The 56099-nt window shown below is 63.7% G+C and carries 57 protein-coding genes, 1 tRNA gene, 1 pseudogene and 1 riboswitch (1 of these 60 only partly in view); of the genes and pseudogenes, 30 read left to right on the top strand and 29 right to left on the bottom strand.

Features of this window, described 5'->3' with window-relative positions:
* Positions 1 to 868 carry the 3' portion of a cryptochrome/photolyase family protein gene (locus tag E3T51_RS12545; protein WP_134530128.1) on the top strand. The gene continues 569 nt to the left of window position 1, outside the view, so only the last 868 of its 1437 coding nucleotides appear in the window; the start codon falls outside the window, past its left edge; its stop codon occupies positions 866 to 868.
* Here E3T51_RS12545 and E3T51_RS12540 read toward each other — a convergent pair.
* The 3 genes from E3T51_RS12540 to aceB form a co-directional block, all read right to left on the bottom strand.
* Positions 865 to 1377 carry a signal peptidase I gene (locus tag E3T51_RS12540; protein WP_166806465.1) on the bottom strand — a complete coding sequence of 171 codons (513 nt, stop codon included), beginning with the start codon at positions 1375 to 1377 and terminating at the stop codon, positions 865 to 867. The two genes, E3T51_RS12545 and E3T51_RS12540, sit on opposite strands and share 4 nt — an antisense overlap.
* 86 nt (positions 1378 to 1463) lie before the next feature.
* A complete protein-coding gene (locus E3T51_RS12535) occupies positions 1464 to 2114 on the bottom strand; it encodes a hypothetical protein (RefSeq protein ID WP_134530126.1) in 651 nt (216 codons plus the stop codon).
* A gap of 301 nt (positions 2115 to 2415) precedes the next feature.
* Positions 2416 to 4089: a malate synthase A gene (gene aceB / locus E3T51_RS12530; protein WP_134530125.1), complete on the bottom strand. Its 1674-nt coding sequence runs from the start codon at positions 4087 to 4089 to the stop codon at positions 2416 to 2418.
* A gap of 147 nt (positions 4090 to 4236) precedes the next feature.
* Here aceB and E3T51_RS12525 point away from each other — a divergent pair, with 147 nt between their 5' ends.
* From E3T51_RS12525 to E3T51_RS12515, 3 genes are all read left to right on the top strand, one after another.
* On the top strand, positions 4237 to 5718 hold the full coding sequence (locus E3T51_RS12525; RefSeq protein WP_134530124.1) for a helix-turn-helix transcriptional regulator: 1482 nt from the start codon (positions 4237 to 4239) through the stop codon (positions 5716 to 5718).
* Positions 5719 to 5998: 280 nt separating this feature from the next.
* Positions 5999 to 6883: an ATP-binding cassette domain-containing protein gene (locus tag E3T51_RS12520; protein ID WP_166806464.1), complete on the top strand. Its 885-nt coding sequence runs from the start codon at positions 5999 to 6001 to the stop codon at positions 6881 to 6883.
* Positions 6884 to 7050: 167 nt separating this feature from the next.
* Positions 7051 to 8415, top strand: a complete 1365-nt coding sequence (locus E3T51_RS12515; protein ID WP_134530122.1) for an NAD-dependent succinate-semialdehyde dehydrogenase — start codon at positions 7051 to 7053, stop codon at positions 8413 to 8415.
* Positions 8416 to 8505: 90 nt separating this feature from the next.
* On the opposite strand, the gene rplA is transcribed toward E3T51_RS12515, so the two are convergent.
* The 7 genes from rplA to E3T51_RS12480 form a co-directional block, all read right to left on the bottom strand.
* Positions 8506 to 9195: a 50S ribosomal protein L1 gene (rplA, locus tag E3T51_RS12510; protein WP_104192468.1), complete on the bottom strand. Its 690-nt coding sequence runs from the start codon at positions 9193 to 9195 to the stop codon at positions 8506 to 8508.
* 105 nt (positions 9196 to 9300) lie between these two features.
* Positions 9301 to 9732, bottom strand: a complete 432-nt coding sequence (rplK, locus tag E3T51_RS12505; RefSeq protein ID WP_092106326.1) for a 50S ribosomal protein L11 — start codon at positions 9730 to 9732, stop codon at positions 9301 to 9303.
* A 119-nt stretch (positions 9733 to 9851) separates the two neighbouring features.
* Positions 9852 to 10820 carry a transcription termination/antitermination protein NusG gene (gene nusG, locus E3T51_RS12500; protein WP_134530121.1) on the bottom strand — a complete coding sequence of 323 codons (969 nt, stop codon included), beginning with the start codon at positions 10818 to 10820 and terminating at the stop codon, positions 9852 to 9854.
* Positions 10821 to 10972: 152 nt separating this feature from the next.
* A complete protein-coding gene (secE, locus tag E3T51_RS12495; protein ID WP_134530120.1) occupies positions 10973 to 11245 on the bottom strand; it encodes a preprotein translocase subunit SecE in 273 nt (90 codons plus the stop codon).
* A 40-nt stretch (positions 11246 to 11285) separates the two neighbouring features.
* Positions 11286 to 11358: transfer RNA gene (locus E3T51_RS12490), tRNA-Trp, on the bottom strand.
* A 293-nt stretch (positions 11359 to 11651) separates the two neighbouring features.
* Positions 11652 to 13106 carry a phytoene desaturase family protein gene (locus E3T51_RS12485; RefSeq protein ID WP_134530119.1) on the bottom strand — a complete coding sequence of 485 codons (1455 nt, stop codon included), beginning with the start codon at positions 13104 to 13106 and terminating at the stop codon, positions 11652 to 11654.
* Positions 13103 to 13945: a UbiA family prenyltransferase gene (locus E3T51_RS12480; RefSeq protein WP_134530118.1), complete on the bottom strand. Its 843-nt coding sequence runs from the start codon at positions 13943 to 13945 to the stop codon at positions 13103 to 13105. The genes E3T51_RS12485 and E3T51_RS12480 overlap by 4 nt, the downstream gene beginning before the upstream one ends.
* A 158-nt stretch (positions 13946 to 14103) precedes the next feature.
* Between E3T51_RS12480 and E3T51_RS12475 the strand changes: the two genes are divergently transcribed.
* From E3T51_RS12475 to E3T51_RS12465, 3 genes are all read left to right on the top strand, one after another.
* Positions 14104 to 15306, top strand: coding sequence for a pyridoxal phosphate-dependent aminotransferase (locus tag E3T51_RS12475; RefSeq protein WP_134530117.1), 1203 nt, complete (start codon positions 14104 to 14106; stop codon positions 15304 to 15306).
* Positions 15307 to 15380: 74 nt separating this feature from the next.
* Complete coding sequence (locus E3T51_RS12470) at positions 15381 to 16325, top strand: ABC transporter ATP-binding protein (protein ID WP_134530116.1); 945 nt, start codon at positions 15381 to 15383, stop codon at positions 16323 to 16325.
* Positions 16322 to 17176 (top strand): ABC transporter permease, encoded by an 855-nt coding sequence (locus tag E3T51_RS12465; protein ID WP_104192460.1) that lies wholly within the window; start codon positions 16322 to 16324, stop codon positions 17174 to 17176. The genes E3T51_RS12470 and E3T51_RS12465 overlap by 4 nt, the downstream gene beginning before the upstream one ends.
* Positions 17177 to 17197: 21 nt before the next feature.
* Here E3T51_RS12465 and E3T51_RS12460 read toward each other — a convergent pair whose 3' ends face one another.
* Together E3T51_RS12460 and E3T51_RS12455 are read right to left on the bottom strand one after the other, a co-directional pair.
* The gene (locus E3T51_RS12460) at positions 17198 to 17902 is read right to left on the bottom strand and encodes a LuxR C-terminal-related transcriptional regulator (protein ID WP_134530115.1); all 705 of its coding nucleotides are present in this window, start codon (positions 17900 to 17902) and stop codon (positions 17198 to 17200) included.
* Positions 17899 to 19281 carry an ATP-binding protein gene (locus E3T51_RS12455; RefSeq protein WP_134530114.1) on the bottom strand — a complete coding sequence of 461 codons (1383 nt, stop codon included), beginning with the start codon at positions 19279 to 19281 and terminating at the stop codon, positions 17899 to 17901. The genes E3T51_RS12460 and E3T51_RS12455 overlap by 4 nt, the downstream gene beginning before the upstream one ends.
* Before the next feature lie 112 nt (positions 19282 to 19393).
* Here E3T51_RS12455 and E3T51_RS12450 point away from each other — a divergent pair, with 112 nt between their 5' ends.
* Together E3T51_RS12450 and E3T51_RS12445 are read left to right on the top strand one after the other, a co-directional pair.
* Positions 19394 to 20809, top strand: coding sequence for a PspC domain-containing protein (locus E3T51_RS12450; protein WP_166806463.1), 1416 nt, complete (start codon positions 19394 to 19396; stop codon positions 20807 to 20809).
* Positions 20810 to 20818: 9 nt separating this feature from the next.
* The gene (locus tag E3T51_RS12445) at positions 20819 to 21232 is read left to right on the top strand and encodes a hypothetical protein (RefSeq protein ID WP_134530112.1); all 414 of its coding nucleotides are present in this window, start codon (positions 20819 to 20821) and stop codon (positions 21230 to 21232) included.
* Positions 21233 to 21260: 28 nt separating this feature from the next.
* Here the strand turns inward: E3T51_RS12445 and E3T51_RS12440 are convergent, their stop codons facing one another.
* From E3T51_RS12440 to E3T51_RS12430, 3 genes are read right to left on the bottom strand one after another with little or no spacing between them, the layout of a single operon-like run.
* Positions 21261 to 22427 (bottom strand): UDP-N-acetylmuramate dehydrogenase, encoded by a 1167-nt coding sequence (locus tag E3T51_RS12440; protein WP_134530111.1) that lies wholly within the window; start codon positions 22425 to 22427, stop codon positions 21261 to 21263.
* A 3-nt stretch (positions 22428 to 22430) separates the two neighbouring features.
* Complete coding sequence (locus E3T51_RS12435; RefSeq protein WP_104192454.1) at positions 22431 to 22853, bottom strand: MaoC/PaaZ C-terminal domain-containing protein; 423 nt, start codon at positions 22851 to 22853, stop codon at positions 22431 to 22433.
* Positions 22850 to 23296, bottom strand: a complete 447-nt coding sequence (locus tag E3T51_RS12430) for an FAS1-like dehydratase domain-containing protein (RefSeq protein WP_134530110.1) — start codon at positions 23294 to 23296, stop codon at positions 22850 to 22852. The genes E3T51_RS12435 and E3T51_RS12430 overlap by 4 nt, the downstream gene beginning before the upstream one ends.
* A gap of 71 nt (positions 23297 to 23367) precedes the next feature.
* Here E3T51_RS12430 and E3T51_RS12425 point away from each other — a divergent pair, with 71 nt between their 5' ends.
* The gene (locus tag E3T51_RS12425; protein ID WP_166806462.1) at positions 23368 to 23814 is read left to right on the top strand and encodes a GNAT family N-acetyltransferase; all 447 of its coding nucleotides are present in this window, start codon (positions 23368 to 23370) and stop codon (positions 23812 to 23814) included.
* A 41-nt stretch (positions 23815 to 23855) separates the two neighbouring features.
* Entirely contained in the window at positions 23856 to 24422 is a 567-nt protein-coding gene (locus E3T51_RS12420) for a HEAT repeat domain-containing protein (RefSeq protein ID WP_134530108.1), read from the top strand.
* Between the two features lie 27 nt (positions 24423 to 24449).
* On the opposite strand, the gene E3T51_RS12415 is transcribed toward E3T51_RS12420, so the two are convergent.
* The 6 genes from E3T51_RS12415 to thiO form a co-directional block, all read right to left on the bottom strand.
* Positions 24450 to 25346, bottom strand: a complete 897-nt coding sequence (locus tag E3T51_RS12415) for a PfkB family carbohydrate kinase (RefSeq protein ID WP_134530107.1) — start codon at positions 25344 to 25346, stop codon at positions 24450 to 24452.
* Between the two features lie 300 nt (positions 25347 to 25646).
* Positions 25647 to 25811: a hypothetical protein gene (locus E3T51_RS16800; RefSeq protein ID WP_166806461.1), complete on the bottom strand. Its 165-nt coding sequence runs from the start codon at positions 25809 to 25811 to the stop codon at positions 25647 to 25649.
* A 118-nt stretch (positions 25812 to 25929) separates the two neighbouring features.
* Positions 25930 to 27069, bottom strand: coding sequence for a molybdopterin-synthase adenylyltransferase MoeB (gene moeB, locus E3T51_RS12410; protein ID WP_134530435.1), 1140 nt, complete (start codon positions 27067 to 27069; stop codon positions 25930 to 25932).
* Between the two features lie 5 nt (positions 27070 to 27074).
* Positions 27075 to 27860: a thiazole synthase gene (locus E3T51_RS12405; protein ID WP_134530106.1), complete on the bottom strand. Its 786-nt coding sequence runs from the start codon at positions 27858 to 27860 to the stop codon at positions 27075 to 27077.
* Positions 27857 to 28096, bottom strand: coding sequence for a sulfur carrier protein ThiS (gene thiS / locus E3T51_RS12400; RefSeq protein WP_420898436.1), 240 nt, complete (start codon positions 28094 to 28096; stop codon positions 27857 to 27859). The genes E3T51_RS12405 and thiS overlap by 4 nt, the downstream gene beginning before the upstream one ends.
* Positions 28093 to 29319 carry a glycine oxidase ThiO gene (thiO, locus tag E3T51_RS12395; RefSeq protein ID WP_134530105.1) on the bottom strand — a complete coding sequence of 409 codons (1227 nt, stop codon included), beginning with the start codon at positions 29317 to 29319 and terminating at the stop codon, positions 28093 to 28095. Before thiO ends, thiS begins: the two co-directional genes overlap by 4 nt.
* A gap of 43 nt (positions 29320 to 29362) precedes the next feature.
* Here thiO and thiE point away from each other — a divergent pair, with 43 nt between their 5' ends.
* On the top strand, positions 29363 to 30007 hold the full coding sequence (gene thiE, locus E3T51_RS12390) for a thiamine phosphate synthase (protein ID WP_241989312.1): 645 nt from the start codon (positions 29363 to 29365) through the stop codon (positions 30005 to 30007).
* 68 nt (positions 30008 to 30075) lie between these two features.
* Here the strand turns inward: thiE and thiD are convergent.
* From thiD to E3T51_RS12375, 3 genes and pseudogenes are all read right to left on the bottom strand, one after another.
* Positions 30076 to 30921 (bottom strand): annotated as a pseudogene (thiD, locus tag E3T51_RS12385) (bifunctional hydroxymethylpyrimidine kinase/phosphomethylpyrimidine kinase); the annotation flags it as partial.
* A riboswitch (TPP riboswitch) is annotated at positions 30904 to 31003 on the bottom strand. Its footprint overlaps the pseudogene before it by 18 nt.
* 176 nt (positions 31004 to 31179) lie before the next feature.
* The gene (locus tag E3T51_RS12380) at positions 31180 to 31500 is read right to left on the bottom strand and encodes a transcriptional regulator (RefSeq protein WP_255453237.1); all 321 of its coding nucleotides are present in this window, start codon (positions 31498 to 31500) and stop codon (positions 31180 to 31182) included.
* Positions 31472 to 31945, bottom strand: coding sequence for a hypothetical protein (locus E3T51_RS12375; RefSeq protein ID WP_134530101.1), 474 nt, complete (start codon positions 31943 to 31945; stop codon positions 31472 to 31474). Before E3T51_RS12375 ends, E3T51_RS12380 begins: the two co-directional genes overlap by 29 nt.
* A 167-nt stretch (positions 31946 to 32112) precedes the next feature.
* Between E3T51_RS12375 and E3T51_RS12370 the strand changes: the two genes are divergently transcribed.
* Entirely contained in the window at positions 32113 to 33549 is a 1437-nt protein-coding gene (locus E3T51_RS12370; protein ID WP_134530100.1) for an HNH endonuclease signature motif containing protein, read from the top strand.
* 10 nt (positions 33550 to 33559) lie between these two features.
* Here E3T51_RS12370 and E3T51_RS12365 read toward each other — a convergent pair whose 3' ends face one another.
* Positions 33560 to 35113 carry a hypothetical protein gene (locus tag E3T51_RS12365; RefSeq protein WP_134530099.1) on the bottom strand — a complete coding sequence of 518 codons (1554 nt, stop codon included), beginning with the start codon at positions 35111 to 35113 and terminating at the stop codon, positions 33560 to 33562.
* Positions 35114 to 35147: 34 nt separating this feature from the next.
* Between E3T51_RS12365 and E3T51_RS12360 the strand changes: the two genes are divergently transcribed.
* Genes E3T51_RS12360 through E3T51_RS12350 form a run of 3 tightly spaced genes read left to right on the top strand, consistent with a single transcriptional unit; the run spans position 35148 to position 36589 of the window.
* Positions 35148 to 35576: a hypothetical protein gene (locus E3T51_RS12360; protein ID WP_134530098.1), complete on the top strand. Its 429-nt coding sequence runs from the start codon at positions 35148 to 35150 to the stop codon at positions 35574 to 35576.
* 48 nt (positions 35577 to 35624) lie between these two features.
* Positions 35625 to 36401: a rolling circle replication-associated protein gene (locus E3T51_RS12355; protein WP_134530097.1), complete on the top strand. Its 777-nt coding sequence runs from the start codon at positions 35625 to 35627 to the stop codon at positions 36399 to 36401.
* Complete coding sequence (locus E3T51_RS12350) at positions 36398 to 36589, top strand: hypothetical protein (RefSeq protein WP_134361660.1); 192 nt, start codon at positions 36398 to 36400, stop codon at positions 36587 to 36589. The genes E3T51_RS12355 and E3T51_RS12350 overlap by 4 nt, the downstream gene beginning before the upstream one ends.
* On the opposite strand, the gene E3T51_RS12345 is transcribed toward E3T51_RS12350, so the two are convergent.
* Positions 36567 to 37970 carry a recombinase family protein gene (locus E3T51_RS12345; RefSeq protein ID WP_134530096.1) on the bottom strand — a complete coding sequence of 468 codons (1404 nt, stop codon included), beginning with the start codon at positions 37968 to 37970 and terminating at the stop codon, positions 36567 to 36569. The two genes, E3T51_RS12350 and E3T51_RS12345, sit on opposite strands and share 23 nt — an antisense overlap.
* Positions 37971 to 38945: 975 nt before the next feature.
* Here E3T51_RS12345 and E3T51_RS12340 point away from each other — a divergent pair.
* Positions 38946 to 40097 (top strand): alpha/beta fold hydrolase, encoded by a 1152-nt coding sequence (locus E3T51_RS12340; RefSeq protein ID WP_134530095.1) that lies wholly within the window; start codon positions 38946 to 38948, stop codon positions 40095 to 40097.
* Between the two features lie 303 nt (positions 40098 to 40400).
* Here E3T51_RS12340 and E3T51_RS12335 read toward each other — a convergent pair whose 3' ends face one another.
* Positions 40401 to 42044, bottom strand: a complete 1644-nt coding sequence (locus tag E3T51_RS12335; protein WP_198417868.1) for a GMC family oxidoreductase N-terminal domain-containing protein — start codon at positions 42042 to 42044, stop codon at positions 40401 to 40403.
* Positions 42045 to 42058: 14 nt separating this feature from the next.
* Positions 42059 to 42697 (bottom strand): mycofactocin system transcriptional regulator, encoded by a 639-nt coding sequence (mftR, locus tag E3T51_RS12330; RefSeq protein WP_134530094.1) that lies wholly within the window; start codon positions 42695 to 42697, stop codon positions 42059 to 42061.
* Positions 42698 to 42796: 99 nt separating this feature from the next.
* Between mftR and mftA the strand changes: the two genes are divergently transcribed.
* The 12 genes from mftA (at position 42797) to E3T51_RS12270 (ending at position 53970) form a co-directional block, all read left to right on the top strand.
* On the top strand, positions 42797 to 42928 hold the full coding sequence (gene mftA / locus E3T51_RS12325; RefSeq protein WP_134530093.1) for a mycofactocin precursor MftA: 132 nt from the start codon (positions 42797 to 42799) through the stop codon (positions 42926 to 42928).
* A gap of 5 nt (positions 42929 to 42933) precedes the next feature.
* Positions 42934 to 43209 (top strand): mycofactocin biosynthesis chaperone MftB, encoded by a 276-nt coding sequence (gene mftB, locus E3T51_RS12320; RefSeq protein WP_134530092.1) that lies wholly within the window; start codon positions 42934 to 42936, stop codon positions 43207 to 43209.
* Positions 43206 to 44600: a mycofactocin radical SAM maturase gene (mftC, locus tag E3T51_RS12315; protein ID WP_134530091.1), complete on the top strand. Its 1395-nt coding sequence runs from the start codon at positions 43206 to 43208 to the stop codon at positions 44598 to 44600. The genes mftB and mftC overlap by 4 nt, the downstream gene beginning before the upstream one ends.
* Before the next feature lie 46 nt (positions 44601 to 44646).
* A complete protein-coding gene (locus tag E3T51_RS12310) occupies positions 44647 to 45813 on the top strand; it encodes an NDMA-dependent alcohol dehydrogenase (RefSeq protein ID WP_241989310.1) in 1167 nt (388 codons plus the stop codon).
* Positions 45814 to 46011: 198 nt separating this feature from the next.
* Positions 46012 to 46845 (top strand): mycofactocin-coupled SDR family oxidoreductase, encoded by an 834-nt coding sequence (locus E3T51_RS12305; protein WP_104192429.1) that lies wholly within the window; start codon positions 46012 to 46014, stop codon positions 46843 to 46845.
* 63 nt (positions 46846 to 46908) lie between these two features.
* Entirely contained in the window at positions 46909 to 47748 is an 840-nt protein-coding gene (locus E3T51_RS12300) for a mycofactocin-coupled SDR family oxidoreductase (protein ID WP_104192428.1), read from the top strand.
* Positions 47749 to 47776: 28 nt separating this feature from the next.
* Positions 47777 to 48688 (top strand): AAA family ATPase, encoded by a 912-nt coding sequence (locus tag E3T51_RS12295; protein WP_104192612.1) that lies wholly within the window; start codon positions 47777 to 47779, stop codon positions 48686 to 48688.
* A 99-nt stretch (positions 48689 to 48787) separates the two neighbouring features.
* Positions 48788 to 49669 (top strand): vWA domain-containing protein, encoded by an 882-nt coding sequence (locus E3T51_RS12290; protein WP_198417867.1) that lies wholly within the window; start codon positions 48788 to 48790, stop codon positions 49667 to 49669.
* A gap of 26 nt (positions 49670 to 49695) precedes the next feature.
* Positions 49696 to 50904, top strand: coding sequence for a pre-mycofactocin synthase MftD (gene mftD, locus E3T51_RS12285; protein ID WP_134530088.1), 1209 nt, complete (start codon positions 49696 to 49698; stop codon positions 50902 to 50904).
* An 87-nt stretch (positions 50905 to 50991) separates the two neighbouring features.
* Positions 50992 to 51750 carry a mycofactocin biosynthesis peptidyl-dipeptidase MftE gene (gene mftE, locus E3T51_RS12280; RefSeq protein WP_134530087.1) on the top strand — a complete coding sequence of 253 codons (759 nt, stop codon included), beginning with the start codon at positions 50992 to 50994 and terminating at the stop codon, positions 51748 to 51750.
* On the top strand, positions 51747 to 53156 hold the full coding sequence (mftF, locus tag E3T51_RS12275; RefSeq protein ID WP_134530086.1) for a mycofactocin biosynthesis glycosyltransferase MftF: 1410 nt from the start codon (positions 51747 to 51749) through the stop codon (positions 53154 to 53156). The genes mftE and mftF overlap by 4 nt, the downstream gene beginning before the upstream one ends.
* Before the next feature lie 73 nt (positions 53157 to 53229).
* On the top strand, positions 53230 to 53970 hold the full coding sequence (locus tag E3T51_RS12270; RefSeq protein WP_134530085.1) for a DUF429 domain-containing protein: 741 nt from the start codon (positions 53230 to 53232) through the stop codon (positions 53968 to 53970).
* Positions 53971 to 54105: 135 nt separating this feature from the next.
* On the opposite strand, the gene E3T51_RS12265 is transcribed toward E3T51_RS12270, so the two are convergent.
* Entirely contained in the window at positions 54106 to 54642 is a 537-nt protein-coding gene (locus E3T51_RS12265) for a GNAT family N-acetyltransferase (RefSeq protein WP_134530084.1), read from the bottom strand.
* Positions 54643 to 55295: 653 nt separating this feature from the next.
* On the opposite strand from E3T51_RS12265, the gene E3T51_RS12260 reads away from it, so the two are divergent.
* Positions 55296 to 56045, top strand: coding sequence for an SDR family NAD(P)-dependent oxidoreductase (locus E3T51_RS12260; protein ID WP_134530083.1), 750 nt, complete (start codon positions 55296 to 55298; stop codon positions 56043 to 56045).
* Positions 56046 to 56099: the final 54 nt, after the last annotated feature.

Genomic DNA, 56099 nt, shown 5'->3' with positions numbered 1-56099 from the left:
TCAAAACGCGACAGATGGCGTCGCCTCCGACAACTTAGACGACTGGGGCCTCGAGCCGAGCGCGCCAGACTGGGCCGCTGGGCTGCGCGCGGCGTGGACGCCGGGCGAGGCGTCCGCTCAGCACATGCTCCAGCACTTTCTCACCGAGGCGCTTCCCCGCTACGCCGCCGAACGTGACGAACCGGCCCAGAACGCCACATCGCGCCTGTCGCCCTACCTGCGCTGGGGCGAAATCAGTCCGCATCAGGTTTGGGCCGCCACGCAGCAGGCCCAGCGCGGGCTCTCCGGCCCGGCGCTGACGAGCGCGACCCGGTTTCTCACAGAGCTCGGCTGGCGCGAATTCGCCTACCACGTACTCTTTCACGCCCCCGAGCTCGCTACGACAAACCTGCGCCCCGCTTTCGATGCTTTCCCGTGGCCGCCGGTCGACCAACGTGCCTTCGCCGCTTGGAAACAGGGGCGCACCGGCTTCGCGCTCGTCGATGCGGGCATGCGTGAACTGTGGCGCACTGGGAGTATGCATAATCGGGTACGCATGGTCGCCGCATCATTCCTGATCAAGAATATGTTGGTCGACTGGCGCGAGGGAGAGCGCTGGTTCTGGGACACCCTGGTCGATGCCGACGCTGCGAGCAACCCCTTCGGTTGGCAGTGGGTCGCCGGCTCCGGAGCAGATGCCGCGCCGTACTTTCGCATTTTCAATCCCGAACTGCAAGCGGCCAAGTTCGACCCGCACCAGCAATACATCCGGGAATACGTGCCCGAGTACGGCACGGATGCCTATCCAGAACCTCTCGTGGACCTCGGCGAAACGCGCCGGGCCGCCCTCGCGGCCTACGACAGGGTCAAGGCCCAGTCAGCAAACTAGGCGACCTGCACGGCAGCGACTGATGGCTTCCCCGTGGAACCTTTGGCTTGCTGCGCCTCGGGTTTCTCTTCGGATGAGCCGATATACCACAGGCTCAGCACGCACATGATGAGGGAGCCGAGGGCGAGCGGGTTCTGTAGGTAGACCACGAGATAACCGAGATTGGGCACGCTGGCGGTCACACCGCCGATGACATCGGCTGCCGGAACGGTAAAGGGATCGATCGTGTCGTTCGCGTCGCCCTTGGTGGTGAGCGTGCCATCGTCGTTGACGGCCACGAGTCGGTGGGTGGTTCGATCGCCGGCGCGCCTGAAGGTGACGACCTGGCCAACCTCATAGTGGTCGGCTTCAACGATCACCACGCTCGCCGACGAAATGGTGGGCGCCATTGACCCGGTGCGCACGACGTAAGCACTATAGGGCAGTGCTCCCGTCGCCACGAGGGCGACCGGAGTGAGCACTGCTGCCAGCACGAGCAGCAAAATAACGGTGCCTTTAAGTTTCCTCACGGTGCGTCTTTCGGCTCGAAAATGGAAAGAGGTAATGGCTCGGACGCCGCTACCCGGCAGCGACGTCCAAGCCACTGGTTTAGTCCCTATTCGATAACACCCGGTTCCTGGCCAACCTGAGTCGCCACGATCTGGTAAGGGAGTCCGCTCGCGGTCGGGTCAGCAAGCGGATAGTTGTTCCACGCGCCGCCATTGGTTTCATTCGATTCGTTGTTCAACGATCCGTTGCCGAGGTAATCGGGGTAGGCAAAGCCAAAACTGATGTGGCCATCCGCGCCATTTCCGGCGCGCGGCGCCACGTTCGAGGCCACCATCACCATTTTCGGCAACGGGTGACACAGGTCGCCAGGGATGTCTACGTCGGTGAAAGTACAGACATCACCCTCTTCGCCACCATCCGAAAGATTGGTCGAGTTGAAAACCGTCGTGCCGTCGCGCGATATTTTGAACGCGCCATAGTGCCCGAGGTTGTTCAACGCATGGAGCGCGTCAGCATCGTTGAAGACGACCCAAACGTCCTGGTTGCTGCGGCCCGTGTTCTCGTAGCCCACGGTCTGGGTCTGAAGCGCGGCCCCGGGCAGCAGGTTCGTGTAGTTGAGGTCAAGTTCCTCGTAACCCATTCCACCTGATCCCGTAATCTTGATCGATCCTAGGGACCCTGTAACTTTTCCCTGCGCGGTGTCACTGAAGTATGCGCCGGTCGGCCCCAACGCCGCCAGTGCCATGGTCAGCGCCACAGCGACGCCCCCGGCCCCGATGACAGCTTTCTTGCGGTTTAGCATAAGTTTCACGTCAGTCTCATCTCAAATTGTCAGTTACGAAGTGAGATAATGAAAGTTTTTCATTATCTATATTCAAAACATTAGAGATGACTCAAGCTCATGTATGCCCCCCGTTGGGTACCGGTATGCCCCCAAACTAGGGGGGTGGAACGAGGATATATTTTGACAACGAAAAACGGACAAACAGTCGCTGTCACCCCTGTGATAATGCCGGGGTGAAGCAACCATTTGCCCGCTTCCGCGAACGCGGTTCGTGCTAGAAGAACCGAGCGTACGCTCCGACCGTCAAGAAGGTCGGAAACTCCGGCTCGAGAGCCGAGGTTCGCAGCACCGTGAGGGCATCGTCAAAGCGGTCGGTGGGCGTGCGCTCGAGGCCGTTCACAACCTCATCGAGCACCTCTTCGACCCAGTCGGAGTCGATCCGGCGCCCCTCGGCGGTGACCGAGTTCTCGTGGATCCACTGCCAGAGCTGCGAACGGGAAATTTCCGCGGTTGCAGCGTCTTCCATCAGGTTATCGATCGCCGCGGCGCCGACCCCACGCAGCCAGGACTCGATATACCGCAGGGAGATGAGTACGTTGCCCCGCACGCCGGCCTCGGTGATCTGACCGCCGACCGACGCAATATCGAGTAGCTGGGCAGGCGTCACGCTCACCTCGGGGCGTGTGCGCTCGAGCTGGTTCGGGCGGTCGCCGAGCACCGTGTCGAACTCGGCTTGCGCGGTCGAAATCAGGTCGGGGTGGGCAACCCAGGAACCGTCAAAACCGTCGGTGGCTTCACGCTTCTTGTCCGCGGCAACCTGGGCGAGAGCCTGCTCAGTGACCGCCGGGTCGCGGCGGTTCGGGATGAAGGCGCTCATCCCGCCGATGGCGAAGGCGCCGCGACGGTGGCAGGTGGCAACGAGCAGTTCGGTGTAGGCCCGCATGAACGGCACCGTCATGGTGATCTGCTTGCGGTCGGGAAAAACAAAGCGACTGCCGCGGGAACGAAAAGTCTTGATAATGCTGAAGATGTAGTCCCAGCGTCCGGCGTTGAGACCGGCGCAGTGGTCGCGCAGTTCGTAGAGAATTTCTTCCATCTCGAAGCCGGCCTGAATCGTTTCGATCAGCACCGTGGCGCGGATGGTGCCGTGCTCGATGCCCAGACGCTCCTCGGCGTAGGTGAAGATGTCATTCCACAAGCGCGCTTCCTTGTGGCTCTCCAGCTTGGCCAGATAGAAGTAAGGGCCGGTGCCGTTTTCAATGAGCTTCTTGGCGTTGTGAAAGAAGTACAGGCCGAAGTCGATGAGGCTACCGGAGGACTTCATGCGACGGTTGGCGCGATCAATGAAGGTGATGTGCTTTTCAACGAGGTGCCAGCCTCGCGGACGCATGACGATGGTTGGCGTCGACTCGTTCGTGATCTCGTAAGTCTTACCCTCGGGGCTCGTGAAGCTGAGCTGACCGCGCACCTGATCGAACAGGGTCAGCTGGCCCTCGATTACGTTGGTCCAGGTGGGACTGGTGGCGTCTTCCTGGTCGGCGAGCCAAACTTTAGCGCTCGAATTGAGCGCGTTGATAGCCATCTTGCGGTCGGTCGGGCCGGTGATCTCCACCCGGCGATCCTCCAGGCCAGGTCCGGCTCCCGCAACACTCCAGGTCGGGTCCAGACGGATACTCTCGGTTTCGCTGAGAAACCGGGGGTCGCGACCGTTCGCGGTATCCACTCGGGTTTGCAGCCGGGCGGCAAGCAAATCGTGTCGAGTTCCAGCGAAACGCTCGTGCAGCTCGGCGAGAAATTCGAGTGCGTCCGGGGTTAGGATCTCGTCGTAGCGGTCGCCGAGCGGGCCGGTGACATCGAGGTGCGGACGAATCGTGGCGAAGCTGCCGGTGCTCGTCTTCACGGTTTCGGAGCTGACCGCCTGATCGAGGGTGGGGTTCGGAGTGTTCATGGTCTGGCTCCTTGCGAAAGTTGGAAGTAGGTGCTTGCCTATGCCTCCACTCTGCCCGGCGCGGACCCTGCCGAACCACAATTACCGCGCAGAAGAAACCCTGTTCTTCTGATTGTGGAAACTTTCACGATCTGCGACACTGAGGCCATGGTCACCGCAGAAGCCCTCGCCGCGCTCTCCTCTCTCAGCAGTGAAGAACCGGAACTTGACGCGCTTACGCTGGGGCGTCGCATCCGGGAACTGCGTACCGCGAAGCGTATGACGCTGGACTCCCTCGCTGCCGCAATCGACCGCGCACCTTCGCAGGTATCGATGATGGAGAACGGTAAACGCGAACCGCGCCTCTCCATGCTGCGCACGATCGCCCTCGCACTCGGTACCACTGTCGAAGACCTGATGCGAACGGATGCTCCCTCCGAACGTGCTGCCCTGGAAATATCGGTCGAACGCGCCCAGCGCGGACCGGTGTTCCAGGCCCTCGGCCTCCCCCGCATCCGAGTAAGTAAGGGCCAGAGCGACGAAACACTGCAAACTATCTTGAGCCTGCACAATGAAATCGACCGGCTCAACCGCGAACGCGCTGCAACCCCGGAGGAGGCGCGCCGAGCCAACTCCGCGCTGCGCCAGATCATGCGTCAGCAAGACAACTACTTTCCCGAGTTGGAGGTGCAGGCCCTTGAGCTGCTCACCGCCGTCGGGCACTCCGGCGGTCCGGTGTCCCAGCAGCTCGTCGCCGATATGGCGACCCACCTGGGTTTTTCGCTGCACTATGTGAACGACTTGCCACACTCCACCCGGTCGGTCACCGACAAGCGCAACGGGCGCATCTACCTACCCACCGAGCATTCGGCGTCGAGGGATTCCCGCTCGCCGATCGTGCAGGCCTTCGCGAGCCACCTTTGCGCGCACGAAGAGCCGAAAAATTATGCTGAATTTCTGCGCCAACGGGTGGAAACCAACTATCTCACCGCCGCGATCCTGCTGCCGGAGCGGGACGCGGTGCGTATGCTGACCGAGGCCAAGACCCTGCGGCGTATTTCCATGGAGGACTTGCGGGACGCTTTCGCGGTCTCCTACGAGACGGCCGCTCATCGATTCACCAATCTCGCCACAGCGCGGCTGGATATTCCGGTGCACTTCATGAAGGTGCACGAGTCCGGCACGATCATCAAGGCCTACGAGAATGACAACGTGCGGTTTCCGAGCGACGCGCTCGGCGCGGTCGAGGGCACCACGGTCTGCCGCAGCTGGACGGCTCGTACCGTTTTCGACGTCGAAGACCGCTTCAGCGCCTGGTACCAGTACACGGACATGCCGGCCGGAAGCTTCTGGTGCACTTCACGCATCGAGAAAGCTAAAGAGGGCGAGTACTCGGTGAGCGTTGGCGTGCCGTTCGCTCACGTGAAGTGGTTTCGGGGCCGGGAGACCGCGAACCGCGCCGTTTCACTCTGCCCCGACGAATCCTGCTGCCGCCGCGCGCCCGACAATCTGGCCGGTCGCTGGGCCGGCCAGTCCTGGCCGGCCGCTCGCACCCCGACGAGTTTGCTCGCCGCGCTGCCCACCGGCACTTTTCCCGGCGTGGACCAGACCGAGGTGTACGAATTTCTCGAGGCCCACTCACCGCACTAGCCTGTCCGCGGGGCGCGCGGATGTCCATCCACTCTGAGCTAAACAAACCGGTACGTTGTCGGTAGTACTTTTCGATACCATTGTGTTGACGTGAATATGCGCTGTAAACGAGTGGCTTTTTTGCGGTACCACGCACCAGAGATTGTCGGTTGGGCTCGTCCCACGCGTCGCCGCTCGTCTCGACCTACTGAAATGCGAGCCGACAATGTGTGACGCTCGCGGTGTATTACGTCAGCTCAATCGTGCCGTGCACGCGGGCGTCCCCTCGGTGAAACCATTGATGAACGTGCGCTTCGATCAGGTTGGCCCTCCCCCGCAGGCCGAAACGACCGCGCCCATGCCGTCACACTGGTTTCGCTCCGCGGCACTGCTCGATGTGCGCGGACTACAGGTTGCGTCGGCGGCGCACGTGAACGCACCGCGCTTGGTGCACGGCATCTCGCTCTCCATCACCTGCGGCGAGGTCATCGGTTTGGTTGGCGACAAGTCCTCGGGAGCCCTCGAAGTCGCGCAGTGCATCGCCGGCGTTCTTCCTGCCCCAGCGACCATCCGATCCGGGTCGATTCTGTTCAACGGCGTCGAACTGGTCGGACTACCGCCACGGTCTCTCTCTCGGCTGCACGATGCCAAGATCGCGTACCTGCCGCGGAGCCCACTGGACACCCTCGACCCGAATATGACGGTGGGAAGCCAGTTGGCCGCACCGCTGCGTTCCAGCGGCGGTCTGTCGAAACCGGCCGCCTACGAACGGTCGCTGGATCTGCTGGGCCAGGCCGGCGTCGAGAATCCGCAACACACCTTTGCCGCCTACCCGCGCGACGTGTCGGCGATCCTGGCACAGCGCGTGCACATTGCGCGTGCCCTTGCCCGCAGCCCGAATCTGCTGGTGGCCGACGACCCGACCGACACCCTGGATGCGGCCGACAGCTCCGACATTCTTGAACTCTTGGGCAAGTTACAGCGCAAGCACAAGTTGACGATGATCATCGTGACGCGCTCCGTGCACGTTGCGGCGCGGATCTGCCATCGTGTCGCTGTGGTGCGTACCGGTGCGATCGTCGAATACGCGTCGGTCACCGACCTGTGTGGCTCCCCCAAGCATCCGTACACCCGCGAGATGCTCCAGGCGTCCGAGAATGAGTCGCTCGGAAGCCCGGCCTTGTAGATTGGGCGCACGGAGGCACATAACCGACCGGGCGCACGCGAGGCAATTTTTGCGCAGCTCGTCGTCGGCGTACGCCGACTACTTGAATCATCCGTTGCTATATCTTTGACGAACCAGAGTTTGCATCGGCGCCGGTTCGGGTGCCCGACCAGTGAAGGATAAAGCCTATGACCAGCTACGCAGTCATCAACCCGGCCACCGGGGAGACAGTCAAGACCTACGACACAATCTCGGATGCCGAGCTCACCGCCGCACTCAGCACCGCAGACGACGCCCACACCTGGTCGCGCTCGACCAGCGTCGACGAGCGCGCAGCGCTCGTGCGCCGCGTGGCCGAACTGCACCTTGAGCGCCGCCAGGAGCTCGCCGAAATCATCGTGCGCGAAATGGGTAAGCCTATGGAACAGGCTCTCGGCGAGGTCGACTTCAGCGCCGACATCTACGCGTATTACGCCGACAATGCGACGGATTTGCTGAAGGACGAAGCCATCAACCTGCTCGCCGGAAAGGGTTCGGCTCTCATCCGTCGCAGCTCGCTCGGCGTGCTGCTCGGCATCATGCCGTGGAACTTCCCGTATTACCAAGTTGCCCGTTTCGCCGGGCCGAACTTGATTATCGGCAACACCATCCTACTCAAGCACGCCGAGCAGTGCCCCGAATCGGCCGCCGCGATCGCGCAGATCATGCTCGACGCAGGCTTCCCCGAGGGGGCGTACACCAACCTCTACGCTTCCCATGATCAGATCGCCACGGTCATCGCCGACAAACGCGTGCAGGGTGTCTCGCTCACGGGTTCGGAACGCGCGGGAGCTGCGATTGCTGAGATCGCCGGGCGCAACTTGAAGAAGGTCGTGCTCGAGCTCGGCGGCTCAGACCCGTTCATCCTGCTGTCCACCGACGACCTGGATGAGACCGTCGGCGCCGCCGTGGCCGCTCGTCTCGACAACAATGGCCAGGCCTGCAATGCGGCCAAGCGCTTTATCGTCATAGAGGAGCTCTATCAGCTTTTCGTCGATAAGTTCACCGCGGCAATCGCCGCCGTCGAGCTGGGCGACCCGACCAAGGACGGCACCGGACTCGGGCCGCTCTCGTCGGCAAAGGCCACCGAAACTCTCACCGAGCAGGTTGCGCGCGCTGTGGCTCAGGGTGCCACCCTCGTCACGGGCGGAACCGCTGAGGGCAACTTCTATGCCGGAACCGTGCTCACTCAAGTAGCGCCCGGCTCCGATGCCTTCCACGAAGAGTTCTTCGGCCCGGTCGCACAGATCTTCAGCGTTCCCGATGAGACCGCCGCAGTCGCATTGGCCAACAACACCCCGTTCGGCCTGGGTTCCTACGTCTTCACCACCGACCCAGAGCAGGCACTGCGCGTGGCCGACGGCATTGAGGCCGGCATGGTCTTCATCAATTTGGTCGGTGCCGACGGTGCCGAGCTGCCCTTCGGTGGCGTCAAGAGGTCCGGCTCGGGGCGCGAACTCGGCCGTTTCGGCGCCGACGAATTCGTCAACAAAAAGATGATCCGCATCGGCTAACCCGACCGCTGCCGCCCCGTTAAACCGAAGCAGGGCCCGTCGCGAAGACGGGCCCTGCTCGGTGAAACTGCTACTTAGTTGCTTTGAGCCTTAGATGCTGTTGACGTCGAGCTGGATGCCAGGACCGAAGGTGGTCGAGACGACGCCCTTCGTGATGTAACGGCCCTTGGACGAGCTGGGCTTGAGACGAACAACCTCTTCGAGCGCTGCGGAGATGTTTTCGTTCAGCTGCTCGACGGAGAACGACGCCTTGCCGACGACGAAGTGCACGTTGGAGTGCTTGTCGACGCGGAATTCGATCTTTCCGCCCTTGATGTCCGAAACGGCCTTGGCGACGTCGGGCGTCACGGTTCCGGTCTTCGGGTTGGGCATGAGGCCACGCGGGCCGAGCACCTTTCCGAGACGACCGACCTTACCCATGAGCTCGGGGGTCGAGACGGCCGAGTCGAACGAGGTGTAGCCAGCGGCTACCTTCTCGATGAGCTCGTCGCCACCGACCTCGTCGGCGCCGGCTGCGATAGCGGCTTCGGCTGCGGGGCCGGTTGCGAACACGATGACGCGGGCGGTGCGGCCGGTGCCGTGCGGGAGGATGACGGTTCCACGAACCATCTGGTCGGCCTTGCGGGGGTCGACTCCGAGGCGGAGGGCGACCTCAACCGTGGAGTTGAACTTTGCGGAGCCGGTCTCCTTGGCGAGGGCTACGGCCTCGGCCGGGGTGAAGACGTTGTCTTCGCCGATTTTCGCGGCGGAGGCGCGGTACGCCTTTGACTTGGTTGCCATGTGAAATCTCCTGTATGTACTTCAGAGTGTGGTGCGAGCCTGGCAGGCTCTTCCACTAATTGCTAAGGGTGCAAGGCGCCGGGGGGCGCTAGTGCGGGGGTGTGTTTAGGCGCTGACCGTGATGCCCATGGAGCGGGCAGTTCCGGCGATGATCTTCGCGGCAGCGTCGATGTCGTTGGCGTTGAGGTCAACCATCTTCGCTTCAGCGATCTCGCGGACCTGGGCCTGCGTGAGGTTGGCGACCTTGACGGTGTGCGGGGTTCCGCTGCCCTTGGCGACGCCGGCGGCCTTCTTGATGAGCTCCGCTGCGGGCGGGGTCTTCAGGATGAACGTGAACGAGCGGTCGTCGTAGACGGTGATCTCAACGGGGATGACGTTGCCGCGCTGGGCTTCGGTTGCCGCGTTGTAGGCCTTGCAGAACTCCATGATGTTAACGCCGTGCTGACCCAGTGCCGGCCCGATGGGCGGGGCGGGGTTGGCTGCGCCGGCCTTGATCTGAAGTTTGATCAGACCTGTAACCTTCTTCTTCGGTGCCATTGTGTTGTCCTTCGTATTGATGTGCGAGCAGCCCGGAGGCCGCTCTCCCGGTGGCCCGGATGGGCCCCGGTGGATTGGGGAAACCAGCGTGGATACCCCTTGTCAGGGCATCCGCTTGGTTAGAGCTTGGTGACCTGATCGAAGCTGAGCTCGACCGGGGTCTCGCGCTCGAACAGGGAGACGAGCACGATGAGCTTGCCGCTCTCCGGCTTGATCTCGCTGATCGAACCGGGCAGGCCCGCGAACGAACCTTCCTTGATCGTGATGGTCTCGCCGATTTCGTAGTCGACCTCGGCAGCGATGACGCGCTGCGCCGACTTTCCCGGGGCGCCGCCAGCCTTGGTCGGGGCTTCGACGATCTCCACGAGTCCCTTGAGCATGCCGAAGGCTTCTTCGAAGCGCAGCGGCGTGGGGTTGTGGGCGTTGCCGACGAAGCCGGTCACACCGGGGGTGTGACGAACAACCGACCAGCTGTCTTCGTCGAGGTCCATGCGCACGAGCACATAGCCGGGGATGCGCACGCGAGTGACCATCTTGCGCTGGCCATTCTTGATCTCGACGACATCTTCCATGGGAACTTCGCACTGGTAGATGAAGTCTTCCATCGCCATGGACTGCTTACGGTTCTCAATGTTCGACTTCACGCGACGCTCAAAGCCGGCGTAGGAGTGAATGACGTACCACTTGCCCGGCAGAAAACGAAGTTCCTGGCGAAAGGCTTCATACGGGTCGATCGGGGCGTCGGCATCCGCGTCGATCTCGGCGGCAGCTTCCACGGTGACGAGTTCGTCTTCGTCCTCCACGGCTTCGACGGATGCGTCGGCTTCTTCGGCCGAGTCGATGTCAAGGGCATCGTCGACGATAGCGTCAGCTTCGGGATCGGAGGAGTCGGCGAGTGCATCGAGCGCGGCGTCGAGGTTGACCTCGACGTCGTCGTTCTCGTCTACAACGTGCAGGGCCACCTGCTCGGCGGCCTCGTTGGAGTCTTCGTCCGCGGCCAGGGTGTTGCCTTCCTGCGCCTCGTCCTCCTCGGAGGACTGCTCGGCGGCAGTGGCCCAGTCGACATCGTCGTGCTTCGTCTCAGTCACTAAATCTCAATCCCTAATTTTTATACATGTGCAAGTTGTCTGGGCACGTTTCCGTGCCGGTGGTTTAGACGTTCCGTTGGTACAGACGTTCCGTTGGTACAGACGTTCCGTTGGTACAGACGTTCCGCCAGAGCGGATGCATTCGCTGCGTCTTAGCCCGGCGTTCCGAAAACATACAGGACGACAAAACCGAAGACCCAGTCAAAAGCAGACACGATCGCCATCATGATGATCACGAAGACGAGCACGACACCGGTGTAGCTCAGCAGCTCTTTGCGAGTCGGGGTGACGACTTTACGCAGTTCCGCGAAAACCTGCTTGATGAACAGGGACAACCGAGCGAAAGGACCGCGATTGGTTTCGCGGGCATTTCGTGCGTTCGCGACGATTTCCTCACTAGGTTCGTCGACAACTTTTCGGGCCACCTGTTACACCTCTCATGGTCGGCAGATTTCTACCGATGTGCAGGGCGGACAGGACTCGAACCTGCAACCTGCGGTTTTGGAGACCGCTGCTCTACCAATTGAGCCACCACCCTATAGAAGCAAACCCACAATGCTGCCTGAACTTCAACCAAAGAAGAACACTTGGAAAAAGGCGCAGAAAAGCATGGCGGAATTCAACTACCGCAACCAGTCTAGGTCACGGACCGGCCACTGTAAAGCTGAGGCGAACATGCCGGAGGGGCGAGCCACCGCTTCACGGTCAACTTGGCACACGAATCCCTTAGCGCGCATCTTTCGGAGAAGTGAGTCCTCATCGAATGCCCCAGTTTCGTTCGCCCCGTCAAGTCTAATTTTCTCAGGGTGAACGCACGGCCAGCAGCCGGGATCAGGGACCATCGAGGCGGCCGATCAGCTTGTGCATCGCGGTCATGGCGCCGCCGAGTACGGCCGGGATACCGCCGCCGGGGTGCACAGACGCGCCCACCCGCCACAGCCACGGGCGTGCGCGGCTCGTATAGCCGGGGCGGTGGAACGGCCCGCTCTGCCAGAGCGGGTGGGTGGCGCCGTACAGTGCTCCGCCGGTGGCACCCCAGCCGCCGAAGTAGTGCGGGTCGAGCACGACATGGTCTCGAAACAGCTCGCTGATCGGCCGGACCAGGCCCACGGCGGCGCTGACCCGAGCAACCTCACGCGCCACCCACGGGCTGTTGAGGTCGTAGTGGCGGCCATCGGCGGGGGCGGTGAGGAGAACCGCCACGGTGGCCCGGTCGTTGGGATAGACCTCGTGCGGCCGATAGTAGTTCAGGAAAGCCATCGTCTGCTCCGGCACGACTCCGGCATCGAGGCTGCGGTGCAGGGCGGCCGGGTCATCGGGTAGCACGACGGAGTGCGTTGCTGTGCGCTCCGGCAACGGCGTCTCGAGCGCCGCATAGATGGCCACCCCCGAGCACGAGCGTGCCCGCGCCCGTGTCGGTCGCACACCGAGCAAACCGTCGAGCACCTCGCTGTCCAGCCCGCTCACGACCACGTCGGCCGGGTACGTCGCCAACGCCGTGGTCACGAGACCTTTCGACACGGAGGTGACGGGCTCGCCGGTGTGCACATGGGCGCCGGCGTGCAGCGCCAGCCGGTGCAACGCGAGGGGCAGCTCGTTCACTCCACCCTCGGGAACCCAGACGCCGTCCCTGGCCATAATGGCCGGCATACTCGCGTACAGGGCGAGAGTCTGCTGGGGAGAGACGCCCGCGTTGAGGGTGTGGATGGCGATGACCTCTCGCAGGCCATCGGGCATCCAGCTCAAGCCGTCAAGAAAGCTGCGCGTGGTCAGGCGGGTGCCGTACAGGCGAAACACGCTGCGCACGGCCGGCAGCGACGCCGGATCCAACGGGTCGGCGGTGAGCATGCTCGTGAGTTGGGGCCCGAGGCCGCCGTGTTCCCGTTCGAAACGGGTCCAGGCCTCGTACCAGGGATGCCCGGCCGGCACCGGCAGGGTGGCTGCCTCCCCCCGGTAGAAATACCGGCCAACTTCGGGCAGTCTGTGCAGCGTGACCCCGGCCACCGCGGCGGCCTCCGATGGAGCAGACCAGCGGGCACCGAGCGCGTCGTAGCGAGCAAGCAGTTCCTCCCAGACCGGCGGGAAAGTGACCAGCGCCGGTCCGGTGTCCACGCGCTGCCCGTCAATCTCGAGGCGCCTGCTCTTGCCACCGATCCAGTCGGAGCCCTCTAGTACGGTCACCGAATGGCCGGCGCGGGCCAATAGGGCGGCGGCCGTGAGCCCGCCGATGCCCGCGCCGAGCACGGTGATGCGCTGCGGGGACGTCTTCACGCGTGATCGGGTCATGGATAGGCTCCCAGCAACATGGCGGCCACGATTTGGGTTCCCGCTACGGAACCGGCAACGTAGGGAAACACGATCGAGTATCGATACAGGCGGCGGGCCGTTGCCGATGTGGGGCTGCGCCCCAGCGTCGTGACCAGCCAGCCGGCGATGAGTGCATTCACCGCGGCGACCGGCCAACTGACCAGCGCGAATCCCACGGTGGACAGAGCCCACCACACGCCGCTCCACACCGTAGCGCCGCGCGCACCGAGGTAGACGGCAGTGGTATGAATTCCGGCGGCGCGGTCCTCGTCGATATCCTGCACCGCGTCGTAGGTGTGCTTGGCCACGCTCCACGCCATCAGCCCGATAGCCGCCGCCCAGACCGGCGACTTGCCGAAGGCCAGGGGTACGAAGACCAGCGGGAAGGCGTAGGCGGCGTTGCTGAGCGAATCGAGGTAGCGCCGGGCCTTGAAACGCAGCGGGGGTGCCGAGTAGAAGATGAAGATCACCGTGTATGCGGCAATCCAGGCCAGCGCCGACGGCGGCAACGTGACGAGAAAATACGCCACGAATGGTGCGTTGGCCAGCACGACCGCGAGCACAATGCTGCGAGTTTCCGAGCCGAGGATGCGAGCCCCCTCGAGGCCGCCCTTGCGGGCGTTCTGCGCATCCGTTTCCTGATCGAAGATATCGTTCACACCGTAGATCAGCAGGTTGAACGGCAGGGTCGCCCAGAGCAGCAGCGGGACGATGTCCCAGCGCCATAAATCTCCGATCAACCACATGCCGATGACGGTCGTTCCGACGGTGTTGACCCACAGCACCGGTCGAGAGATCTGAACCAGACGGGTGATCATTTGATCACTCTATTCCTGCGGGAGCCCCAATCTTTACGAGTGTCGCATGGCTCAGCCGGCGCGTGCCAGATCTGCGTCACCGGGGCTGATACGAGCGCACGCTCGGCCGGGGGCTTTGCTAGCTAGCTCGCGTGCGGTCGGGTAGCTAAACTCAACACGTGGATCACGAACTCAAGCGAATTTCAACTCGGATCGGCTCTATTGCCGAGTCAGCGACCCTCAAGGTTGACGGCAAGGCCAAGGCGCTGCAGGCGGCTGGAAGGCCGGTGATCAGCTTCGCGGCGGGGGAACCCGATTTCCAGACGCCCGAGCACATCGTGGAGGCGGCGCTGGCCGCCGTGCGCGATCCGAAAAACTATCGATACACTCCCGCGGCTGGTCTTCCCGAGCTGCGCGAGGCCATCGCGGCCAAGACGCTGCGTGACAGCAGCCTCGCGGTCTCGCCGAGCCAGGTCGTTGTCACCAACGGTGGTAAGCAGGCCGTCTACCAGGCCTTCGCAACCCTGCTCGATCCCGGTGACGAGGTCATCGTGCCGACTCCGTATTGGACCACCTACCCCGAAGCAATCCGCCTCGCCGGCGGCGTGCAGGTCGACGTCTTCGCCGGCAGTGACCAGGGCTACCTTGTGACCGTCGAGCAGCTTGAAGCCGCACGCACCCCGCGAACCAAGGTGCTGCTGTTCGTCTCACCGTCGAACCCCACCGGCGCTGTCTATTCGCCGGAGCAGACCCGTGCCATCGGCCAGTGGGCCGAAGACAACGGACTCTGGGTCATCTCCGATGAGATCTACCAGAACCTCACCTATGACGGGGCTCGTGCCGTTTCGATTGTCGAGGCCGTTCCGGCACTGGCCGACCGCACCATCCTGGTCAACGGCGTCGCTAAAACGTATGCCATGACGGGCTGGCGCCTCGGCTGGATGGTCGGCCCCGCCGACGCCATGAAGGCGGCGGCAAACCTGCAGTCGCACCTCTCCTCGAACGTGTCGAACATTTCTCAGCGCGCGGGAATCGCTGCGCTGAACGGCCCGCAGGACGCCCCCGAGGCCATGCGGGTGGCCTTTGACCGCCGCCGCAAGCTGATCGTCGCCGAGCTGAACCAGATCCCCGGGGTCGTGACACCCACCCCGCAGGGTGCGTTCTACGTCTACCCCGACGTGACCGGTCTGCTCGGCCGCCAGTGGGGCGGCGTGACCCCAACGACGTCGCTCGAACTGGCCGACCTCATTCTCGATCAGGCCGAGGTGGCCGCAGTTCCTGGCGAAGCTTTCGGGCCGAGTGGATTCCTGCGCATGTCATACGCCCTCAGCGATGACGCCCTGTTCGAGGGCGTACAACGTCTGCAGCGCCTGTTCGCCTAGTACGGCATCCGTCGACTGATGGATAAGGGAGACGGCCAGGAGGTACGGGGGCGCGGAAGTGAGATCATAAATCCATGACAACTACGCCTCCGGTCGTGCAGGTGCGCGACCTGCAGAAATCGTACGGCAGCGTCGAGGCGGTACGCGGCGTGAGTTTCTCGATCGCGGCCGGTGAGACCTTCGCCCTGCTCGGCCCGAATGGCGCCGGCAAGAGCACGACGATCGAGATTCTCGAGGGCTATCGTGACCGTTCCGGCGGCGAGGTGAGCGTGCTCGGCACTGATCCGCACCGCGGCGGCCTGGAATGGAAGGCCCGCCTGGGCATTGTGCTGCAGACCAGCGGCGAGAGCGGCAATGCCACCGTGACAGAGGTGTTGCGCCACTTCGCCGGGTTCTATCCCCATCCCCGCGACGTCGAAGAGGTCATCGACGCGGCGGGCCTGCGCGAGAAGGCGAAAACCCGCATCGGCAAACTTTCCGGCGGGCAGCGTCGCCGAGTGGATGTCGCCCTCGGTATCATCGGACGCCCCGAGTTGTTGTTCCTCGACGAACCGACCACCGGCTTCGACCCCGAGGCCCGGCATCAGTTCTGGGACCTCATTCGGGGGCTGAAGGCGGAGGGCACCACCATTCTGCTGACGACCCACTACCTCGACGAGGCCGCGCAACTCGGCGACCGAGCCGGAATCATCGCCGGTGGCCAGCTCATCGACATCGGTTCGCTCGACAAAATCGGCGGAGCAGATGCCCGTGTTCCGGTCGTGCGCTGGCGTGACGGCAACGGATTGGTACGCGAAGAGCGCACGAGCCGCCCGGCGCAGGTCGTGGCCGAACTCGTCCGCAGCTCGAACGGTGTCGAGCCCGCGGATCTCGAGGTAATCCGGCCAAGTCTCGAAGACGTGTACCTTTCGCTCGTGCGTGGTCACGAGGCTATGCCGGCTGGGAACGGGGCTGCAGCATCCACCAATGAGGGTCGGCCGGATCCGAGCCGACGCACCTCTAAGGACGTACGAGCATGAGCGCCACGGTTTTGGTCGCCCGCCCGCAGAACAAGGTTCCGGGCACGCTCGCCCTCGGCCTGTCCCGCATCGGCTATGAAACGCGCCTGTACTTTCGCTCCCCCGATACCCTGTTGTTCACGTTCTTTTTTCCCTTCATCATGCTGGGCATTTTCACCGCCGCGTTCAGCTCCTCCGGCAATATCGGTGCGAATCCCGACGGCACCGGCGGCGTCAGCGTGGGCGCCTACTACCTGCCCGGCATGCTCGCCGCCGGCATGCTTCTCTCCGGTGTGCAGAACCTCGCCGTCGATATCGCCGGCGAGAAGAGCGACGGCACCCTCAAACGCCTGGGCGGCACCCCGCTGTCCCCACTGAGCTATTTTCTCGGCAAGATCGGGCAGGTCTTCGTCACCGCGATTCTTCAGGCCGGCCTTCTGCTTCTCGTGGCACGGCTTGTGCTCGATATCGCGCTGCCGAGCGAACCGGAGAAGTGGGCGACCTTCGCCTGGGTGTTTGTGTTCGGCGTGATCACGAGCGCGTTTCTCGGCATAGCCCTGTCGGCGGTGCCGCGGTCGGGGCGCAGCGCCACGGCCGTGGTGGCTCCCGTGGTGCTTGTGCTGCAATTCATCTCGGGCGTCTATCTGCAGTTCACGACGCTGCCCGAGTGGATGCAGAATTTGGCGAGCATTTTTCCGCTCAAATGGATGGCTCAGGGCATGCGTTCGGTCTTTCTTCCGGAAAGCTTCGCAGCTGCCGAGCAGAGCGCTTCCTGGGATTTACCCTGGGTGGCCGGCGCCCTCGGCATCTGGCTGGTGCTGGGTCTCGTGCTGAGCCGGGTGACGTTTCGTTGGATTCGACGCGACGCGTGAGCCTGGCCTGAAGCCCGGGCGCTACAGCAGTTTGCGCTCGAGTGCCCAGGCGGTCAGTTCGTGACGACTCGACAGCTGCAGCTTGCGCAGCACGGACGAGACGTGCGTTTCAACGGTCTTGGCCGCGATGAACAGGGTGCTGGCGACCTCCTTGTAGCTGTAGCCACGGGCAATGAGGCGCATCACCTCGGTTTCCCGGGCGGAGAGCCGGTCGAGCTCTTCGGTCGTTTCGGCGGTCTCGCCGGCAACAGCACCGAAGGCGTCGAGGACGAATCCGGCCAGGCGCGGCGAGAACACGGCGTCACCGTCGGCCACGCGGCGGGCCGCCTCGGAGACCTCGGCTCCGGAGGCGCTCTTGGTGATGTAACCGCGTGCACCGGCCCGAATGACGCTCACCACGTCGTCGGCGGCGTCGGAGACACTGAGCGCCAGGAACAGGGTGTGCGGTGCGCGCGGCGCCGCCTCACCAATGACCTCCGCGCCGCCCCCGCCGCGCCCGCCCGGCAAATGCACGTCGAGCAACACGACGCGCGGCTGCAGGTCGATCACGCGCGCGATCGCCGCGTCGACCGTGGCCGCCTCGCCGAGCACGGTGATGTCGGCGTCGAGTTCGGCGCGCAGCCCCGACCGAAAGATGGAGTGGTCATCGACGATAAGTACGCAGAGGCCAGCGGATGCCGTGCTCGACTCGGTGGCTGCCCGGTCGCTCGCTTTGTGGTCGGTCATCGCACGCTCGTTTCAGTGTGGTGGTCATCGGTGACCGGTACGGTCTGCGTTGGCAGGGTCAGCAGAATCTCGGTGCCGGCGCCGCCCGGACCGGGGCGCACGGCGGCGGTGCCCCCGGCTCGATGCATGCGTCCGAGAATGGATTCGCGCACGCCGAGGCGGTCTTTAGGAATCAGGTCGAGCCGAAAGCCCGGGCCCCGGTCAGTGATACTCAGTTCGATGCCGCGTGCACTTGTCTCGAGGTAGACCGACACGGCTCCGCCGGCATGCCTGGCCGCGTTGAGCATGGCCTCGCGGGCAGCGGCGACGAGCGATTCCGGGGCATCGGTGCTGCCCGAGTTTGCGTCGGGACTCGCCGCAGAGCGCACACGAACCCCGGCACCGACCGTCACGACCTCGAAGTGCACCGCGAAGTCTTCTTCAATCTCCCCGGCGATGCGGCGCAGCGCGGCGGCCAGGTCGGTCGCCGGTTCGGCACCAGCAGATCGGCTTCCGGTGAACAACCATTCGCGCAGTTCGCGTTCCTGCGCGCGGGCGAGCCGGGCGGCATCGCTGTGCGGTCCGGCTTTCTGCTGGATGAGCGCGAGGGTCTGCAGCACCGAATCGTGCAGGTGCGCGGCGATATCGGCCCGTTCCGCTTCACGGGCCCGCGCGGCACGCTCATCGGCGAGGTCGCTCCACAGCCGCAGCAGCCACGGCGCTGTCACGACGGCAACACCGAGCAGAACGGATGCCGCCGCCAGAATAACCGTCCACGCGCTCGGACTGGTTCCCGTCACGAAAAAAAGCAGAATGCCCACGGCGACCAGCACCAACGCCCCCAGAATGCGCACCAGCAACGCCGACGATTGCTGGGCTGCGCCGCTGCGAATGTCGGCGAACTGGCGCCAGGCCAGCGCGGTTCCGGCCAGTACGACGATGGCGGGCACCACCACGGCGAGAGGGATGTCAGCACCGAGGCGGCTCGCCACCAGGGCGCCACCGGCAGCGAGCAGGGCCAGGCCGAGCAGGATTTCGGTGACGGGCGCGGCTCGCGCGGAGTCGGTATCCGCTCGGGAGAACACTGTCGATGAACTCCGGCCGATCGTGGCGACGGAACCCGCCATTGCTGCGGGAACGGCCTGAATCGGGGCAGCGGGGAGAAACGCGGCTCTCGACCGGGCGAGGCTCGACTTGGGCAGGGGATCAGCTGCCGCAGCGCCCGAAGGAATCGTCACCCACAGCCAGGCGTAGAGCAACGCGCCGAAGCCGCCGCAGAAGCTGAGCAGCACCGTGACCAGGCGCACCGTTGGGAGTGGAACGCCGGTGTGCTCGGCGAAACCGGCACACACTCCGCCGACGAGGCGGAGCCGGGGCCTGATCATCCGTTCGGTTCTCACGTGTTCATCCAAGCATGCTCCGCCTCCAGTGGAGATTTCGCTGGCATCAATCAGGGTTCACTCAGGGTCATCCCTGATGGCAGCGGTCTCAGCGCGCTGCCAGACTCGGATCATGACCGACACACCGAGGGCCCAGACACCTCATCCCGACCAAATCACCCGGTTCTTCGACTGGATTCGCGGCAGTGGACTGAATCGTGACGGCGACCGCTGGATTGCCGGCGTCTGCGGCGGCATTGCCGCCCGCACCGGGCTCGACCCGCTGATCGTGCGCGGCATCGCCGTCGTGATCGTCATCCTCGGCGGCCCCGTCGTCTTCGCCTACGCCGTCGGCTGGGCGCTACTGCCGCGCGGCGCCGGCCGCATTTACGCCGAAACCGCCATCCGCGGCCGCTTCGAGCCAGCCATGATCGCCATCGGCGCGCTGCTCCTGTTTACCGTCGTGCCCTTGTTTCGCGGTTTCTGGTGGAACGGTCCGACCGGCCTGTGGACGCTTCCCGACTGGCTCGAGAGCATCTTCTCGCTTGGCTGGGGGTTGGCTATCACGGCCGGCATCGTCTGGCTGGTCGTGTACCTGGTGCGCCGTTCCCAGAAACCGCGCCCGACCCCCCCGGCCCCGTCGTCAGATTCCACCACGACGAGCACGCCCACCGCGAGCACCAGCCTTATCGAATCCGACATCGCAACCACCCCGAACCTGGCTTTCGCGGCCACGAGCACGGCCCCGAGCACCTCGCCGACCGCTGGTACGACCTATCCCCCGACCAATCCGTACGTACCGGACCCAGCCCGGAGCATCCGCTCTGATCAGAATCGCGCCTGGCAGGAACAGAACCGTGCCCGCCAGCAAGCGCACCGCGCCCGAGTGCGTGCCCGTCGCCCCGGTGCCGGCTATAGCGCCATCGTGCTCGGCCTGGCTTTGGCCACGGGCGCAGTCGCAGCCTGGGTGAATTCGAGGGGCGTCTGGTCGCAGGACGCGGTCATTCTCGGCGTCGCCTTCGCGCTGGGGGTGCTGGCCCTCGGCATCGTGATCGCCGGAATTCGCGGTCGCACCGACGGCGCCATGGGCGGTTTCGCCTTTCTGGCCGCAGCCACCCTCGTCGTGCTCGGCATCTTTCCGCAGGGAACCCAATTCTTTGCGGTCGGCGACACCGTCTGGTCGCTCAGCGCGAACACCGCCGCCACTGCCCCGACCACGAGCTACGCCATGATCGTCGGGCAGTCCACGCTCGACCTGCGCGATTTCGACAACCCTGGTCTCGACGACGACGCCATCATCGATGTCTGGCTCCTCGCGGGCGCCACCGATATCCAACTACCAGCGGATGCCCCGGTGCGCGTTGAATCGCGCGCGCTGGCCGGCGGCGTCGAGTATTCCGGACGTGCTGTCGCCTCCGAAAACGGCGAGCAGACCGGCGTTTTCGCCTTCGACCAGCGCACCTTCAACGCGAGCGGCCGCAGCGACGGCCCGCTCGTGCGTATCTGGACCCTCGCCGGCGTCGTGACGCTCGATTCCTCCAACGACTAGGACCCCACCATGACCACTCCGCTTTCCCCTGCAGACCCCGACCACGATCGCACCGGCGCGAACGCCCCCACCGAAGATTTCTCCGTGAACGCGGCTGACGACGCGTCGACAACCGCGAATCCGTCGGACAATCCAACTGGCCCCTACCCGGAATCGGGGCGTCCTTCGCCGGAGCACGACTCGACGCCGAGCTTCTTCAACCCGAACACCGATATGCCGACCGCTGCCACACCCCGACTCCGTCCGCGCTTCGGCACGATCCTCTGGGGCATCCTGCTGCTCGCCTTCGCCACCTACATGGTGGTCTTCACTCTGCTGCCGGCACCGCCGGATCCGACCCTCTGGCTGCTCGGCGGCGTGATCGCGGTCGGGCTCGGCCTGGTCGTGGCCGGTATCGCCGCTGCCGCGCGTCGCGCCGACTGACCGGTGCTGCCCGGGTGAATCGGTGAAGCTACAGCGTGAATCCCACCAGCACCGGCTCGGGCTGCAGGTTCACCCCAAACTCGGCCTGCACCCGCCCGAGCACGTACCGCGCCAGTTCGGCGACTTCCTCGGCGGTGGCCCCGCCGGTATTCGTCAAGGCCAGGGTGTGTTTACTCGACACAGCCGCTCTTGATCCCGGCAGGCGAAAACCCCGGCTGACCCCGGAGCGTTCGATCAACCAGGCGGCGCTGAGCTTGACCAGCCGCACGGGTTCCTCACCGGGAACAGGTCCGACTCCCATATATTCCTCGAGCGGAATAACTCGATCAGCCGGCTCCGCCTCGAGCGGCCAGCGCGGGGCATCCGTCGGCAGGGAGCGCGCAAACGCCTCGGTCACGATCGGATTGGTGAAGAACGATCCGGCGCTGAACGTGTCGGGGTCGCTTGGGTCTAGCACCATTCCCTTACCCGCCCGCAGGCCGAGCACGGTAGCGCGCACGATCGACAGCGGCACCCAGTCGCCGAGCTGAACACCGAGCGCCCCGGCAAGCTGGGCATACTTCAACGGCTGGCCGAGGGTGCTGCCCAAAACGGATGCCTCGGCCGCGGTGTCGTGCAGCTCCAGCTCGATCGCGAGCACCACACCGCGCAGCCCCTGTTTGAGCGCAGAGGTGCGATAGCCAAGGCCCAGGTCGGCACGCTGCAGACGCTCGACCTCGCCGGTTTCATAGGAGAGAAAGTCGATGGCCACGAGGCTGTCGGAGATTTCCTGACCGTAAGCACCAATGTTCTGCACCGGGGCAGCGCCGCACGATCCGGGGATGCCCGACAGCGCTTCGATGCCGGCCCAGCCGTTATCCACCGTGTAGGCGACGAGGTCGTCCCACGGTTCGCCGGCCTGCACGCGGAGTCGCACGTGATCGGTCGGCCCGGCAACGGCATCCGCTTCGCTCGTGGTTGTACTGCCGAGCACCTCGATACCGCGAGTCACCACGTGGATGACGATCCCGTCGAAGCCTTCGTCGGCGACGATGGTATTGGAGCCGCCGCCGAGCAACAACCAGTTCTCATCCATGCCCCAGACCACGAGGGTCTCGTTGATGAGGTCCTGTTCGGTGACCGGCGCCACCCGGGCAGCTGACGGCCCGCCGACCCGAAAGGTGGTGAGGGTACTGAGCAGAACGGGTTCAATCATGTTCTAGGCCAGGTTGACGCGCGCCTGCGCCTTGCCGAGAACGGTCGCGCCGTTGAACGTCACGGTCAGGTCGATGCGGGCGATAAGGGCTTCAAGGTCGACGGCGCCGACCCTGGCGACGACAGCCACGGTCGCGCCATCAGTGGCGTCGACGAATACCGGGCGGGTGAATCGCACCTGGTAGTCGAGAACCCGGGCCGGGTCACCGGCCCAGTCGACGACGGGCTGCACCGCCAGGCCCATGGTGAGCATGCCGTGGGCGAGCACGCCCGACAATCCCACGGACTGCGCCACATCGTCGCGGTAGTGAATGGAATTGAAATCACCGGATGCCCCGGCATAGCGCACGAGGGAATCACGCGTCAGGGCGAAACTCGCCTCGGCGACGATGTCGCCGACCGTGAGCTCGGTCAGCACGGGGGTCATTCGTCTCCCCTGACGACGAGGGTGGAGATGGCGGTCACGACGTGGGCGCCCGCGGCGTCGATGATGGTGGACTCGGCGGTCACCATTGAGTGTCCGCCGAGGCTCTTGATACTCGTCACCGCGAGGGTCGCCGTGAGTTCGTCACCGGCAACGATCGGCCGGCTGTAGCTAAAGCGCTGGTCGCCGTGCACGACGCGGGTGAAGTCGATGCCGCCATCCGGTTCGGCCAGAAGTTGGGCCAGGGTGGCCTCCTGCACGACCACGGCAAAGGTGGGCGGGGCGACGACGTCCGCGTGACCGGCCGCGCGGGCCGCTTCGGGATCGAGATTGATCGGGTTCGACGCGAACACGGCGCGGGAGAATTCGCGCACCTTTTCACGGCCGACTAGGTATGGGGCGACCGGCGGAAAGACCCGCCCCTGCAATTGTGGGTTCACTGACACCCATCGAGTCTACTCAGCGCGCTGCCGTGGCCGGTCACGAGCACGCCGCGACAAGGCGCAGACTATTAGACGTGAAATGTGTATCCGTACGCCTCGGTGACCCCGAGGTGGCCCCTCTCCTGCTTGACCTGCACCGTGAATACGAAACCCGCTACGGGGACGGCGATTCCGTGCACGACGTCGACGGGGCAGAGTTCGATCCGCCTAGCGGCGGCTTTCTCGTTCTCGTCGACGGTGACACCACCGTCGCCGGCGGCGGCCTGCGCCAGTACGACGCGACCACCGCCGAGGTCAAGCGCATGTGGACCAGCCCCGATTACCGCCGCCAGGGCCACGCGAAGACGATTCTGCGCGAACTCGAGAAGCTCGCCCGAGATCTCGGCTACGAGCGGATGCGCCTGGAAACCGGCTACGCCCAGCCCGAAGCCCTCGCTCTCTATCGCAGCCTCGGTTTCACTGACATCGGCAACTACGGCATCTACGAGCACGCCTCCGGTTTCGAGCTGCTGCTCTCCTAAGAGCCCGGAAACCGCGGGAGGGGAGGTAGCGTTAGGGGGCTATGCAAAACAAATTGATTCCGCACCCCGACCTTCCGATCGACCTGCCGACCGACGAGCGCATTCGCGCCGCCGTCGCGCACTACGGCGAGAACGTCGTCATCGACAACGCCGTGGCCCTGTTGCGTGCCAAAAACGCTGGAAAAGACTTCCTGCTCTACGCCGGTGGTCGCCATGCGCTGGGCATCCTCGAGGGTGCACCAGCGCTGTACTGGCCCGAGCTGTGGGGCGCCCGCGCGCTGCTGCACGTCTGGGGTGAGCAGGCCGCGCCGTACATCGTCGTCGGCCTGAACAATCAGGCATGGCGTGTGCGTGAAATGTGCGCCAAGGTCGTGCTGCTGCGCGGCCTGCAGGTCGTACCCAAGCTCGTGCGTCTCACGACCGACGAGAACCCGCGCGTTCGTTCCGCCGCGCTGCACGCCCTCGCCGCCCAGGGCACCGCCGACAATATTGCCACGATCGAGGTGCGCCTGCGCGACTCCGACAAGGAGGTGCGCCGTGCCGCCCAGCAGGCTCGCGACGCCATTCGCGGCCGGTTGAAGCTGACCGAGCCCGAGCCTGAGGCGTAGGACCAACCCGACCCGGGCATCCGCTGTCTAGGGGCGCCGGAGCAGTGCTCCCTCGTGCCGACAGGTCGCCGCGGCGGTGAGCATGGCGTCGGCCAGCAGCGCCTTCCAGGCCGTGGAATCCTGCGGCACCCCATCGTTCACGATGGTGCGAACGGATGCCGCCAGCGTCGCGTCCCCCGCGCCCATCGTGTCAATGACCGGTCCATCAAGCTCGGCGATTGGGACACTGACCAGTTCATTGTTCCCAAACGAGACTGAGGCACCGAGCCGCCCGGCGGTCGCCAGCACCGTGTGCGCGCCCACCTCGACGAGGCGTTCCTGCAGCTCGTCGAGCGTGCTGCCGTAGAGAAGGTCGGCGTCCTCGTCGCCAACCTTTACGAGCAGGCTGCGAGCGGCGAGCGCCTCAAAGTTGCGCGCGAACCGCGGTCCGTCGTGCAGCATGCCGGCCCGCGGGTTCGGGTCGATCACGAGACGGCGCTCCGGGTCGGTGACACAGGCGGCGAACGCCTCGGTCTGCGCGGTGTCGTCAAAGGGAAAACAGCTCACGACGATGACGGTCGCGGCGCCCAGCGCGTCCCGCTCGGCCGCGCCGAACTCGATTCGGCGCGCTTTGGCGGCGTCGTTGAAGAAGTAGCGGGGTTCACCATCGGTGCGATCCGACACGGCCCGGGAAGACCCGAGCGGGCCCGGTGTTGCAATCAGCTGTACACCGTACTGGTCGAGGAAGGACCGAAGGAACACGCCGTCGGCGTCGTCACCGACCATCGCGATCAGGGTCGTCGGCACCCCCAGTACGGCCAGTCCCACCGCCACGTTCAGGGCTGCGCCCCCGGCAAATTCCCGACTCGCCTCGGAGTCACGCAACACATCGATCAGGGCGTCACCGACGACGACGACACGGGAGGGGGTGTTGAATTCAGGCATGGGGTCCAATTTCTCCAAAGCCGCGAGCGATGAGCTCGGTCGGCACGATGTAGGGGTGACACCGGCGAGCGCGGCGACCTGCCGCATAGTCGGCCGGGGGGCACGACGCAACGATTGATCTCCAACTCGATCAAGTGCCTCGACACTACAATAAGTGCGGTCTAAGAAAAGCATCGACGTCGTTGTCAGTGCTGCATCCGTTGTGATCTGTATCAACTCGGCAAGAGCTTGTTTAGGCGCAGAAAAGCCGGTAGAAGGAGTTCATTCTTCTTCTACCGGCTGCGCTGGCACTATGTCGCGTTAGGCGCTCTTGCGTCCTGACATCGACCGCATCAGGAACATGATCACTGCGATGATCGCCAGTACGATACCGACCCAGAGCAGAAATTGAAGCGACTCCACCAGGCCTCCGGTAAGGAGCAACACCACCGCAACGACGGCCACAATGATGAGTAACGGGTTCATAGTTCGACCTTTCATTTCATGCGCGGAAAGATCCCGATTGCAGTGATAATACCCCCCTTACGGGGGCCGTGAGCAGATGGCGCGTGCGGCATCTGCTTTCGTGTCGCCTCCGCACTATTTAGTACGTCGACAGTGTGGGCTCAATCTCTTTCACCCAGGCCAGAATGCCGCCCTCAACCTGTCGCACGTGCGCGTAACCCTGGCGCTGCAGCTCGTCGAGCACGACAGTCGAGCGCGGGCCCGCCTTGCAGTGCACCACGATGTCGCGGTCGCGGGCGAGCTGGGCTTGTCCAGAAAGGATGATGCCCTGCGGCACGAGCAGCGCCCCGGCAATGTGCACGATCTCGTACTCGTCTGGTTCCCGAACGTCGATGAGGTCGAAGTCGATCTCACCTCGAGCGCGTCGATCCAGTAGGGCGGCGAGTTGCTGCACCGAAATCGCATCCTTGGTCGATCTTCCGCAGAACAGGTCGTAGTCGATCAGCGCGGTGATCGCTTCGGTCGCGGGGTCGCGCGCAATGCTGATTTCGCGCCAGGTTGCCTCGAGCGCATTGAACAGCACGACCCGGCCGAGCAACGTGCGCCCGACCCCGGTGATCAACTTCACGGCTTCGGCGACCATCGTCGAGCCGATCGTTCCGCACAGCATTCCAAACACTCCGCCCTCGCTGCAACTGGGCACCGATCCGGCCGGCGGTGCTTCCGGATATAGGTCGCGGTAGGTCGGGCCGTGCCGGTTCCAGAACACGCTCACCTGCCCGTCGAAGCGCAGGATGGATCCCCAGACGCAGGGCTTGCCGAGCATAGCGGCAGCGTCGCTGACCAGGTAGCGTGTGGCGAAGGTGTCGGCGCCGTCGACGATCAGGTCATACTGGGCGAACAACTCCAGAGCGTTCTCCGCGGTCAGCCAGACGTCGTGCTGGTGCACCGTGACCAGTGGATTGAGCTCAGCGACCGCAGCCGCCGCCGATTCCAGTTTCGAGCGGCCAAGGCCTGAGGTGCCGTGGATGATCTGGCGCTGCAGGTTGCTGAGGTCCACAGTGTCGTGATCGATGATGCCGAGCGTGCCGACCCCGGCTGCCGCGAGGTAGAGCAGCACCGGCGAGCCGAGTCCGCCCGCACCGATTACGAGAACGCGCGCATTCTTCAGCCGCCGCTGGCTGAGCATTCCGATTTCAGGAATAAGAATGTGGCGCGAATACCGCTCGCGCTCGGCTGCGGTGAGCTCTTCGCCGGGTTCGACGAGCGGCGCGAGCATCCGCGTCACAGGTCGGGCCGCCCGGCCATCATCGATGACGCCAGCGCGTGCTGCCGGCGCGGAATGCGGCCGGCCTGGGCGGCCTTCCGGCCTGCCAGCACGGCGTGTTTGAAGGCATCGGCCATGAGAACCGGGTTCTGCGCGCGTGTCACGGCGGTGGCCAGCAGCACTGCATCGCAGCCCAGTTCCATCGCCAGTGCAGCGTCAGAGGCGGTACCGATTCCGGCGTCGAGCACTACGGGAATGCCGGCGCGGGCCACGATCAGCTCGATATTGTGCGGGTTGAGAATGCCGAGCCCGGTGCCGATCGGCGCCCCGAGCGGCATCACGGCCACAGCGCCCAGGTGTTCGAGCCGGAGCGCGAGCACCGGGTCGTCATTGGTGTACGCGAACACCTTGAAGCCTCGCGCAACGAGCTGTTCGGTGGCCTCCACCAGTTCGACCGCATCGGGCAGCAGGGTTTGCTCGTCGGCGATGACTTCGAGCTTGATCCAGTGCGTTTCGAGGGCTTCCCGGGCCAACTCGGCGGTCAGGACCGCGTCGCGTGCGGTGAAACAGCCGGCGGTATTCGGCAGCACGCGAATAGAATTCTCGACCAGAAGCTCGAAGAGTGAACCTGTGGCCGCTGCGCTGTGCCGCCGAATCGCGACCGTGGTGAGTTCGGTTCCCGAGGCTCGCAGTGCTTCACCGAGGCCATCGAGACTCGGTGCTCCCCCGGTGCCCATGATCAGGCGGGAGGTCAGCTCCACCCCGTCAATCACCAGGCTGTCAGTGGTCACGGGCACCGTCATCCTCCCTGCACCGCGGTCACAATCTCAATCTCATCGCCCGCGGTCAGCTCGGTAGTCCACCACAGGCTGCGGGGAACGACCGCGGCGTTTCGCGCCACGGCTACGCCGAGGCGGCTCCCGTCGACTGCCTGTCCGCCTGTTTCGATGCGTCGCCCGGTGATCTCGGCTACGAGGTCGGTCACGGTGCCGCCGGATACGGTTCGTTTCTGGCCATTGACGGCGATGATTACGGTCACGATAGGCCTCCTTTCAGTGAAGCGGATGCGGGCTCCCGGCTCGCCGAGAATCGATCGGGCCGAAAGTTTTGCCACCGATCGTCTGCGATTCCCTCGATGAGCTGCAGACAGTACTGGGCTGCGACCGGGGTGAGCAATACACCGTGACGAAAGAATCCGGTGGCAATGATGAGGCCGGCAATGTCGCCGCTTGAACACCCGACGCGGCCGAGGAACGGTGCATTGTCCGGCGTTCCCGGACGAGCCCGAGCGGTCGTTTCGATCAGCTCCAGTTCGCTGACCGCCGGCACCAGAACCTGTGCATCGCGCAGCAGCTGATACACGCCACCGGCCGACACGGCGCCCGAGCCGTCGTCGCGCTGGGTGGCGCCGATCACGAGCGTTCCGTCGGTGCGCGGAACCAGATAGACCGGCACCCCATGCACCAACCCGCGCACCGTCGAGGTGAGTAGCGGCCGAAGATGCTCGGGCACCCGCAACCGAAGTATGTCCCCGTACACCGGGCGAAGCGGCAGCTGCAGGTGCTCGGGTAGCCCGCCCAAATCGGCTGCCCCTAGCCCATTGGCCACGACCACTTCGGTGGCGTGAATCGTGCGACCATCCGCCAGGGTGACACCGGTGACGCGCGAGGAGGTATCCGCTGCATCTGCGTGCATCAACCCGCTGGCATGCACCCGAACCAGGGCGTCCTGACCGTTTGGCGCGAGGGCAGCGAGCGCGGACTGGATGCGCGCGGTGAGTCGTCGCGGGTCGACCTGGTGATCTTGTTCCACCAAAAAGGCGGCGGAAACCTGAGGGCTCAGCATCGGTTCAAGCACCCGCGCTTCGCGCACAGTGAGGGGCTCGACCCCCAGCCCATTGGCCACCTGCACAGCACGCAGGTCGGCGAGCGCGTGCCGGTCAGCTGCGTCCGCGCCCACGTTCAGGGTCGTGGTTCGCTGGTATCCGGTAGCGTCGCTATCGGTTCCGAGCGAGTCGATGAAGTCGGGATACAACTTCGAGGACGCGAGCATGAGATCAAGCAATGCCTCTTCCCGGTAGTGCAGCTCGCTCACCGCTGCGAGCATTCCGGCTGCAGCGAAGGTGGCGCCGCCGGCCGGGTCGGGATCGATGACGACCACGGTACGACCGGAATGCGCCAGCGCCCAGGCAATGCCGAGCCCGATCACGCCGCCGCCAATAACGGCAACATCAACCGTTCGCTGCGCTGGCCGCTCACTCATGGTGTGCACCGATGCCACGGCAGCGCCCCCTAGGGTTGGTCGCATGGACCCCATCACCGCCCGGCTGTATCTCTGCACCGATGCCAGAAGGGATCGCGGAGATTTCGCCGACTTTGTGGATGCCGCCTTCGCCGGCGGGGTCGACATCATCCAGCTGCGCGACAAGAATATCGACGCGGCCGAGGAGCTTCACTACCTCGAGGTTCTCCGCACGGTCGCCGACCGTCATGGCCGGCTCTGGGCGGTCAACGACCGGGCGGATATCGCCGTCCTCGCCGGCGCGCCGGTTTTCCATGTCGGCCAGACCGATCTGCCGCTGCCCGCCGTCCGCGGACTGCTCGGCGCGGCGGCGCGGATCGGCCTGTCCACCCACACCACTGAGCAAGTGGACGCCGCCGTCACCGCAGACAACCTCGACTACTTCTGCGTTGGTCCGGTCTGGGCGACGCCAACGAAGCCCGGTCGTGCAGCGGTCGGAACCGACCTGCTGCGCTATGCGGCCGCACGGTGCGCATCCGCTGGCAGCCTGCGCCCCTGGTTTGCCATTGGCGGCATCGACCTGGGCACCATCGACCAGGTGGTCGATGCCGGCGCTACCCGGGTAGTGGTGGTGCGCGCGATCACCGACGCCAACGACCCGACGGACGTCGCCGAGCGGCTTCTCGCCAGCCTCCCGCCGCTCCCCTAATCCCGCCGACCGCACCGCGTTCATGACACGCCCGCGGTCAGAACGGATGCCGCTGTCGCGCGAGCGAACAGCCGATGGAAGTGGTGGATCGGGCCGTTTCCCTGGCCGACCTCGAGGTCATCGGCGTGGGCCAGGGCGTCTTGGAGCCACTCTTTGACCTCGATCAGGGACTGCGCCCAGTCACCGGTTCTCGCCTGCACCGTGGCCATGGCCGAGGAGAGCGAGCATCCGGTTCCGTGCGTGTTCCTGGTGCGGATACGTGGCAACGCGATCTCGACCACGCTGTGCGGCAGCAGCCCCTGGGTGTTGACCAGGGCATCCGGGCAGCTGGTTTCGTTGAGATGGCCGCCCTTGACCAGCACGGTGACACCGGTGCAAGCAGACAATCTTTTGCCCTGTTCGAGGACCTTTGCCCAGGTGGCCGCCGGGTGTTCGTCCAAGAGAACGGCCAACTCGAAAACGTTGGGCGTGACGAGATCGACCTGAGGAATCAGGTCGCGCAGCGCCTGCTCTGCTGACGGTTCGAGCAGCCGGTCCCCACTCGTTGCCACCATCACCGGGTCGAGCACCACCAGGGGCGGTCGACACGCGGAAAGCCAGGAACGCACCTCGGCGATCACGTCGAGTTGCGCGAGCATGCCGATCTTGACGGCATCGATGGTCACATCGTCGCTCACGGCGTTCAATTGTTGACGCAGAAAGGCGGATGGCGGCGTGTGCACCGAGCGCACCCCGCGCGTATTCTGCGCGACCAGGGCACTCACCACGGCCATGCCGTAGCCGCCGTTGGCCGCAATACTCTTCAGGTCGGCCTGAATTCCGGCGCCGCCGGTCGGATCGGTTCCGGCGATACTGAGAATTCGAGGCGTTTGCCGAAGCGCGAGCTGGGAGGGTCGATCAGTCATCCGTGACATTCCTTCGCTAGTACTAACTAGACAGGTTCAACGGGTATTGATCTCAGCACGCACACTATGTGCGGCACCCCGTGTCACGGACAAGCCTATATGCGCGCACGCATTCAGCGCGCAACCGCTGTTATTGGCTCCAACTGGCTCGAAGGCACTGGCTCGAATGCACTGGCTCGAATGCACTGTCTTGCCCTGGTCGAGCACCGGCGCAACCGTTGGTCGACCGATCCGGGAGCAAGGTTACGGGGACTTCACTGCGACAGCTCACGGATGCGACAGCTCACGGAGCGCGGCCAAGTGGCCGTCTATTGCCGCCCGACCGCGCAGGGTGAGGGCGACGCTTGTCGTGCGGCGGGCATCCGCTCGTGCGGGCGATGATTGCTTCACGGTCAGCACGTAGCCGAGCTCGGCCAGGTTGCGGATGGTCTTGGACAGCGCCGCTTCGCTTAGCTCCAGGGTGGTCGCAATCGTGTTGAATTCCGCAACACCAGTCACCCGCAGCAGCGCGCATACCCTCAGACGGGTTGGTGCATGGATCGCGTCATCAAAGCGTGGCTTAACCGACACGGAGCAGTTCCCGCGCATTGGCCAGATCATAGAGGACCGATCCGATGAGGGCCGCGACGAATCCAGCGACCGCGGTTACCACGATCTCCGCGTGCAGGTTGTTAATCTCGAAGTAGATCGATAGGGCAAACGCTCCGATGATTGCAACGCAGACGATGATGAGGATCGTCAGGCTCATCGGCCCGGTCGGTCCGGGTAGCGTCACGAGCCGCATCCGCCTGCGAACGAGATGATCGATGCCGACCAGCGCCAAAGTGGCGATCGCCGACACCATCATCATTCCGAATGCAATCCCCGCGGCCGGCGAGGCGATTACCGCCGCAATGGCGATTGCTTGTGCGGGGGCTGTCCACCAGGTCTGCGCTTGCAGCCGTCGTCCAAGCCGCTGCCGGTCCGTTGCTATCGCGACGAGCGCGGCGCGTGCCGAGGAGGCTGTATCCGCTCGGGGGCTTTCAGATTCCATACTGGCAAGTAAATCACTTGCCGGACCGTTAGGCATCCTTCGTGAAGTCGGACCACGTCACGGCAATCGGCTGGTCAGCACCCTATGGCGGCAAGAAGATATTTCTGAACACACGTCACCATTTTGCTGAGATAGTCTCGTGTTTGTGAGCGTTTTAGGCTATAATTATGGGTGAAGGAGGCACCGACGCCATGACCCTCACCGCCCCGCCCGCCGCCACCGGCTCTGTGCCGGAACCCGAGGGTTCCCGGGTTTTGGTCATTGCTCAGGCTGGCGCTTTGCTGGGGTCTGTTTTAGACGGAACACGGTTTGGTCACCTGAACGATGCTGAAGCTGTCGCGGTCCTGGCGGCGTTGGAGGAGCTGGGCCGCAAGGTTGATGGTGCCAGGCTACGCGCCACCACCGACATTGGTGTGCGCGCCGAAACCGACCTCGGCAACGGCTCGCTCGCCTACAAGAACGGATGCCGCAACCGGGTCGAGTTCATCACCCAACTCGCCGGTATCTCCGGCCGCGAAGCCAAACGGCGCCTGAAGCTGGGCGAGACCACGGTCGAACGCACCCCGCTCGGCCTGCCGGTACCGGCCCGGTACCCGGTTATTGCCGACGGGCTGGAGAGCGGTGAGCTCGGGGTGGAGTCGGCCGAAATCATCGCCACCACCCTCACCGCGCTGCACGGAAAAGTCATGCAGGACGACCTCGACCACGTGGAACGCGCCCTGGTCGCGTCGGCGACCGGAGCGATCACCCCGGAAACGGCCGGGCTGCCCGGGGCCGGTATCCGCTTCGCGCCCGACCTGCTGCGGGCACAAGCCCTGGAATGGCAGGGCCGGCTCGACCCGGACGGTACCGCCCCCACCGACGACCTCGTCGAAGCGAGAAGCTCTCTGACGTTTGGGCTGCTCCGCAACGGGCTCTACCCGCTGCGGGCTGACGTCACCCCCGAACTACGCGGCATCATGGACACCCTCTTCGACACCTATTTGTCGGCCCGGTCTCGTACTCCCCGGTTTGAACCCACCGAACCCGACGACAGCACAGGCGTTGGCACTGTCACGGGCACCGAACTGGACGGCCTGCGTGTCGGCGACTCGAGCGTGGACGGTGAACGTTTCAGCGCCGACCCCTTCACCGGCGACACCCGTTACGACGGCGACCGCCGCAGCGCCGGGGAGAAACGCGCCGACATCCTCCGCGACGTTTTCCAAGCGGCCGCACGCGACCCGAAAACCCCGACCATGGGCGGCGCCGCCCCCACCGTCATGATCCACGTCAACGCCACCGACCTCGACCAAGGCCGCGGCGTCGGCTGGATCGACGGCATCGAAGCGCCCATCTCGATGCGCCGAGTCACAGAAACCATCTGCGCCGGCGGATCCCAAACCGTCATCTTCGGCGACCACGGCGCCGTGCTCTACCTCGGCGAGAAGGTGCGCTGCTTCACCGCCAAACAACGAGCCGCGATCAGTGCCCGCGACGAAGGCTGCATCATCCCCGGCTGCACCACCCCCGCCCGCTGGACCGAAATCCACCACGTGATCCCCCACCACCAGGGCGGACCGACCAACATCGACAACGGCACAAGTTGCAAATCCATCCTCTAGAGTCCAGCGCCTATGGGTGGGACGTCATCCACTTGTACGCGTCGGCTACCGTAATTTGTCCTCGCGCCGAACGCAGCCATGCCCGACATTCTGAGGCTCGCGTGCTCCCAGGCTCGATCGACTGAGAAAGAACGTAGAGCGCGCTTGTATCGAGGGCAATTCCGTCGTGCGTCACGAGTGTCTGGATGTCATCCGCGCGATAGAGGTCGCCCCGAGTGAGCGGGTCGCGGTGAAACAGCTGATTGACGATCACCCACATGCTTGGCTCACGCTCCGGTTTATCGGCGACCAGATACTTCATGATGTATCCCAAGATCGTCGCGAGCTTGGACCCGGGGGCGCCTTTTGAGACTCCTGTGACGTCCGCGATCGCGACCCACCCCGGTGCGTCTGTGTCGCGTATGCGAAAGTCTTCCCGGCGCTCTCTTGGATCCCAGACGAGATCCATGTCTTCGACCTTGAAGCCGAGTTGCTCAAGCGCAATGCGCGCCGCGTCCTGAAGATCGTCGTCCTGACCGTTCAGCAGATGCTTCGGCCCGCTACTCGCAATCGCGTGCTCGGCCTCTAGCGTCGTTGCTGCCACACTCCGTTGAGTTTCATACCTGCTCAACGCCTCGGCGTGCGCCGCATCGAGCTTTCCCAACTCCTCTCGCGCCAGCCGTTCTTCACGAGTGTCCCAGTCGGGGTTGCTCTGCCAAGTTTGGACGCTGGGAAACTTGCGACGGTCCTTCAGGTGCCACTCAACGAGGGCGACGTCGAACCAATTTTCAAGGGACTTCGCGTCGTCGGGCAGTAACCAGACGGCAGCACCACCGGGACGCTCGTAGCTCCCAGCGAGATATATATCGCCTGGGCCAGCGAGAAATGGTCTGAAGTTGAGTACAGCCGGAGCGAGATGCTCTCCGTCCACTTGTATACCGAACTGCTGTGAGCGAGCCTCGGCGCTTGGCACGAGGGTCGACTTCACGAGATCTTGGATTGCTTCCGGAAGCGCCTGGATGCGTCTGAGCTGGTGGCCGGGGACTGAATCCACCCGACGCAATGCCCGATTCCTGTCCGCCATGCCGTCCTCAATGTTGAATTCGAAGAACCGGCTTCCGGCCCGCCCGTTCCCTGGCCTGAATGTCCGGAAGATGAAAAGGTGGTCGGGTACTCGATCCCAGAAACTCGCATCCAGGCCCCAATCCGTTGTTCGAATGGTGGCGTAAGCCTGATCGGTGACCAAGACATCCCATTCGGACGGGTCGACCTCTAACAGCGCGTTGACCCGTCTGTATGTTCCGCAACGTTCCGACAGCCAGGCGAAAGTGCTTTCTTCGGCCGCAGGCGTTGCAACAAGCAGTACGCGCGGTCGATCGCGGTCATTCAGGACATTGGATGGAAGATATTCAGCCATGAGACGAATCTTATTGCGCGCGCAGCGTGCCGCTTTACTTGAATAAGCAACATAACTCGGGAGCCCGGCAGGGCGGCCGAGGGCAAGGTTTTGGTCGTCCGTAGGACGGCCAAAACCGCGGCAGCACCCGTCGTGCTTTTTGATTCGTTGGCGTTCGTCGTGCCGCATCCTGTAGTCTCGGCTTCTGGGACTAGGAGTGTTCATGACTGACTTTCGATCACAGCGGATGCCGTCGCCGGACGGACTCGGCATTGCCAAGGGGCGGTTAGAGAAGGCCTGGGATTCCTACGTCAAGGCGGTGCGCCCGGTCACGGACCCGATAGTGAAGCACCTCGCCCCGGTGCTGATGCCCTTGGCGCGCGGCGCGACATTTGACCTGCTGGGGTTCTGGATCTCCTGGCACCTGCTCGGCGGCTTCGAAGGCCTCCAATCCCAGCTAGGGATGAGCCGGTCGGCGATCTATCGCCGGGTTGCGCTCTTTCGGAAGGTGTTTGGTGAGCATCCGGACGTATACCGGTTTCCCGGTATCGACCTCAACGTCGAGGGCTTCATCCGCGGCGGATTTGCTCCCGACACCACTGCCGAGACCACTGCCGAGACTGCTGCCGCTAAAGTTGAACACTCCGAGTAGTCCCAGATTGCGGGACTAGTTCCTAAATCTGTACTAGAGTCCCAGGTTATGGGACTACAACTTCAACGGGCACTCGCTCCGTTGGGGCGCCCAGACGCGGGCTGGACCTTCACTCTGTACCCGGATGCGGGCGAGGGTGGCGGGTCTTTCCATTCGTCGGTGCGGCGGCTGCCCAGTTATGTCTCACGCGGGTTCGCGAAGGACCCGGAGCGGTCAGCGGCGGAAGCGGGACGTCGTGCGCGGGCCACGCTGCGGCGGTACTGCTCCGCGAACCGGCTGAACCGGCTCGGCACGCTCACCTTCCGCGGTGAGGGATGCCACGACCCAGAAATGCTGCGGTTACACCTGGGCGAGTTCTTCCGGACGCTGCGCTCCTCCCTCGGCGGGAAGGCATTCCCGTATGCGTGGGTGCCGGAGTGGCACAAGTCCGGCCACGGCCTGCATGCGCACTTCGCGGTCGGCCGGTTCATCAAGCGGTCATTGATCGAGGCGGCGTGGGGCCGCGGCTTCGTGCACATCAAGCTGCTCGGCGACCTCCCGGTCGGATCCACGAACCTGTCGGAAGCGCGCATCGCCGCGGGCTACCTATCGAAGTATGTTGCGAAGTCCTTCGCGGACCCCACCGTTCGGGTGCTGGGTCTGCATCGGTATGACGTGGCCCAGAACTTCCGGCCTCGGCCGGTTGCTCTGTCGGGAATCTCGCCGGAGGACGTGCTTCAGCAGGCATCCACGGTGCTGCATTCCGCGCCATCGGTGGAGTGGGCATCGTCCTCGGTCGAGGACTGGCAAGGACCGCCCTGCATCTGGGCGCAGTGGGGCCGATGAACGCCGATCGGGAAGGCGTCAGGGCCTGGCTGGAGGCGTCCTGCCTGGCTCAGGGAGTGCCGCTGCTGGTCACCGACGCGGGAGTTATTGCTCAAGTTGGCGCGCTGATGAGCGGGCGGGATGCTGCGGGAGCGCCGCGGAGCGGCGACCGCAGCGCCCGGGTGCTCACAGCCGCCACGTTGCAATGATCCGGTTCGGGTCCACCGAGACGCGTCCTGCGCTGGTCTTGGGTGTGATGGTGGCGTAATCGAGGACCGCGGCGATGATCGCGGCCTGCCGGGAGAGGTTCAACGAATCCCAGCTCGCGCGCACCGCCTCGCCGTTACCGATGATTCCGGCCAGCGTGGAAGTCCCGGTCAATTGGCCGATCTGCCGGTCGAGGTTGAAAATGCGTGCCTCGATCGGCTCGCGTGCGGCCTTCCACTCTGCCATCGAGATTCCCTTGTCCGCCCAGAGTTCGGCCAGTTCCTTCATCTGCGCCTGATCGGATTGCAGCTCGGCGGCGAGGGCTGCATGACGTTCATCGGCAATAGCGCGCCCGACCAAAGCATCGGCCATTGCGGGGCTGTCCAAACGCATGAGCACGGCCTCCGCGAGCCATTCCTCGACCGGCGCTGCGACGATGGTCAACCTGCCGCATCCGCGGTGGTCCGGTCCGGACATGCACACGTAGCGGCGGGTGTCTTTTCTTGAGGAGCTGAACAGCTTGTTCCCACATTTACCACAGCGCAGCAGCCCAGACAGCAGGTAGCGGCGGGGCGCGCGTCGGCCCGTGACCTTCTTTCGGGCGAACATTGCCACCAACTGCTCATGGGTAGCCTTCGTTATGATCGCTGGCCATATCGCGACGGCGACGACCACTCCGTTGTGAGCGCGCAAGCCCGCAATTCGAGGATTGGTCAGCGTCTGCCTGAGCGTGGTCGTTCGCCACGGCATCCCCGCCACGGACGACACGCCTTCCTCCTGCAACCAATTCGCGAGCGACATCAGAGACTCGCCCGCCAGATAGCGCTCCGCAAGGACGCGCAGCACGACAGCTTCGGACTCCACGATCGTCACCTGGTCACGCTCGTACCCGAACGGGCGAAGATTGCCCCCGTTAGGCTTGCCTGCCTCAGCAATTTCGCGGGCCTTACGCTTTTGTCGTTCCGACTTCCGGCCCGACTCCTTCGCCGCGACAGCCGCCAGAATCCGGGCCATGAACATGCCATCGTCATTGCCAAGATTGATATCCGCCGTCACCGTTGCGAACTCCTCGACCCCGGCCGATTGGCAAATCTGCACAAACTCCTCGAGTTCGATCGGCCGTCGGGTTAACCGGTCAGTGTTGTACACGATCACGGCGTCACGCTGCCCCGCACTGATATCCTCGAGCATCCGCTCGTAGGACGGACGCCGCTTGCCTTTGTAGGCGGAAATGTCGTTATCTACGTACTCCTCCGCGACTATCCAGCCACGGTCCGCGGCCAGCTTTCGACAGTCCGCGAGTTGCCGGTCAACACCCAAACCCTCGCCTGTAACGTCACGGGAGATGCGGGCGTAGATCGCTGCGTTCGTGCTCTTGGTCATGAGGTCACATTAGCAATTGACCGGCAACGGCTGTCTCCTCTGCTGGTTCCACCACCACACCATCGACACCAGCGGCTGGAACATCCGCATGATCAACGGCAGACCCCAAATACGCGGACCCGTCTTATGGGACCCCACCCAAACCTGGCGGCCAGCCCACACCCACCGGGCCAACACCCCCAGCCCCAAACCGTACTGGCGCACCTAGCAAAATAGCCTGCATCAAAGTTCTCGTCGAAGGCGCGCCCATCTTCTTGTCACTCATGTTGTTCCACCGCTCTGGATCAACCGCAATATTTCTCGCTGGGTCAGCCCCCACTTTCGCGCCTCGCACAGCAATTCGGCCGCCAGTGCAGACACGCAGATAAGTCCGGGGTCGGCGTCTTGGCATACGAAGGCGCCGCGCCCTGCCGCATCTCAATCGCCTCGTCGTCCGCAGCTGCGCGTATGCACGCAAGACCATGTGCATATTCCCGCGAAAAGACCTAGCCAGATCACGTGCTGGAAGCAGTCAGGAACCAGGCTTCAACTCACCGTTCACGACCCCGAAGCGCACCTGCACGGCGATCTGCGCGGCCAGCGACACCGTCAGAGCCGCATCCACCACGAAGATCATGTTGGAAACATTGCTAGAACAACACCCACCTTAAAATCTAATCGACCTCTAGACCTGCGGCCTGCCGGGTGTGGGCACAGGCCTAGCGCAACGCTAGAACAGTAAGCCCGGCGACCGGCCAAGCCCTAACCCTGTCGCGCAGTAACCGCATTGAAACCGGCATCGGAGATTCCTCGGGCATCTCTTGTAAGCACCCCCCATTGGGGTTACGCTGACGACCAGTTCGCCGATTTGCCCAAGTAACGGCCCCGCGCCCCGCACCTGATCTCGCTGTCGAGGCGTGCCTTTTCACTAGATGGCCCCACCACACGCACTACGTCTGATGCGTTGGGCCATGTCACTTTCGTTTGGAGAACAACGTGTCAGGATCCGATTCATCCCTAAAAAAACGACTTCGTCCGAGCAGATCAGCACTGGCGGCCGTTGCAGTGGTGGCGCTGCTTCTTGGAACGCCGAGCGTAGTCAACGCGGCAACGGCACCGACGTCCGCTACGGCTGCAAACCAGAATGGCTCGAGCATGAAAGCTGATGCCGTCACCAGTCTGCCGGTCTCCTTCGAGGTTGAAAATGTCAATCGTTCCAAGGTGGCCTGCGCTAGTGACGGAGCAACGTACACCGTCCGCGGCCACATCGTTGGCCCCACGAAGGAGCTGCGACGAGAAACAGTAAACGGCGCGACTCTCTACTTGCACGGCCTGAGTTTCGGGGAGTTCTTCTGGGACTTCAACCAGGCACAAAATTACGACTTCGCCACCAATCAGGCGAAGGCCGGTCAGGTGTCGGTTGTCATCGACCGTCTCGGATATGGCAGCAGCGACAAACCTGAGGGAAACAGCATTTGCGTCGGATCCCGCGCGGATATTGCCCACCAGATCGTGCTCAAACTGCGCGCAGGCTCCTATCAGGTAAACCCATCGGGGCAGGCTCCGGAGTTTTCGCGAATTGTCCTCGCCGGTCACTCCTATGGTGGTCAGATCGCGCAGGTCGCGGCGTACTCGTTCGGCGACATCGACGGATTAATTGTCATCAGCTATGCCGATCGTGTGCAATCGCAGCTCCTTAGAGACAATGCGGCGTACGCTGCGACCGTGTGCGCGAGCGGCGGTCTGCGCGTCGGCGGTGCCGGCCCAGCCGGATACGCTCCCTTCGGAGCACCCGAAGGAGCTGCGGCGGCCCTGTTCAATAGCGCTGAGCCAACCGTGCAGAGTGCAGCACTGCAGTTACTGACCATTGATCCCTGTGGCGACACCGCATCGTTCGCCCCGGCTGTGGCGGTTGACCTGGTGAATGTTCCCTCGATCGAGGTTCCTGTCCTGATTATCGCCGGAGGAAGCGACGCGCTATTCCCTGCGCCGGGCGGTCCTGATCAAGCGTCCCTTTTCACCGGCGCCGCAAGCGTTGACCAGGTTACTTTGCCCACCGTTGCGCACGCGATCACACTTGAGCACGCTTATGCGCCTTCAGTGCTGCGGCCGCTCAACGACTGGCTGCAAAAAGTATTCCGCAGATAACGATGCAAGCGAGGGAGCCTGCCAACGAATGGCGGCGCAGGCTTCCCTCGTAGGCCGTAGCCGTGCGCAGCACGGCGAAGCCGAACCCGTTCTCGAACACGTTCACGTTCACGTTCACGTTCACGTTCACGACAGCGATTGTCTTCCGGCGCGAAACCAATTTATGCAGATCTCGAGCCGGGTCCCGTCGAATGAGCCAAACACGAAGCCCCGTAGAAGTAGCCGGTGAGATCGATGCGCGACCCCCGTCCAGACGCACTTCGATGCGCGTATGGAAATCGTCAAATCTTATTTAGGTCGGCCTTACATTCCGCGACGAATAAAGTCGGCCACGCGCTCCCCGACGAGAACGGCGGTCGCGGCCGGTCCGCGTATGGGAGTGGTCGGCAGAATCGAGGTGTCGGCGACGCGCAACCCCTCGACACCGTGCACGCGTCCGTACTGATCGACGACGGCCCCAGGATCATCTGCTGGCCCGAACCGTGCACTGCCGCACAGGTGAATGGCGGTGCCGAGGTGGGAGCGCAGCCAGTCATCGAGCAGATCATCGCTCTCGAGCACGGTGTCGGTCAGTTCGGTCAATCGCCTAAACAGGTGTTTGTAGGCATCCGTTCGCAGCAAACGTACCGCCACCCGCACGACTTCGCGCATGCGTTCGAGATCGCTCTCGGTCGAAAGATAGTTGTAGTCGATGCGCGGTTGCACGGCGGGGTCGTCCGACTGAAGCCTGATACGTCCGCGCGAGGTTTCCGACTGCACGGCGACGAGCAGCGCGAGGTCCCCCCGGTGGGCGATCTGGTTCGCGAAGCGGCGCATCGATACCCCGCGCAGAGCCCGAAGTGATCGAAGCGGATGCCTCGCTGCGGCCCGGACCCCGACCATGATGCCGCTCGCGCTGCCGGTCAATAGATACCCCATGGGTTTGAGCATCGGGAGGATCTCCAGATCCCCGGGCGCAGTGGAACCGGTCGCCGTGAAGTTCAGGCACGCCGCCATCGACTGGGACGTGCGGTAGTCAACGATCTGTCGGCGCGGCTGCCAGAGCACGGCAATATCCGGGTGATCGCTGAAATCTGCCCCCACCCCGGGCAGGTCGCGCACGACTGGAATGCCGAATCGTTCCAGCTGCTCCCGCGGGCCGACCCCGGAAACCAGCAGCAGGTGAGGTGACTTGATCGCACCCGCCGAGAGCACAATCTCCCGGCCTCGCACCTGAATGATCCCGCCGCCCCGCGCGACCTCGGCACCGATGGCTTTCGTTCCCTCGAACAGCACGCGGCGAACATAGCTATCTCCCCATACGGTAAGGTTTCTGCGGTTTCGCACCGGATTCAAGTACGCGATCCCCGTGTTTTGACGCACTCCATCGAGGCTGTTCATCGGGACCGGTCCGTGTCCCGGCATCGCCTGTTCATTCTTGTCGGGTTCTTCGGCGAAGCCCAGCTCCGCAGCCGCCGCGCGAAAGGCGACGGTCACCGGATGGTCCTGCGGCGGCCGGCCAACGGCCATCGGCCCTGCGCCGCCGTGAACGGCGGTCTCGCCATACTGCAGGTCGGTTTCGATCCGGCGATAAAACGGCAAGACCTTTTCCCAGGCCCATTCGGGTGACCCGATTGACCAGGAATCGAAGTCGGCTTTTCTTGCACGAATGAAGTACGAGCCGTTGATCGTCGAGGATCCACCGAGGATCCGGCCGCGCGCGATCGAGTAGACAAGGTCTGGTGTGAGATTACCGGTGAACGACCAATTCTGCGGATGCCCCGGCATCGCTCCCTGTACGGTTCCAGCATCAAGCAGCTCGGGTGGGAACCCAGCGGCGGACCGCGGCACCGGCCCCGCCTCGAGGAGCAGAACCCGCCTCCCGGGATCTTCACTCAGTCGCGCTGCGAGCGGGGCTCCGGCCGCGCCGGCGCCGACCACGATCACGTCATAGTTCAGTTCCGACACTGGCTCCGTGAGATTCACGCCGGTCCGCCGGGTTGAACGGTTGGCGAGTGACCCGGTGCAAACCCCTCCCGAAGCAACACAAGGGCCGACTCCAGCAGCTCGATGAGGTCTGAGTCGTCAGTTCTGAGCCACTGCTCGTAAGCCGCAAGCGTTGCACCGAGGAATACCCAACCGATCACCGTCGGTTCGATCGCGTCGACGGCGACTCCCAAGCGGCCAGCCGCGAAATCCGACACGACTCGGCGCCACTCGGCGTAGCGGAGCGTGGAGTGCGCCACCAACGCCGGGACGCTCAGCAGCAGGGTCATCCGCTCGCGATGATAGGGAACTTCCTCGGATGGAAATCGGTTGAATTCGATGACCGCCAGTGCGAGGGCATCGACGACGGACACGGTCAAGTCGGTAGCGGCCAGAAACGCTCGCATGCGAATGAGCTCAGCATCGAAGTCCCCCCAGGGCAGATCGTTCTTGGAAGGAAAATATCGAAACAGGGTCCGACGCCCAATTCCAGCGGCGCTGGCAATGTCGTCGACGGTCGTCCGTTCGAATCCCCGCTCAAGAAAAAGTTGAAGTGCGACGTGGCTCAGCGCAGCGCGGGTCGTCAGCGGCTGCCGGCCTATCCGCGACGGGGCAGGGCGGTTAATGTTGCTCATTTGCGGATGCCCCTTCTCTTTCGGCACTGAGTGCCACTAGTCTGATGCATGCACGACGCTTTCGCCACTGATGTCGATTTCTAGCACAAGGAGTACCACATGGTTTCCGCAAAAAAGACCAGCCCTATCAAGTCCGCACCCGCCAGCCCTGAACAATCTGTCGGGTCCGGTTTCGAATCCGACACTCTGGTCGAGGAGATCTCGATCGACGGCATGTGCGGCGTCTACTAAATCACATGCCAGGCCTGGATCTTGACCGGGGATGGGATCTCCATCCCCAGGTATCCGTTCGTCCGGAGCCATTCGGCGCGTTGCTCTACCATTTCGGCACCCGCAAGCTCTCCTTCTTGAAGGACAAGACGCTTCTCGTCGTCGTGAGAACTCTCGCAGAAGCCCCGTCTGCCCGCGCGGCCTGCACGGCCGCGGGCATCGGTGAGAGCGATCTTCCCCGTTACCAGCGCGCACTCAGCACTCTCGCGAAATCCTCCATGGTCGTTGAAAGGGCCTCGTGACTCTTCTCGATGCACCCCGTACATCCCCCTTCGTTCTCGCCGCGAAAGACACTCCCCGCAAAACCGAGCGTCTTGTCGATCTCTTCGAATACGGCCTCGATGCCCCCATCTGTCTCACCTGGGAATTAACGTACGCCTGCAATCTCTCCTGTGTGCACTGCCTCTCGAGTTCCGGGCGCCGCGATCCTCGCGAGCTGACGACGGCAGAGGCGAAGACCGTCATCGACGAGTTCGAACGGATGCAGGTCTTCTACGTCAACATCGGCGGCGGCGAACCAACCGTGCGTCCCGATTTCTGGGAACTCGTCGACTACGCCTCCGAACACCACGTCGGAGTCAAATTCTCAACCAACGGCGTCAAAATCTCCCCGGAGATCGCCCAGCGCCTCGTCAGAAGCGACTATGTCGACGTGCAGATTTCGCTCGACGGTGCAACGGCCGAAGTCAACGATCATGTGCGCGGGCCCGGCTCGTATGCCACGGCTATGAAAGCCATGCAGAACATGTATGACGCCGGCTTCAAGGGATTCAAGATATCGGTCGTTTGCACGAGCCAGAACATCAGCCAGCTCGACGACTTCAAGGCGATCGCCGACAAGTTTGACGCCCAATTGCGGCTCACCCGCCTGCGCCCGTCCGGTCGCGGAGCGGACGTCTGGGACGAACTGCACCCGACCCAAACACAGCAGCGCGAACTCTACGACTGGCTCGTCGCACACGGAGATGGTGTGCTCACCGGAGATTCATTCTTCCACCTCTCCGCCTTTGGAGACGCTCTGCCCGGCCTCAATCTCTGCGGTGCCGGCCGTGTCGTCTGCCTCATCGACCCCATCGGCGACGTCTACGCCTGCCCCTTCGCCATCCACGAAGAATTCCTCGCCGGCAATGTGCGCTCAGAGGGCGGGTTCCAGGAGGTCTGGAAGCACTCGGAACTCTTCCTTAAACTGCGCGAACCGCAATCGGGTGGAGCGTGCACCTCGTGCACGTTCTTCGACACCTGCAAGGGCGGCTGCATGGCCGCCAAATTCTTCACCGGACTTCCGCTCGACGGCCCCGACCCGGAATGCGTCCAGGGCTACGGCGAAGAGTTGCTGAAGAACCGCAAGGGCAAAGCGGTGGAGCTTCCAAAATCGTCAATCGTCGATCACTCCCACCGCACTACCCGAGCCGGTCGCGAAGGAATGGGACCGATACAGCTCACGCTCAGCCGTCGCGCCGGAATGGCTCCGGTGAACGCCAGCCACTGCGAAGTCAGCCCCCTCGTCGGGTTCACGCCCGAACAGCCACCGGAAGGGGCCTTGCAGAAGGGCCCCCTGGCCGGGATGAATCTGCTCGCGAGTTCGCTATCCGGCTGCGCAGGCGGCAGCGAAGGCGCGTGCAGCTGTAGTTGAAACGGTCCACGACGACGTGGATCGAACGCATCACAAAAAGGAGAACATGATGAAAACCCATGCAGCCATACTTCGTGAACAACCGGGACAGTGGCAGATCGAAGAGGTTGATCTGGACGATCCGGGTCCCACGGAGGTGCTGGTCGAAATGGTCGCCACCGGGTTGTGCCACAGCGACGAGCATGCCACGAGCGGAGACATGCCGATCAACCTTCCTATTGTCGGCGGGCACGAAGGCGCTGGCATCATCCGCGCTATCGGCAGCCAGGTTACGGACTACGCAGTGGGCGATCACATCGTCACGTCATTTATCCCATCCTGCGGAAAGTGCCGGTGGTGCGCGATGGGCCTGCAGAATCTCTGCGACTTCGGCGCGAATACCCTGATCGGCAACCAGCCCTCTGGCGGCTACCGCATGCACTCCAACGGTGAAGATCTCGCCACGATGGCCGCCTTGGGAACGTTCGCCGAGTGGCAGGTCTTCGACGAGGCATCCATCGTCAAGATCGATCCCGACATCCCCCTCGATGTTGCTGCACTCGTCGCCTGCGGGGTGCCAACCGGGTATGGCTCGGCGGTGAACTCGGCTGATATTCACAACGGCGATGTGGTGATTATTTTCGGCGTGGGCGGCATCGGTATGAATGCCGTCCAGGGCGCGGCCGCAGCCGGCGCTTCACACATTGTTGTGGTCGACCCGGCACCGTTCAAACGGGAGAAAGCACCCGAGTTTGGAGCGACGGAGGTCTTCGCCGAGGCGCAAGCCGCTATCGACTTTGTGCGCAGCATCACAAACGGGCAGGGCGCAGACGCCGCGATCTGCACTCCGGGCGTGTTGCACGGCGACATCATCGGCACAGCGACGGATGCCATCCGAAAGGGTGGAATCGTCGTCGTCACGTCAATGTCACCGCTGGGCGAGGTCGGCATCCCGACGGACCTGTTCAGCCTGGTCATGAACCAGAAGCGCATCCAGGGTGCGCTCTACGGCTCGTGGTCTCCGCGCTACGCCATCCCGACGCTGCTCGGTTTGTATAAGCAGGGCAAGCTCAAGCTCGACGAACTCGTCACCAACCGGTACACACTCGACCAGATCAACGACGCATACCAGGATATGCGGGATGGCAAGAACATTCGGGGCGTCATCCTCCTGTCGCCCGTGGCCACGGAGTCACCCGCCGCCCTGCGCGAGGCCGTCACCGTCGGCGCCTAAGAAAACACCACCCCACCCCCGCCTCGCGGAACGCCGGTCACGGGGTCGCCCGACTTGTTACCGAGCATTGGCGGCCTCGTGCCCGGTGCCCGCAAGACGCAGCCTTCGCAAAATTCGCCGCACCTGGGCAAGCTTGCGACTCAGAGCCACGGATCACCACCCGTGATCCGCGTATCCATGGATCGAAAGGAGCACGCAATGGGGCGTGTAGAAGGAAAAGTAGCGTTCATCACCGGTGCCGCTAGAAGTCAGGGGCGCAGTCATGCGCTACGACTGGCTCAGGAGGGCGCGGATATAATTGCGGTCGACATAGTCGGTGCGGTCGGGTCGGTGCATGCGTACCCGATGGCCACCGAGGAGGATCTTGCCGAAACCGTGCGTCAGGTGGAAGCGTTGGATCGCCGCATCATCGCCACACAGGCCGATGTACGTGACTCAGCAGCGCTGAAGGCGGTCCTGGCCGATGGGGTCGCTCAGCTCGGACGGCTCGATATTGTGTCAGCCAACGCAGGGATCTTTCAGATGTCCCCGGCGCTCGAGCTTGAGGACGCCGCATGGCAGGAGACTATCGACATTAATCTGACCGGCGTCTGGAACACCTGCAAGGCGGCACTGCCGCATCTCATCGAAGGTGGACGAGGCGGGTCGATCATTCTTACCAGTTCGACTGCCGGGATCAAAGGACTTCCTAACACCGTCCACTACACAGCAGCTAAGCACGGGGTCGTCGGCATCATGCAAACGCTTGCCAACGAGTTCGCCCAATACTCAATTCGAGTGAACTCGGTGCATCCAACAACGGTCAACACGATCATGATCCAGAACGAAGACGTGTGGGGGTTGTTCGATCCGTCCAATCCGAACCCTACCCAGGATTCGGCAGTCGAGGCCTTCAAGAGTCTCAACGCCCTGCCGGTCCCGTGGGTGGAACCGGTCGACATCAGCAACGCGGTACTGTTCCTGGCCTCCGACGAAGCAAGATTCATCACCGGCGTCACCCTCCCCGTCGACGCCGGCAACCTCGTCAAGTAACCAATCGACGCGGGGCAGCGCGAAGCGCACCGCCCCGCCACATACGGAAGAAAAGAGACAGCAATGGGAAACCTCGACGGCAAAGTCGCCTTCATTACCGGCGCGGCGAGAGGACAGGGCAGAAGCCACGCCATTCGCTTGGCACGAGACGGCGCCGATATCATCGCGATCGACCTCTGCGAAGGTGTCGATAGCGTTACCTCATTCTATGAACCAGCAACGGCTGAGGACCTGGCGGAAACCGTACGGCAAGTCGAAGCTCTCGACCGACGCATCGTGGCGAAACAGGCGGATGTGCGCGATATCGACGCGCTGACCAAGGCCGTCGATGAGGGCGTCGCACAACTGGGGCGGCTCGACATCATCGTCGCCAACGCCGGAATCTTCACCTTCGGTTCGGACACGCAGAAGATCGACGAGCAGTCCTGGAAAGACCTCATGGACATTAACCTGACCGGGGTCTGGCACAGCTACAAAGCGGCTGCCGACCATCTGATCGCATCGGGCGCCGGTGGCTCGGTCATCATTATCTCCTCGCTGGCCGGATTCAAGGGACTCGCGAACGTCGCCGCGTATACGGCTACCAAGCACGGCGTCGTCGGCCTGATGAAGGTGCTCGCCAACGAACTCGGTCCTCATGGAATTCGGGTCAACACGATCCACCCGAACTCGATCGACACGAAGATGGTGAAGAACAGCAACACTTACAAGCTGTTCCGCCCAGACCTCGACGATCCTCAGGCCGAGGATGCCGAACCCGCATTCGCAGGGATGAGCCCCATGGGCAAGGCTTGGATCGAGCCAATTCACGTATCAAACGCGGTCGCCTGGCTCGCCTCTGACCAGTCGTACTACGTTACCGGAGGTCAGATACCGGTCGACGGTGGAGCGGCCATCAAGTAACCACCCCGTGCCGAACGAAGGAGAACACTTGGCACCCAGCACCATCGTCGACACTCAGAGACGAGTGGCAGCGCACCTCGTCGGCCGCGAGCGCGAACTCGAGCTGACGCTCGCAGCCGTCGCAGCCAGCCGCGACATCTTACTTGAGGGGCCGCCGGGGACTAGCAAAACCACCATACTGAAAGCCATCACCGAAGAATGGGGTATCCCGTTGCTTTTCGTCGAGGGCAATGCCGACCTCACCCCGGCCAAACTCGTTGGGCACCACAATCCCGCGCGGGTGCTGCGGGAGGACTATAGCGCCGACAACTTCGTGGCGGGGCCCCTCATCGAAGCGATGCAACGCGGCGGGTTTCTCTATATAGAGGAGTTCAACCGGGCACCGGAAGATACCCTCAATACCCTGCTCACCGCGATGGCAGACCGCGCCATCGCGGTACCTCGGGTCGGCACCATCGTCGCGGCACCGACCTTCCGAGTGGTTGCGTCGATGAACCCCTATGACAACGTCGGCACGACGCGGTTGTCGACGAGCGTGCACGATCGTTTGAACCGACTCGCGATCGGCTATCAGGACGAGCCGGCCGAACGCGGAATCGTCACGCTTCGCACCCAGGCCAACGGTGATCTTGCCGACCGCCTCGTTATCGATGCGGTATCCGTCACCCGGGCAACGAGGCGTCACCCGGATGTACGCCAGGGAAGCAGCGTGCGTGGCGCGATTGACTGTGTCCTTGTCGCGCTGCAACTCGCACTGCTTCGACACCTCACGTCGCCACTGGATGATGCGTACCCCGAACTCGTTTACGATGCCATGACCGTCTCCCTGTCCGGTCGCATCCACCTCGACGAGGCCGCGGAGAGCTCACCCGAGCGCGTGTTGCGACAGATCTGGGAAGACCATTTTGTTCTGGAACCGGCCATTGCCGAGCCCGGCTGAAGGGAAGTCGAAACGGATTCGCCCATGTCCAAACCAGGCCACCAGAAGCGTGCAAGAGCCGCATTACGTCGCAAGCCGAAGGATCTCACGGAGGATCCGGTGATTTTTGAGCCTGGCGCGGGCAGTTCCGGCCTGGTATTGCGGGCGCAGGCTTCTAGTCGTAACGCCGCACGCAAGTCGCCACCGGGTCATACTGCAGCGGGCATCACCGACGAAACGGGTCAGCTCGTGCTCGACAGCTCCGACGCGGTCGCCATCGATCCCCTTGTGCGCAGCCGTGCACGACAGATCGCCGCGCGGTTGGCAATCCCCCGACCCAAAACAGACTCCATGGCCCACCGCGGGTTTGGCAAACTCGCGAGCCTGCCCTACCGGGGCGGGTCAGACGAGATCGATCTCGATCGCACGATCGAGATGCTCGCCGAACACCCGATTCCAGAAGACGAGGACATCATCGTCCGGGAACGCATTCGCACCCGCCGGTCGGTCGTGCTCCTCGTTGATGTCTCCGGCTCAATGAAGGGCGAGCGGGTGCAGACCGCTGCAGCGACGGTCGGGGCCCTCGCCGGCGAACTCCAGAACGACGCCCTCGCCGTCATCGCCTTCTGGTCGGACGCGGCCATCCTGCTCGGCCTCGGCCGGGAGGTGAAGCCGATGGACCTGCTCGACTCCATCCTGCAGATACCCGCCCGCGGGCTCACGAACATCGCCTTCCCCCTCGAACTCGCCACGCGTCAGCTGGCGCAGGTACCAACACGGGGAGCGCGCGTGATCTTGTTGTCCGACTGTGTGCACAACGCAGGCCCGGACCCGCGGGAGCACGCGGCCCGGCTGGGGCGACTCGACGTGCTCATCGACGTGAGCGGTGAGAAAGACATCGCGCTGGGCCGTCAGCTCGCGACGGCCGGGCACGGTACCGCTCATTTCGTGCGTACCCACCGCGACGTTGCTCCGGCCCTCGGCCAACTTTTTAGAACCTGAACGACGACAAGAAAGCTGGAATTCCAATGGCGAAAAATGCATGGTTTGAGACCGTAGCCGAAGCACAGCGACGAGCCAAAAAAGCGCTTCCCTCGTCCGTATACGGGGCACTCGTTGCGGGTTCCGAGCGCGGGCTGACCATTGACGACAACATGGCAGCGTTTGGCGAACTAGGCTTCTCCCCGCATGTCGCCGGGCATCAGGCGGTGCGGGACCTGACGACGACGGTGATGGGCATACCTATTTCTTTGCCGGTCATCATCTCCCCCACAGGCGTGCAGGCTGTGCACCCCGACGGTGAAGTGGCCGTTGCCCGGGCATCCGCTAATCGCGGCACCATCATGGGGCTGAGTTCGTTCGCCAGCAAATCCGTTGAAGACGTCATTGCTGCCAACCCGAACACGTTCTTCCAAATGTACTGGTCGGGTTCGCGGGAATCGATGGTGCAGCGGATGGACCGGGCGCGCGCCGCCGGCGCCAAGGGACTCATCGCCACCCTCGATTGGTCTTTCTCCAACGGCCGCGACTGGGGCAGCCCGCAGATTCCGGAGAAGATGAGCCTGAAGACGATGATCAACTTCGCGCCCAACGTGCTCCCCCACCCACAATGGCTCCTGCGCTTCGCGAAGTCCGGACGCATCCCCGACCTCACCGCTCCCAATCTCACTCCCCCCGGCGGCACCGCACCGACATTCTTCGGCGCCTACTACGAGTGGATGCAGACGCCGCCACCCTCCTGGGAAGACGTGGCCTGGATGCGCGAAACCTGGGGCGGGCCATTCATGCTCAAGGGCGTCACCCGCATCGACGATGCCCGCCGGGCCGTCGATGCTGGCGTAACGGCCATCTCCGTGTCCAATCACGGCGGCAACAACCTCGACGGGACTCCGGCGACGATCCGCATGCTGGCCTCGGTGGCCGAGGCGGTGAACGGTGACGTGGAAATCGTGCTCGACGGCGGCATCCGTCGAGGCAGCGATGTCGCCAAGGCCCTCGCACTCGGCGCGCGCGCGGTCATGATCGGCCGCGCCTACCTGTGGGGCCTCGCCGCAAACGGTCAGGCCGGAGTCGAGAATGTACTCGACATTCTGCGTGGCGGACTCGACTCGGCCGTACTCGGCCTGGGTCATGATTCGATCCACGAGTTGTCTCCAGCGGACTTCTACATCCCGCCGACGTTCTCACGCACCCTCGGCGCGACACGGAGCACAATCGAAGCTACGACCCGGCACTAATCACGTCACCATCAACCACGTCACCGCCATCGCGGCGGTGCCCGGCACTTTTCGGGACCAGACTAGAAGTCGAACGAGAGGGCACACGTGCACGGTGAATTGGCTTACAGCACCTGGCCAGCACTGTCGCCTACCCCCGTCGTTCTTGTTCCCCTCGGTTCGACGGAGCAGCACGGACCACACCTGCCGTTCTCCACCGACACCATAATCGCCTCGGCGGTGGCAGAGCGAGTCGCCACTGATCTGACCCTCCGGGGGCATTCCGTTGTCGTCGCCCCCGCCCTGCCGTATGGGGCGAGCGGTGAGCACCAGGATTTTCCGGGAACCGTGTCGATCGGCACCGAAGCGCTCACGATGGTCATTATCGAGCTGGTACGCTCGCTGTCCACCTGGGCTGGTCGCATTGTGCTCGTCAACGGCCATGGCGGAAACCTTGCTGCGCTCACTGCATCCGTCTCGCTGCTGCTCGACGAGGGTCACGCTGTCGCCTGGGCTCCCTGCGCGGTCACCCGGGGAGATGCCCATGCCGGAATCACCGAGACATCGATTCTGCTGCATCTCGACGCCACGTTGGTCGACCTGGCATCGATTGTCCCTGGCGCGACGACACCGATGTCTGCACTTTTTGGCCGGCTCAAGTCGGAGGGCGTGCGGGCGGTATCGCCGACCGGGATCCTGGGCGACCCGACCAAAGCCACCGCCACGATCGGCGCTGCCCTCATGGCTGAGATGTGCGACGGTGTGCAGCGCCGGATCCTCGGCGAGTCCATCGACCCGCGCGGATGCCTTCGCGATCCCGCCCGGCGCACAGTACCGGCCTCCGTCGCTACGGAAGGTCGACCATGAAGCCGCCCACCGCTCTGCTCCCCCCCGGTTTCACGGTCGAACTCAACCGCACGGTCACGGTCCGTGACCAAGGTCGATCCCTGGTCGGAGGCTCCCCGACCCGCGCAATCTATCTCTCCCGGGCCGCCGCCAGCATGTTCGCCGGCCGCCGCCTGGCCGTCGACCGTGCAGGCTCGGGCGCCCTCGTGGACAAGCTGCTCGAAATTGGCATGGCCGATCCGGTACTCGACACGCTTCCGGCAGCGGATGAGAGCGACGTCACCTACGTGGTTCCAACCTACGGCCGGCCGCAATCTCTCGACCGCCTCCTAGCGAGTATTGGGCCACACAAATCGGTCATCGTGGTCGACGATGCCTCGCCCGATCCAAGCGAGGCGAGACGGATCGCCGCTGCCGCGGGAGCCCGTTTTATCGCCTTGCCCAAGAATTTGGGTCCAGCCGGCGCCCGCAATGCGGGGCTGCGATTGGTGCACACGACCTATGTCGTGTTCGTCGACAACGACATGGTCGTCACCGACGGCGCTGTGGCAACATTGCTCCGGCACTTCGTTGATCCGAGGGTTGCCCTCGTCGCGCCGCGAGTGATCGGGCTCCAGCTGTCGACCCGAGTCAACTGGATCTCTCGTTACGAGGACGCACGGTCTTCGCTCGACCTCGGACCAACTCCCGCCACCGTACGGCCACGCGCGCGGGTGTCGTGGGTGTCAACGGCTTTCGTTGTGGCGCGTGTCGAAGCCCTCGGCGCCGGGTTCAACGACGGTATGCGAGTCGGCGAAGACGTCGACCTCGTGTGGACACTCGTCGAACAGGGGTGGAGGGTGCGCTACGAACCGGCCGCGACCAGCGCCCACGAACACCGAGTCACGTTGTCCGACTGGGCCAAACGCAAAGCGTTCTACGGCACGGGCGGCCACGCATTGGCACTTCGACATCCCGGCAACATCGCCCCGGCAATCCTCGCGCCCTGGAGCGTCGGAGTCATCGTGGCGCTGCTCGCCCAACGGGCATGGTCGGTTCCCCTCGCCCTCGGAATTTCGGCCGTTGCCGCAGTACGCATCTCGCGCAAGCTATCCCGCCACGAGCATCCGCTGCGTATCGGTATCAAGCTGACGGCCACCGGTGTCGCCGCGTCGCTTTCGCAGACGATGGCCCTGCTCACGCGGCACTGGTGGCCGATCGCGGTGCTCGGCAGCATCGTCTCCCGACGCGTACGCCAGGCAACGATCGCCGCCGCCGTACTCGACGTCGTCCTCGACTACCGACGCACCAAACCGCAACTCGACATCGTGCGCTTCGGGATCGCACGCCGAGCTGACGACCTCGCCTACGGGGCAGGTCTCTGGCTCGGCGCGCTCCGCGGGCACTCGACGGCGGCGCTCCGCCCCGACATCCGCGGGCGTCGCTAGTTATTCATTGCGCGTGCCACCACGTGGAAACGAAGCTATCCCATTAGCGGACCACACATCCTAAACTGAGCGCATGCGCACTGCCGGAGTGGATCTCGCCGCCGAGCCCAAGGGCACTGCACTGGCCGTCATCGAGTGGTCCGACAGCCGAGCATCACTGTGTGAGCTCCAGCTCGGCGTCACCGACAACGTCATCGCCCGCACAGCGGGTACCGTTGAGAAACTCGGCATCGACTGTGCGTTCGGCTGGCCGGACGAGTTCGTGCATTTTGTGGTCGCACACTCCAACGGCGACCCGCGCCAGCCCAGAGTCGACGGCGGCATGGACTGGCGCCGCACTCTGGCCTACCGCGAGACCGATCGTGAAGTACGAAAAAGAACCGGACGTTGGCCGCTCAGCGTCTCCACCGACCGGCTCGGACTCACCGCCATGCGATGCGCCGGGCTGCTGGCTCGGATCTCCGAGACCGGCATCATCATCGACAGGTCAGGTTCTGGAGTCGTCGCAGAAATTTACCCGGGAGCATCGCTCCGCCTGTGGGGGTTCTCTACGACGGGGTACCGAACAGAGCCCACCGGTCGGGAGCAGCTTCTGCAACGCATCCAGGATGCCGCGCGATGGCTCGATCTCGGCCCGTACGCCCCCGAGATGATCACCTCAGCGGATGCCTTCGACGCCGTGATCGCGGCACTCGCCGCCCGCAGTGCCGCCCTGGGATTCTATGAGCCGCCGGAACCATCCGTGCTTGATCGTGCCCGTCGAGAAGGCTGGATATTGCTTCCGTCCGGCCCACTCGGCGATCTACTCCGGTAGCCATCGACGTGCTTCTCCGTTCCACCGTCCCACGCCCCGCCGTTTACGGATAATGATCTGGTCCGCTTGTTCCGGGAGCACGGCGTGGATGCCGCGATCTCAAGGTTTTGATGGTTCACCGTTGGGGCTGGATGGTTAGGTGGCGACCTGTTCGCACGGGCCGTGTGGCGAGTCGAGGAGCTTCTTTGTCATCTTGTAATTGGTCAGCCGCACACCGCCCAGCACCGGGTGCTGTTCTACGTCGACGGTGAATCCGCGGCGCTCGAAGAAGGGGCGGGCGGTGACGCTGACGTCGGCTGTCAGTTCTATCAGCTGCGCTGTGCGCGCGTGGGTCTCCACTCTGGCGATCAGTTGTCGTGCAACCCCCCGTCGCTGGTATCGGGGCGCGACGAACAGCATGTCGATATACCCCACAGCGTTCACATCGGTGAAGCCTGCTAGTGCACCATCCACGGTTGCCACGTAACTGTTCCGCTCCTGCATCGACGCATTCCAGGTGGGCAGATCTCGCTCTTCTGGCCGAGCCCACGCCTGAATCTGCTCCGCTGAATAGTCGGCGGCAGCGGTCTCGGTCACCGCAGCAAGGAATGTTGCCAAGGTGTCGGCAGCATCCGCCTGACCGTAGGGACGGATGGCGACGGCCGACGTGCCGGGTCTCTTCGGAGCAGTCAATTAGAAGTAGCTAACGCACGATTTATACCAACTTGACACGTTTCCCGGCGCTGTCCCAAATTGCCAATTCAGACTCGATTTTCCGCTGTTGTAGGAGTGACGGCCAGACTGGGTGGGATTTGCAGACAAAGTTCCCTGCCAAGTGGTATTTCCTTGATATGTCCAGAGTCGGACTTCGCCCGTGCTCGTCCAATTGATCTGAACGACTTTCGGGTATCCGCAGGTATCCGTTCGTTGCCCCCAATAGGTCATGGCGTTTGCGGGGAGCGCGGGGCCGAGAATACCCAGCATGATAGCGACCGTGATCATGGTTGCACTTGACCGAAGTTTACGCAAAAGAACCCCAATGTTCCTATGTGAGACCTGTTCGAATTTTCCTGAGACTAGTGGACTCGTCAGCTGAAATCAAGAGAACCCGTTGAATGCCAGCGTCGTGGGTGGACGGTTTGAGACACCCAGTTCTCCTTCGCAAACTCTGCGGGGCCGCTTGCTTACGACCAAGGGACGATGCTGATCAAGAACGCCGCCGCCCCGACCGCATCGCCACTATGGCATCGATTCGTTAAACCGCACCTTTCGGTAAGCCTCGGTGACCTGGCCCCGAGTAGGGTGGCGAGTGAAAGGCTCAGGCAAGCAACGAGGGAGATAAATCGATGACTGATTTTCAGGGAAAAGTGGCACTCGTCACGGGCGGCGGATCCGGCATTGGCGCGTCCATTTCACGAAAGCTGGCCGCAGCAGGCGCATCGGTCGTGGTCAGTGACCTCAGGCTCGATGCCGCACTGAAGGTAGCCGAAGACATCACCGCCGCCGGGCACTCCGCCGTAGCAGTCGAGCAGAACACGACCGTTCCGGCGCAAGCGGATGCTGCCGTACAGTTCGCGATCGACACCTACGGCGCACTCCACCTCGCGGTGAACAACGCGGGAATCGCCCCAGCCCCGGCCCCCGTCGGTGAACTCGACCTTTCCGATTGGGACAAGGTCATAAACGTCAACTTGAACGGCGTCCTCTACAGCCTTCGCTACGAAATCCCCGCCATCGAAAAATCGGGCGGTGGATCTATCGTGAACGTGTCGTCCGTCCTCGGCACCAACGGTGAACTCAACGCCTCATCGTACGTCGCAGCAAAACATGCCGTCGTCGGACTGACGAAGGCGGCCGCCCTCGAATATGCAGCCAAAGGCATCCGCATCAACGCCGTTGGCCCCGGTTACATCGACACTCCACTGCTCAGCACCCTGCCGAAGGAAACGTATGACGGGCTCGTTGGACTGCACCCAATCGGCCGGCTGGGCACGGCGGATGAGGTCGCCGACCTGGTCATATTCCTGCTGTCAGATAACGCGAGTTTCATCACCGGCAGCTACCACCTCGTCGATGGCGGGTACTCGGCGCGCTGACCACATTGATCGCGCACTTGTGGATAGACCCAGCATGCGCTTCGAGAGGGCCCT

Source organism: Cryobacterium serini (assembly GCF_004404025.1).
GTDB classification, from domain to species: Bacteria; Actinomycetota; Actinomycetes; order Actinomycetales; family Microbacteriaceae; genus Cryobacterium; species Cryobacterium serini.
This window is presented reverse-complemented; position numbering and strand designations above follow the sequence as displayed.

Bases quoted from the DNA above. Each gene is read 5' to 3' on its own strand.
- aceB (WP_134530125.1), bottom strand. From the start codon at position 4,089: ATGAACACTCCGAACCCCACCCTCGATCAGGCGGTCAGCTCCGAAACC.
- E3T51_RS12440 (WP_134530111.1), bottom strand. From the start codon at position 22,427: ATGATTGAACCCGTTCTGCTCAGTACCCTCACCACCTTTCGGGTCGGC.
- E3T51_RS12485 (WP_134530119.1), bottom strand. From the start codon at position 13,106: ATGACCCGATCACGCGTGAAGACGTCCCCGCAGCGCATCACCGTGCTC.
- E3T51_RS12350 (WP_134361660.1), top strand. From the start codon at position 36,398: ATGAACGCCGATCGGGAAGGCGTCAGGGCCTGGCTGGAGGCGTCCTGC.
- mftR (WP_134530094.1), bottom strand. From the start codon at position 42,697: ATGAGCAACATTAACCGCCCTGCCCCGTCGCGGATAGGCCGGCAGCCG.
- E3T51_RS12465 (WP_104192460.1), top strand. From the start codon at position 16,322: ATGAGCGCCACGGTTTTGGTCGCCCGCCCGCAGAACAAGGTTCCGGGC.
- E3T51_RS12380 (WP_255453237.1), bottom strand. From the start codon at position 31,500: ATGCGCGGGAACTGCTCCGTGTCGGTTAAGCCACGCTTTGATGACGCG.
- mftF (WP_134530086.1), top strand. From the start codon at position 51,747: ATGAAGCCGCCCACCGCTCTGCTCCCCCCCGGTTTCACGGTCGAACTC.
- mftA (WP_134530093.1), top strand. From the start codon at position 42,797: ATGGTTTCCGCAAAAAAGACCAGCCCTATCAAGTCCGCACCCGCCAGC.
- E3T51_RS12345 (WP_134530096.1), bottom strand. From the start codon at position 37,970: ATGACCAAGAGCACGAACGCAGCGATCTACGCCCGCATCTCCCGTGAC.
- E3T51_RS12375 (WP_134530101.1), bottom strand. From the start codon at position 31,945: ATGGAATCTGAAAGCCCCCGAGCGGATACAGCCTCCTCGGCACGCGCC.
- E3T51_RS12420 (WP_134530108.1), top strand. From the start codon at position 23,856: ATGCAAAACAAATTGATTCCGCACCCCGACCTTCCGATCGACCTGCCG.
- rplK (WP_092106326.1), bottom strand. From the start codon at position 9,732: ATGGCACCGAAGAAGAAGGTTACAGGTCTGATCAAACTTCAGATCAAG.
- mftD (WP_134530088.1), top strand. From the start codon at position 49,696: ATGGCGAAAAATGCATGGTTTGAGACCGTAGCCGAAGCACAGCGACGA.
- E3T51_RS12365 (WP_134530099.1), bottom strand. From the start codon at position 35,113: ATGCGGCACGACGAACGCCAACGAATCAAAAAGCACGACGGGTGCTGC.
- E3T51_RS12260 (WP_134530083.1), top strand. From the start codon at position 55,296: ATGACTGATTTTCAGGGAAAAGTGGCACTCGTCACGGGCGGCGGATCC.
- E3T51_RS12270 (WP_134530085.1), top strand. From the start codon at position 53,230: ATGCGCACTGCCGGAGTGGATCTCGCCGCCGAGCCCAAGGGCACTGCA.
- E3T51_RS12355 (WP_134530097.1), top strand. From the start codon at position 35,625: ATGGGACTACAACTTCAACGGGCACTCGCTCCGTTGGGGCGCCCAGAC.
- E3T51_RS12460 (WP_134530115.1), bottom strand. From the start codon at position 17,902: ATGACCGACCACAAAGCGAGCGACCGGGCAGCCACCGAGTCGAGCACG.
- thiE (WP_241989312.1), top strand. From the start codon at position 29,363: ATGGACCCCATCACCGCCCGGCTGTATCTCTGCACCGATGCCAGAAGG.
- moeB (WP_134530435.1), bottom strand. From the start codon at position 27,069: ATGCTCGCGCCGCTCGTCGAACCCGGCGAAGAGCTCACCGCAGCCGAG.
- mftB (WP_134530092.1), top strand. From the start codon at position 42,934: ATGCCAGGCCTGGATCTTGACCGGGGATGGGATCTCCATCCCCAGGTA.
- thiO (WP_134530105.1), bottom strand. From the start codon at position 29,319: ATGAGTGAGCGGCCAGCGCAGCGAACGGTTGATGTTGCCGTTATTGGC.
- E3T51_RS12305 (WP_104192429.1), top strand. From the start codon at position 46,012: ATGGGGCGTGTAGAAGGAAAAGTAGCGTTCATCACCGGTGCCGCTAGA.
- E3T51_RS12480 (WP_134530118.1), bottom strand. From the start codon at position 13,945: ATGATCACCCGTCTGGTTCAGATCTCTCGACCGGTGCTGTGGGTCAAC.
- E3T51_RS12445 (WP_134530112.1), top strand. From the start codon at position 20,819: ATGACCACTCCGCTTTCCCCTGCAGACCCCGACCACGATCGCACCGGC.
- E3T51_RS12360 (WP_134530098.1), top strand. From the start codon at position 35,148: ATGACTGACTTTCGATCACAGCGGATGCCGTCGCCGGACGGACTCGGC.
- E3T51_RS12415 (WP_134530107.1), bottom strand. From the start codon at position 25,346: ATGCCTGAATTCAACACCCCCTCCCGTGTCGTCGTCGTCGGTGACGCC.
- E3T51_RS12370 (WP_134530100.1), top strand. From the start codon at position 32,113: ATGGGTGAAGGAGGCACCGACGCCATGACCCTCACCGCCCCGCCCGCC.
- rplA (WP_104192468.1), bottom strand. From the start codon at position 9,195: ATGGCAACCAAGTCAAAGGCGTACCGCGCCTCCGCCGCGAAAATCGGC.
- E3T51_RS12520 (WP_166806464.1), top strand. From the start codon at position 5,999: ATGAACGTGCGCTTCGATCAGGTTGGCCCTCCCCCGCAGGCCGAAACG.
- E3T51_RS12450 (WP_166806463.1), top strand. From the start codon at position 19,394: ATGACCGACACACCGAGGGCCCAGACACCTCATCCCGACCAAATCACC.
- E3T51_RS12525 (WP_134530124.1), top strand. From the start codon at position 4,237: ATGGTCACCGCAGAAGCCCTCGCCGCGCTCTCCTCTCTCAGCAGTGAA.
- E3T51_RS12470 (WP_134530116.1), top strand. From the start codon at position 15,381: ATGACAACTACGCCTCCGGTCGTGCAGGTGCGCGACCTGCAGAAATCG.
- E3T51_RS12405 (WP_134530106.1), bottom strand. From the start codon at position 27,860: ATGACGGTGCCCGTGACCACTGACAGCCTGGTGATTGACGGGGTGGAG.
- E3T51_RS12515 (WP_134530122.1), top strand. From the start codon at position 7,051: ATGACCAGCTACGCAGTCATCAACCCGGCCACCGGGGAGACAGTCAAG.
- E3T51_RS12435 (WP_104192454.1), bottom strand. From the start codon at position 22,853: ATGACCCCCGTGCTGACCGAGCTCACGGTCGGCGACATCGTCGCCGAG.
- E3T51_RS12310 (WP_241989310.1), top strand. From the start codon at position 44,647: ATGATGAAAACCCATGCAGCCATACTTCGTGAACAACCGGGACAGTGG.
- E3T51_RS16800 (WP_166806461.1), bottom strand. From the start codon at position 25,811: ATGAACCCGTTACTCATCATTGTGGCCGTCGTTGCGGTGGTGTTGCTC.
- E3T51_RS12300 (WP_104192428.1), top strand. From the start codon at position 46,909: ATGGGAAACCTCGACGGCAAAGTCGCCTTCATTACCGGCGCGGCGAGA.